This window comes from Pseudomonas sp. SDT291_1_S447, from assembly GCF_054070155.1.
In genome coordinates, this window is sequence record NZ_JBSVXS010000012.1 from 1 (window position 1) to 56002 (window position 56002).

A 56002-nucleotide genomic window follows, 5' to 3' on the forward strand; every position below is an offset into this window, starting at 1 on the left:
CCAAAGCAATTTGCCCAGGCTCCAGATCGTCGCCCTCTTCCACCAGTCGCACGGCGAACACAGTGCCGTGGGAGCCAGGCCAGCGCTCGTGGTCACACCAGATCACAGCAGTGTATTTGGCCGGGGTGTAGGTCTCGGCGATGTCGCGCAGTTCCTGGGGAAGGATGTCGCGACCATCAATTGTCGGGCCGCTGGTAGCAACACGTTTCCAGTAGGAGACAAGGGAACGGGGCATGAGTGGTAACTGCGCTCAATCGCTGAATGAGCCGCCACGATAGGGAGCCGTTTACCGCCAAACAAACGGTTGAAATTCGGGGTTCTCCTATTTTCGGGAGATAGGCGGATCGCAGCATTTAACCCCGCGTTTCCGGGGTTTTCGCCGCATAGACTGCGGCGCATGAACTACCCGACCGAAGTTAAAGAAGCCGCAAAACGCCTCTACCTGCGCCGCTGTTCGGTGAAGGAAATACAGGCGCACTTGAAGCTGCCCAACATCCGAATCGTCTATTACTGGATCCGCCAAGGCGGCTGGGACGAGATGCTGACGGATGAAGAACCGTTGAGCGCGGTCAACCGGCGAATCACCCTGATCCTCGAAAAGATCGATCCGCTGACGAAAGCCGAACTGGACGAACTGGAGCGGCTGACGAGCCTGCTTGAGCGGCTTAAAAAACTTGCGGCCAAGCCTGCGCAGGTAGCGCCGTCGGACGCACCGGACGAGCCTCGCGAACGCCAGCCTGGTAAACGTCGTGAACGAGGCGAAGGCGGCGGCAACAAGCGCGAAAAGAAGGCAAAAAACGACGTCAGCGGCCTGACCGAAGTGGACTTCCTCGATAAATTCATCTCGAAGATGTACGGCTACCAGAAAGATCTGTTCGAGGCGAAACAGAACCCGCTGACTCGCCGTGTCCGGAACATCCTCAAAAGCCGACAGGTCGGCCTGACCTACTACTTCGCCGGCGAAGCGTTCATGGACGCCGTGCTGAGCGGTGACAATCAGGTGTTTCTGTCTGCCAGCCGATCGCAGTCCGAGATCTTCCGCAGCTACATCATCCAGTTCGCCAAGCAGTGGTTTGATATTGAGCTGACCGGCAACCCGATCACGCTCAGCAACGGCGCCGAACTGCGCTTTCTCAGCACCAACAGCAGCACTGCCCAGGGCTATCACGGCCACGTCTACGTGGATGAATATTTCTGGATCCGCGACTTCGAAAAACTCAGCACTGTGGCCAGCGCAATGGGCACCCACAAGAAGTGGCGAAAAACCTACTTCTCGACGCCCAGCGCGGTGTCGCACCAGGCGTACCCGTTCTGGTCGGGCGAGGAATTTCGCAACAGCAAACGCGGCAAGAAGGCCGGTGGTGTGTGGCCGAGCGAAGCGGCCTACACGCAGGGAGCGCTGTGTCCGGACGGCCAGTGGCGCAAGACGATCACCCTGGACGATGCGATCGCCGGCGGCTGCGATCTGTTCGACCTGGAGCAGTTGCAGCTGGAGTACGACGAAGACAAATTTCAGCAGCTGTTCTACTGCAAATTCATCGACAGCACCCAAAGCGCATTCAGCCTCAAGGATCTTGAACGCTGCTACTCGGATCTATCGTTGTGGGAGGACTACAACCCAGATCTGGATCGACCGTTTGGCAACAGCCCCGTCTGGCTTGGCTACGACCCAAGCCGCACCCGCGACGACGCCACCTGTGTGGTCATCGCGCCGCCACTCGAACCCGGGGCGAAGTTCCGGATTCTGGAGAAGCACAGCTGGCGCGGTCACTCGTTCACCTACCAGGCTGCACAGGTCAAGAAGCTGACCGAGCGCTTCAACGTTCAGCACATCGGCATTGACGTCACCGGCGTGGGTTACGGCGTTTTCGATCTGGTGCGCGACTTCTACGCCAAGGCAACACCGATTCACTACAGCCTTGAGGCGAAAAACGCTCTGGTGCTCAAAGCCCAGGACACGATCCAAGGCAGTCGCATCGAGTGGGACGCCGGCTGGACCGATATCGCCCAGGCATTCCTGACGATCAAGCGCGGCGCCACCAACAGTGGGCAGATCACCTACAGCGCATCGCGTACCGAAGCCACCGGTCACGCCGACATTGCCTGGGCGGTGATGCACGCCCTGTCCAACGAACCTTTGAACACCAACAAGCGGCGTCGCAGCCGCTACGTCACGAGTAACCAGAGTAGCCATGGCCAACCGCAAGCGCAGAAAGCAACACGTAGCCCAACCAACGCAGCAACCGATGCGCTCATTTACGTTCGGGGAACCGGAACAAGTGCTGTCTGGCAACATCGGCGAGTACGTGGGCGTGTTCCCCAGCGACGACGGCAAGATCTACAAACCTCCGGTGTCACGGGCTGGCCTGGCCAAGCTGCTGCGCGCCAACGCGCACCACGGCGCCATTCCAAAATTCAAACGCAACCTGCTGTTGCGTGAGTTCATCCCGTCGGCAGGCTGCAGCACCGAGACAATGGGGCGCGCCGGGCTGGACTACATGGTGTTTGGCGAATCGTATTTCTACAACGACACCAATGCATTCGGCCAAGTGCTGGAGCTGCAGCACCTTCCAGCTATCAATATGCGGGTAAAGGTCGACGGCGGTTTCGTCATGCTTCTGCCCGACAACAAGGAAATGGAATTCGAACAGCACGAGATCTCCCACGTTATGGATTACGACGTGGAACAGAACATCTACGGGATCCCGGACTACTTGGGCGGCCTGCAGGCGCTGCTGCTCAATGAGGCGGCCACCCTCTTCCGCCGTCGGTACTACAGCAACGGCGCGCACGCCGGCTACATCTTCTACACCAACGATCCTGACCTGACCGAAGAGGACGAAGACGAGCTGCGCGCACAGATCAGTGCCAGCAAGGGCGTGGGCAACTTCCGCTCGATGTTCGTCAACATTCCAAACGGCAAGGAAAACGCGATTCAGATCATCCCCGTGGGTGACTTCCAGGCCAAAGACGAGCTGGAGAAGGTGAAGAACATCACCCGAAACGACGTTATCGCCGCCTGGCGCATGAACCCGGCACTGGCCGGCATCATCCCGGAAAACACCGGTGGTTTCGGGGACATCGAAAAGATTGATCGCGTGTACACCAGCAACGAAATCCGGCCGATCTGCCAGTTGTTCAACCAGCTAAATGACAAGCTGCGAGAAGACAGGCGATTTAGCTGGAAGCCTGCTTATGAAGCAGTGGATACCACTACATGATCAACCAATCGTAGAGAAAGCCACTGTTTATTGTGGCAATATGGTGGCGATCAGCAGCCCCTGGGGAGGGACACAATGAGAGTTGTATGCAATTGCGGACACAAGGGCCGGATTGCCTCGCGGGAAGAGGTAACCAGAGCCTTTGTAAAACTGTACTGCCAGTGCCTAGACGCAAAGTGCGGGCACACATGGGTGGCAAATCTGACGTTCTCGCACACGCTCAGTCCGTCCTCGCAGACATTCGAGCGGATGTTGATCGATCGGTTGCGGGAAATGCCCCGAGCGAAGCAGCGGGAGCTTTTCGAGCAGTTGGGATCGCAGGCGGTGGCGTAGTTACAAACCGCCAACGCTATAGCGCCGGCGATCGGGATCATTCAAGGAATGACGGTCAGCCCTCTACTTTCTCCTTTGGGTTGATTGCCAGTATCTCGGCCACGCGACGAACCTGTTGCTGTTCAATGCGGCTCAGCCGGCGATACAGATCGATCAGTCGACGCTCAATGTCCGTGAGTACGGTAGTTTCCGACCCGGCGTGTTCGAGGTTGATGTGATCGTTCTTCTTGCGATCCAACATGCTAACTACTCCATAAAGTGCATTGCTGAATGGACTTTATGGGGGGGGCGCAACTGCATTGGAATAAGAGATACCCCAATGACTGTGCGGGATTGTTGCGAGTTAAGACCGTTGCCGGGCGGCGTCGTCGGCCATCGCTTCAAGGAAACGACGAATCGCCTTCTGATCATCATCAGGGATCGACCTGAATTGCATGATCATCTGTTCTTCCGAGGGGCTAAAAAGTTGGCCCAATGGTGTCGCATGACGTCCCGTGAGCACGTACGCCGCATCTACCCCCTTCTCTTCCAGGGCAGTGACGTAACGAAGGTCTAGGGAGCTGGCCCCCAGTTCGTAGTTCTTTTGCGTTCCCCTACTGACTCCAAGTAGGACTCCAAACTCTGTTTGATTTAACCCCAAGCGCTCGCGCTCTTCCCTGAGGCGTTCACCTACTCGATCCGCTATGAGCATTTTTTTAGTCACCACCATTGACTTGATCATTTTTTTGACCAAGAATCACCACAGACAAACGCAAACAAACACAAATGAACAGAGAGGACACTATGCCCGCCACCATTACGCACGAGCAAGCCCGGGCGGCTCTCGATCGAAAGGGACTAAGTATCGCGGAGTTCAGTCGCAAGCATGGGCTGAACAAAAATTTGGTCAGCGACCTTTTGAACGGTCGGATCAAAGGTCGCCGAGGGGAGGCACATCGCGCCGCCGTGTTGCTAGGCATCAAAGACGGTGTGATCGAACAGTAATCGCGGCTCTCCACAGGGAAAAGTAGAAGTTGAAAAGTCCAATCCTAGATACCCGTAAAGAAGTCATGAGCGAGATCATCCGCAGTTACACCGGCGGACGCGAAGCCGCTGCTGCGCGCTTAGGTCTGAAGCTCAAGAAGTTCGACAACCATGCCTACGAAAACGCCGGTTGCAGTCCTCTCAGCGACTCACAAATTTTCATGCTCGAGCAGAACTGTGGAACTCAGCACTTCCCCAATTACGTCGCGTCGATGTATGGGGGACTGTTCGTACCAGTGGCTGATCCTGGAACGCTCGACAATGTCGAACTCTACAAACGCTCCGTGCAGGTTTCTGCAAAGCGAGGATGCGTTGATCAAGCTATTGCCGCCGCTCTTGAAGACGGTTCGATCAGTGATGAAGAAGCCGAATTCATCATGGACGCGCATAACCTCCACGTAGCAGCAAGGCACGCAGAAGTGCTCGCTGCCATCGCTCTCTACCGCGCAGGAAAGGCTCAATGAACAATTTGTCTGCAGTACCGGAATACCAGGATGTTCTGCAGAGCGCCGCGCTGGCGTTTCTTGAGCGTCACCACTGCGAACACCTGAGCGACGATCAGCAACTGTTCAGCCGGGCTGTTCAACACCTGGTTGCAGACTATGACGTTCAAACGCAGGTCGCTGAAAAAATCGTTCACCTGGCAGGCACCACCATGGTCGCCGTTCGCGATCGGCAACGCCTGAACATCCAGAGCAGCACGTCGACGCACACCGTGATCGTCGATCCCGTCACCGGCCGACAATGGGCCGTACCAGTCAGCCTCATCTATGAGCGAATCATCAACGCGCCGGACCTTGGCTGCTTTCGCTTAGCCAACTCGTAACACCACCCCCCACATAAACGCCTGCCCCACACCCCGTGGGTTTGGGTGAGCTGCGCCCGAAATCGAGGTTTCAAGATGGGAAACGCCGTAATTCTGACCACCCAGCTGCCACCTGCAGAGGCCGAAGCACTTCTGGCTGCAATGCGTGAGCAGTACCGCTTGAGCCTCAACGACTACTGGTACGCGGATGAATACCGGTATGTCCCGCAAGAAAAACGGCACAGCTCAATCCTCGAAAGAACTCCGGTGATGGCCGCCCAGAAACGCCTGATGGCCGCCCTCTCCCTCAGCCTCAAAGCAGTGAAGTAATCATGAAAGAAGATCTCCGCCACGACGTGTTGCAACGCCTCCAGTTCGATTTCGGACTGAAGCACCGCGTAGGCACCGATTACATGCGCGGGGGCACCTGCCCCAAATGCAAGAAAAAGGAGCTGTACTCGCGTTTCGATACCCCATGGATGGTGATCTGCGGCCGCCCTGAAAAATGCGGCCACACCTTGCACGTCAAAGAGCTGTACGACGATCTGTTTGAGGATTGGAGTAAGCGTGCACCGGCGACGGACCAACACCCCAACGCCACCGCGCGGGCTTATCTGGAATTCGCCAGGGGCTTTCGGTTTGAACTGATCCAGGGTTGGTTCACCCAGGAAAGTTTCTACTCGCCTGAACACAACGCCGGCAGCGCCACGGTGCGCTTTGCCCTGGAAAAAGGCGGCTGGTGGGAACGTCTGATCGATCAACCGCACCGTTTCGGCAAGATGAAAGCACGCTTCAAATCCAAGGACAGCTATCGCGGCGTCTGGTGGTGCCCCCCTTGCGTCGACCTGCTCGAGGTTAAGGAAATCTGGATTGTCGAGGGGATCTTTGACGCCATCGCTCTGGTGCACAACGACATCGCGGCCGTATCGGCCATGTCTTCCAACGCGTTCCCTGGGGACTCGCTCAAGGCCCTGATCAAAACCCGTGAGGGCGGCAAGCTGCCCAAGTTGGTCTGGGCGCTGGACAACGAACCGAGCGCCAACGCCTACACCCGGCGCTGGGTCCGCGAAGCCCGCGCCCTGGGTTTCGTCTGCGAGTCAGCACAGATCCCGCAACGTGACGGCCGCAAGTCTGATTGGAACGACCTGCACCAGCGCTGGAATTTTATTCAGGACGACACCAAGCGCGCCGAACAGGTCGCAACGGACCTCAAACAGGCCCGGCACCATGGCGCCCTGCTGCTGGCAGAAAGCGCAGCGGAAAAAGCCCTGCTCATGTACGACTGGAACAAGCGCGGGGAATTTCACCTGGGTTTTGGCAACCGTCTGTACTGGTTCAAGCTGGACATGGAGAAATTCAACCGGGCCATGTCCGACATCGAGGACAGCGAGAACCACGACGACCAGCTGCTCAACCAAGCGCAACAGCGCGAGAAGGCGCTGCAGCAGTCCGGTAGCGTCGTGGAGATTGCCAACTGCTACCCGCAAGCCTTGTACTTTCAGCGCAACGAAGTCACCGACGAGTCCTGGTATTACCTACGCGTGGACTTCCCCCACGACTCCGAAAGCGTGAAAAACACTTTCACCAGCGGCCAGCTGTCCGCCGCCAGTGAATTCAAAAAGCGCCTGCTCGGCATGGCCGCCGGCGCCATGTTCACGGGCAGCGGTCAGCAGCTCGACAAGCTGATGAAGGACCAACTGTTCGGCATCAAAACCGTGTCGACCATCGACTACGTGGGCTACAGCAAGGAATACGCCTGCTACGTCTACGGCGATATCGCAATCAAGGACGGCACCACCTACAAGGTCAACAGCGAAGACTATTTCGAGTTCGGCAAGCTGCGCCTGAAAACCCTGCAGAAAGGCGTCCCCATCAAGCTGCAGCGGGACGGCAAAGACTTCAACGAGCAGTGGGTGCAGTTGCTGTGGACCTGCTTCGGCGCCCAGGGCTTTGTCGCGCTGGTGTTCTTTTTCGGCTCGTTGTTCTGCGAACAGATCCGCGCGCGTTACCAGTCCTTCCCGTTTCTGGAAGCCACCGGTGAAGCCGGTGCCGGCAAAACCACTCTTCTCAACCTGTTGTGGAAACTGCTCGGACGCGAAGGCTATGAAGGCTTCGACCCGATGAAATCGACCAAGGCCGGACGCTCGCGCCTGATGGGCCAAGTCTCAGGTATGCCGGTGGTATTTCTGGAAGCCGATCGCCACAGCGACGATCGGGCACACGCGAAAACCTTCGAATGGGATGAGCTGAAAGACTTCTACGGCGGCGGCACTTTGGCCACCAAAGGCGTCAAGACGGCGGGCAACGAGACGTACGAACCGCCATTTCGGGGAACGATCGCCATCAGCCAGAACGCCGCCGTGGTGGCTCACGAAGCGATCATGACGCGCATCGTAAAGCTGCACTTTGTACGCCCGACTGTCACCCCGGAAAGCCGTGCGGCCGCTGACCAGTTGAACGCACTGGACGGCGGCACCCTCAGCCACTTCCTCTTGAAAGCGGTGGGCAAAGAATCTGCCGTACTCGATCTGTTCGCCCAGCGCATGCCCGAACACGAAGCCAAGCTGCGCCGCCTGCACACGCATTGTTTTGCCTGCAGTACGGCCTATGTCAGCGACCAGGGCAACTGCACCAGTTGTGGCTATGACCTGCGCGGCTACATCCGCGTGGAGCGTATCAGCAAGAACCACGCTCAGTTGCTTTCGCTGCTCGATGCGCTGCGGCTAGTCCTAAAACTGGATGAGCCTCAAATAGCCGCGACCCAGCGCCAAATCGTCCGCATGGCGATCGAGCGCCAGGCGTCAATCAGCTCCGACCACCCGGCCGTTGCTGAATTCTGGGAAGTCTACGACTACCTCGAATCACTCAACGATGACCCCTTGGTTGATCACAGCAGTGACCCAAGCGTCATCGCGATAAACCTCAACGAATTCAGCGAACGAGCTGCTGAACACAAACAGAAACTGGCGGACGTGGCCACCCTGCGTGACCTACTGAAAGAGTCCCGCTCGCACAAGTTTCTGGAAGCAAACAAGGCCGTACATAGTGCAGTCCGCGCAGCCATGAACAGCAGGACACCCTTGGCGACGGGTCGCCCTACCACAGTCAAGTGCTGGATCTTCAAAGCGTGAAAAGGAGGCTACACCAATGCAAATCCAAGTCTTTATGGGCAATGCCGGCGACGGCAAAACAAGCAAGCTGCAGGAGATCCAGAACCGGTTGGAAGGGATCGGCGAATGCCAGCCGGTCATTCAGGCCGGTGCTTATGGGGAGGACGGACTGCTGCAGATTCTTGAGGTTCGTGCCGCAGGTGGCCAACGCGAAATCCTGGTGGACGAGTGCAGCCCACAGCAGATTTTGAGAGTACTCGAATGGCAGTCCTGCACTGAGGAAGATCCGAAGTACGCGGGCCTAATCATTCACCTGGCCCGCCAGGACTGACGGAAAAAAGAAGCGATGTCGAGGAGTTGCACCTCCCCGACATCGACCACCACCGAGGGCAACACCATGGAAGTAAAGCACCAAAGCGGCAGTGATTCGAAGGCTAACACACTCAACAACAGTGACCCCCACACGCGGCATCTGGTGGCTATCAGAATCGTAGGTACAGCACTGTTTGATTATCGGGTACGGAAAACCGAAGTAGCGCGTATCCGTCTTGAATGCCTTACCACTTTCGCCAAGGAGTTGGGCGACATCGACGCGGCAGAGTTCGCTGTTGTCGCTCAACTACTGGCTGGCAACTCAACAGCCAACCTAACCCCAATTGATCGACCTCACTCACTCGAAGGAATCGCACTATGAAAACGTTGTTTGTACTGATGGCTCAATACAATGGCCAAGTGGTAATTCCACTGGATCGAGTGTGTCAGGATTATTTCACGCATCTGACAACAGACATGTTCCAACGCAAAGTGGGGGCCGGCCAGATAAAGCTCCCTATCACTCGCATGGAGCCGAGTCAGAAAAGCGCGAAAGGTATTCATATTGCAGACCTGTCGGCTTACCTAGACGAGCAGCGCGCTGCAGCAGTCAAAGAAAGTAACCAACTGAACAGCGCGCCGCGCAGCAGCTAACTCACTTCAACGTTTTGGCGCCCAGCTTTACGGGCGCCTGCAGGATGCGCTCGAACCACTCCCAAGTTGCATAAACATCCCCCCGCCCGCGCAGGTGGGTATAACGGCGCATCGAGTTCCAATCTCGATGTCCCGACACACTCGCCACTCGCGGAATATCCCAGTCCATTTCGAAAAGCCGGCTGACGCCTTCGTGGCGCAGATCGTGAAAGTGCAAATCTGCGATGCCCAGGATTTTGCAGGCCCTTGTCCAGGACGTGGACACGGATTCAGCGCTGTAAGGAAAAATCTCAGGCAACACTTTAGGCATGGTCTGAAGTATCGCCCATGCTTCTGGCGGCAAATGACACCAGACGTCGTTACCGATCTTCTGGCCTGGATTCTTCATGTCACGAACCAGCACCCGCTGGCCAGCTTCGTCCAAGTCATCCCATAGGATCCGAGTGATCTCTTCTTGCCTACGCGTGGAAAACAACGCGAAGCCAGTCAGCTTAAGCATGTTGATAGACGTTGGACGACGGGTTTGGATACTCCGGAAGTGCGAAAGCAGTTTGTCGAGTTCGTCCAGGGTTGGCCGGCGATCGCGCTCGCGGCTTTTCATGTTGTAACCGAGCTTTTTTAATACTCGGCGGGCGTCCACCATTGCATGCGGATCCACTTCATAACCCCAAGCGGGGCGAGCGATCGAGAGAACCGCGCCCAGGTGTGCGAGATCGTTGCCAGCGGTCTGGGGCTGAACACCCCCACCCTCCTTGCCCATGCGCCATAACGCATACTCAACCAGGTGCTGGCTGCTTATATCTCTGTCGTTCAACCTTCCCAAGTAGGACTCGCTGATCGCCTTCAACGTGCCGAGCTTAGTTTTCCCGAGAGGGCGCACCTTGGTCATTTCGGCCAAGTAGCGATCGATCATTTCCTTGATCGTCGCACCAGGTCGGTTCGCCCGCTCGATCGCACCTGGTTCGTCCAGCTCGGTTTCTCTTTTACGCACCCAAGCCTGTGCGGCCTGTTTTCGGGCGAAGGTCTGACTCTCTTGGTAAACTTGCACCCCATCGCGAAACAGGCGTATCTGTGCCGTGTAACTGGTGCTGCCGTCGGTGCGTTTCCGTGCTCTGATCGTGGCCATAGTCAACTGGTACAATTGAAAAAGTGATTGGTACATTGTACCAACCGACCTTAGAAAACGCCTATTTACCCCCTGAAATCGGCCTAGAACACGTAGAGCAAAATGGTACATAAATCAGCTACATACCCAACAAACACCGACTCTACGCTGTCTAGAAGGTTCTCCGTTGCGCCCATGATGGATTGGACTGACCGCCATTGCCGTTTCTTCCTACGCCTCCTGTCGAAGAACGCCCTGCTCTACACCGAAATGGTCACCACCGGCGCGCTGCTCAACGGCGATCACGAGCGTTTCCTCCGTCACAACGAAGCCGAGCACCCTCTCGCGCTGCAGTTGGGCGGTAGCGTTCCATTAGATCTGGCCGCCTGCGCTCGCATGGCCCAGGAGCACGGTTACGACGAGGTGAACCTGAACGTCGGCTGCCCAAGCGATCGTGTGCAAAACAACATGATAGGCGCGTGCCTGATGGGTCATCCGCAGTTGGTGGCGGATTGTGTGAAGGCGATGCGTGATGCGGTGTCGATTCCGGTAACGGTGAAGCATCGCATCGGCATCAACGGTCGGGACAGTTACGCTGAGCTGTGTGATTTCGTCGGCACCGTGCGCGATGCCGGGTGCACCAGTTTTACCGTGCATGCGCGGATTGCGATTCTGGAGGGGTTGTCGCCGAAGGAGAATCGTGACATTCCGCCGTTGCGCTATGACGTGGCGGCGCAGCTGAAGGCGGATTTTCCGGAGTTGGAGATTGTGCTGAATGGCGGGATCAAGACGATGGAGGCTTGCCATGAGCACTTGCAGACCTTTGACGGTGTGATGTTGGGGCGTGAGGCTTATCACAATCCGTATTTGCTGGCAGAGGTGGATCAGCAGTTGTTCGGCAGTTTGGCGCCGGTGATCAGTCGGGCTGAGGCGTTGGCGCAGTTGCGTCCTTATATAGCTGAGCATTTGCTGGCGGGTGGGGCGATGCATCACATCACCCGGCATGTGCTGGGTTTGGGCACTGGGTTCCCGGGGGCGCGGAAATTCCGTCAGTTGTTGTCGGTGGATATTCACAAGGCCAAGGATCCGTTGGCGTTGCTGGATCAGGCGGCTGAGTTGCTTGAAGGTCGTTGATTGATGGTTTGAATGTGCGGGCGATGCATGAGCGTTGCCCGGCGTTTTGATGTACTGACAGGATGTCTTTTGTTTATGCCCGCGTTTAGTTTTTCCGGTTTCAAGCGTTACGCCTTTCTTGCCTTGTTCAGCTTCACTTCCGACGTTTATGCGCACTGCGACGGCTTTTGCATGGGCCGTACCGATACGCCGTGGCAGGTGACGCAGTTTTCCGGGTTGTCGATCATGGTGCTGTTGCTGACGCCCTTCTCTGCCACCAACAACACTACGGAAAGCTTTAAACGCGTTTACTCCGCCGAGGAGCAGGAAGACGCGCGACTCTATCTGGCCAGCGACGGCATGCTGCAGGCCGCGTACTTCACCTCGGCCTTGCAGCGCTATCGCCAGGAGTCGCCGGATTCGGCGTTAAACGATCTCGCCGTTGCGGCGTTGATCAGCGCGCAGTGATCAGGCGGCCGCTGCTGCGGTCCAGTTGACCCAGCCAAACAGCCACGTTGCCAGAATCAACAAGCCAAACGCGATCCGATACCAGGCGAAAGCGGCGTAGCTGTGGTTGGCAATAAACTTGAGCAAGCCACGTACGGCGATCATCGCGAATATGAAGGCAGTGACGAAGCCGAGGGCGAAGACTGGCAGGTCGTTGGGCTGGAACAGATCGCGGTATTTGTAGCCGGAGTACACGGCGGCGCCGACCATGGTCGGCATGGCGAGGAAGAACGAGAATTCGGTGGCGGCTTTGCGCGACAGGCCGAAGAGCAAACCGCCGATGATGGTCGAGCCGGAGCGTGAGGTGCCGGGAATCATCGCCAGGCATTGTACGAATCCGACTTTCAGTGCGTGGGACCAGCGCATGTCGTCGACGTGCTCGACGCTGATCACATGGCTGCGCTGTTCGGCCCACAGCATGATGATGCCGCCGACGACCAGTGCCACGGCGACGGTGATCGGGTTAAACAGGTATTCGTGAATCGCGTCGGCGAACAACACGCCCAAGACCACGGCGGGCAGAAAAGCGATCAGCAAGTTGAGGGTGAAACGTTGCGCATTACGTTCGGTGGGCAGGCCTTTGATGATTTCAAAGATCTTCGGTCGAAACTCCCAGACGACGGCAAGAATGGCACCCAGTTGAATAATGATGTTGAAGGCCATGGCGCGTTCACCGCCGAATTCCAGCAGGTCGGCGACGATGATCTGGTGGCCGGTACTCGAGATCGGCAAGAACTCGGTCAGGCCTTCTACCGCACCTAATATCAACACCTGGAAAAGGGTCCAGAAATCCATTAATCCTCCGTCAGAGCGCTCTTGGCGAGCGACCGGGTAATAACACTCAGGGGTTGAGTATCTGCAGTGAGACCATTGACATACATAAACGCAAAAGTTCATCAGCCATAAAGATTACGTCTTATTAAAAGACACACTCAAGCCATGTTAGTAATCGTCGGCCGACGAACTACGCAGAAAATATTTAGGCCTTTTTGCAGAAAAAAGTTGCTCGGACAATAAAGTGTGATCAATATCACATTATGCAGAGATGGCCAGACAGTGGCAGATGGACATAGACAAAGCCATCGCAATAAGCTCAAAATAGTGGCACCATTGCATATCGCCACCATCTAAGCAGTAGTTCACCCCTCCGAGAAAATCAACTAAAAGCTTGAAAAGCTTAATTATTGTTAGAAAACTCGGGAGACACGTCTAAAATCCGCGCAAATGTTACCAATTGTCAGTCACAGATGAGAACCGGTGCTTTAACATCCCGATGTCAGCACTTAATTCGAGTCAATGCATGATGCTCTCAGGGAACTTAGCGACTAGAAGTCCGCGCCCGACAAACGACGAACCTGGTGTTCTTACTCTGGGTCGTACCCGTGGCGTGGCTGAACATTTCAAAGCGCTAGTCGCCCAGCATTTACGCACTGATGTGGCGCTCGAAGCCGATGCGTACACTAGTTCATATCAGTTGAATGAACAGTCTGGTTCGTATCGAGCGATATTCCTGGTTATCGACAGCCCACAGGCCCTCGAAGACAATCTTGCGCTGGTCGAGAACCTGCGCAGCGACAACTTGAAGCCGATCATTTGCGCGGTCATCACCGGTCGCGGCGCCTTCAACAAGATCAAATATTATCTGGCTGGCGCGGATGTTTGTATCAAGCTCAATACCCTTTCCGACGATGGCGCCGAGTTGCTGGGCGAGTTCTTCAACAGCGAAGAATGGCAACGCGATATCGATCTGACGCTTGATCCAACCCGTATCTGCCTGATGGGCACCAGCAAGAAACTCGATATCTCGTTTGCCGAAATGAAGATCCTCGAAGCCTTCGCGCAAACCAGCAATCACATTCTGAGCCATGATGAAATCGCCAGCATCATGGGCCTCAACACCAATTTCTACGACCCTCGCGCACTGGAAAAATCAATCAGTCGCTTGCGTGGAAAAATCAAGGACATGTATGGTACAAACGCGATTCAGAGCATTCGCGGCTATGGCTATCGCCTGCTGCGGGGTCTGATATCGACTGCCTGACTCTCGGGCAGCCTTCCCTTTTGCATACGTACGAAGGATCGTCTGATGCAACCATATAGCTCCCGTTCTGCTTCACGCCTGTTTGAAATCAAGCAATTGAATGAGCGCGACAACACGACCCATAACAATAAAACTCCATAACATAGCAGCAGATCGAGTGGAATTTATCGAGGGCCAATCTTGGGCCCAGACCCTGCCTATCGATTACTTCCGAGGAAGTCATTGCTCGCCTGCCGATTTTTCTTTTAGCCAATTTTGGTGTGTATTTAGGAGAGAGACATGGAAACTAGTACAACCCTCCCAAGGAAATATTTTGTTGTCGTGACTCACAGTACAACGTCGCAACGTGAACTGGAGAGCATGCTGTCCAGTGAACGTTTCAATTCGTTTGAAGGGGTGGATTCGCCCTCTTCCGCTCCAATGGTGATGGAGTTCACATATCCAAACATCAGTCGAAAAAATGTTGCGCGCAGTATTGAACACGATACACAGCGGATATTGGCCACACTTGAGTCCGAATGGCGCGCAGCGCAATCGGCCAATCCTTTCCAGAATGTCCCGGCGATAACCGCGGAAACCCGCAACATGCCGCCTGCCGTTGAAGGTGATATGCCCGGCAATGAAACCTGGCATCTCCACCCTGATCAGGGTGCACTGGTCAAAGAAGGTGTTGAAATCAGCCTGACTGGCCTGGAAACAGCATTGGTCAGGAAAATGCTCAGCCATGAAGAGCGTGTTGTCAGTCGTGACGAGCTGATTCTCAGCATCGGTCGAGAACCGGAACAATATCGCGGCCTGGAAATGTGCCTGAGTCGTCTGCAAGACAAATTCAAAAGCGCCAGTAATGGTGAGCGACTGTTTCGTGCCGTCAGAAATCGCGGTTATTGCCTGATTCAGGAAGTCGTGGCGTAACCACGAAAATCTCCACGAACAGAACAAGCAGAAAAAGTGCGATTACAAAAACAACAAGAGCACTCTGTTTGGCTAGATCTTCCTCCCTGAATTAAACACTCCCTGCCTCCACCCTCCAACAGTAACAAATACAACATACTTTATTCACCCCTCGCTCTACGACCTTTTCTAACACCCTTCTATTTAATTATTAAAAAGTTGGCACTTTGCCATCTTGTTAGAACTCGTCAGACACCATTCCAGCCAATAACTTAGTCTATTGACTGACGACAGTTCGGCATATCGATGTTGTTACCTCAGGACACTCGTTAAAACAAAAACAATAAGTCTGCATAACAACTCGGATTTCAACTGTTGAAACCTGAATGGACGTCTTTTGGGGATACCGTATGGATCTTTCTTTAAGTATCAATCGAAGCACAGGCCTCAAGGGACTGACCTTTTGGGGCCAATGGGCGCTGGCACAAGGCTTTGTGGTGACGCTGTTGTTCATACTCGCTGAGCAGCACACCGGGACGGTCGCGTTCTACTACCGAATGTGTGCAACCCTGGCGGTACTGGCGTCGGTGCCGGCTTATACGTTTAGCGGTGTTTATCGCAAACGTGACAACTACCTGACCGGTCTCGGTCGACTGTTCATGGGTTGGTCGATGACCATGGCGGCGCTGGCGTGCATCGCCTTTGTCTGCCAGGCCGATGAGCTGTTTTCACGGCAGGTGATTCTGAGCTGGGCAGTGTATGGCTTCCTCGGTCAGGCGTTTCTCTACGCTCCGCTGCATGCGTTTTCCAAGTACTACCAGCGCTCGCGGAAAAGTGAGCACAAGACGCTGATCGTCGGCACCGGCGAACTGGCGTTGGGTCTGGCGAAGAAGCTCAGCCAACTGGAAAATCTGCCATTGGTAGGTTTGGTCAGCAATGGCGATGTTTCCGCGCTGGGTTCGGATGCACCACGGGTTGTTGGCGATCAGGAACAGTTGCTGGAGCTGATTGAGGCGCATGACATCCGTCGTTTGTACATCACCCTGCCGCTGTGTGAAGCCGCGAAAATCGAAGCGATTTATGGTGACTTGCTAGGGGCCAACGTTGATGTGGTGTGGGTGCCGGACTTGAACAGTCTGACCCTGCTGAATCACTCGGTGAAGGTCGTGGACGGTCTGCCGGCGATTTACTTGAACGAGAGCCCGCTGACCAGCCGCCCTACCGCTGCTTTGAGCAAGAGTCTGGTCGAGAAAACCGTGGCGTTTCTGGCGATCATCGCGCTGAGTCCGATCCTGCTGATCATTGCGCTGGCGGTAAAGATCAACTCGCCCGGCCCGGTGTTCTTCAAGCAGGATCGCCATGGCTGGAATGGCAAGGTGATCAAGGTCTGGAAGTTCCGCTCGATGCGTGTTCACGATGACCGTGATGTGAAGCAAGCCAGCCGTAATGACTCGCGCATTACCGCAGTCGGCCGCTTTATCCGCCGCACTTCGCTGGATGAACTGCCGCAACTGTTCAACGTGCTGCAAGGGCACATGGCCCTGGTCGGCCCACGCCCGCACGCCGTCGCGCACAACAACTACTACTCGGGGAAAATCCTCGCGTACATGGCGCGTCACCGGATTAAACCGGGGATCACCGGCTTGGCCCAGATCAGCGGCTGCCGCGGTGAGACGGACACCATCGACAAGATGCAGAAGCGTGTGGAGATTGACCTGCAGTACATCAACAGCTGGTCGTTGTGGCTGGATCTGAAGATCCTGGTGAAGACGCCGTTTACGTTGCTGTCGAAGGATATTTACTGAGGTTTGAAGCTGGATACCGCAAGGGGACGAAAGTCCCCTTTTTTGTGCCTGGGATTTGGGAGTGGAGCTGGATTGCGGGTGAATGCAAAAATTGTGGGAGCGAGCCTGCTCGCGAAAGCGGTGGGTCAGGCAATGATGATGCTGACTGTGCTGACGCCTTCGCGAGCAGGCTCGCTCCCACAGGGATTTGTGGTTGGCTCAAGCCTTGTGGCTAGACACGTAACCTGTGGGAGCTGGCTTGCCAGCGATGGCGCTGTGTCAGGCGACATCAATGTTGCAGGTGCTTGCCAGCGATGGCGGTGGGTCAGCCAATAACAATATTGAATGTGCCGACCTCATCGCTGGCAAGCCAGCTCCCACAGAGATTCGGGATTGGCTCGGGATTTGTGGCGTGACAAATAACCAATGTAGGAGTGAGCCTGCTCGCGATGACGGTGTGTCAGGCAAAAGGGATTGTCGACTGGTTCGACGCTATCGCGAGCAGGCTCACTCCTACAGGGGATTTGTGGTTGGCTCGGGATCTGTGGTGTGACAGATAGCCAATGTAGGAGTAAGCCAGCTCGCGATGGCGGTGGGTCAGGCAACAGGGATGTCGACTGTACGGGCGCTATCGCGAGCAGGCGAAGGCCTAAAGGGGATTTGTGGTTGGCTCAGGCCTTGTGGCTAGACACATAACCTGTGGGAGCTGGCTTGCCAGCGATGGCGGTGGGTCAGCCAATATCAATCTTGAATGTGCCGACTCATCGCTGGCAAGCCAGCTCCCACAGGTTTCAGAGGTGTTTCGGAGATCCGCGCTTACTCCGTGATCTTCTCGAAATTACGATAAAACATATCCCCTTCCCGGCTATCGGTCATCGAGTGCAGTTGGTAGCTGCGGCTCAGTCGCGCACCACCGTCACGGGTCAGTGGGGCCCAGACCAGGTTGGCGCGGCGCATGGTCGACATGCTCATCATTTCGTCGAACGGTATCGATAGGTAGATGCCTTTGTCGAAACTACCTTCGCCGTATTCAGCGCTGCCCGCCGTGGTGATCGTCGCCCACGCACCGAAACGCACGCCATTGAAGAACTCCCGCGAGATGTCCAGCGTACCGCCCCAGTCACCGGCCAGATAACGCCCGACGCTCACCGCCGCCAACGTATCGAACGGCAGATCGGTATACGCCGTGACATGCCCGGTCACCACCGAGTAATCACGCAGGGCAAAACCCTGATCGAAATCGCGCTGACGCACCCAGTTCAGATCCGCCCCCACCGACCAGCGCTCACCGGTCGGGCGGAACAACACTTCACCGCCGACACCGGCAAACATCGATTCCAGATAACCGCCATACACCATGCCATACCAGTCTTTATCCAACTGCTCGGCATGGCTGACCTGGAACAACGGCATGGTGGTGTTAGACGTGGTCAGGTACTGACGCAAATCCGTGCGCACACGCGGCAAACCGCTCGGCGCGTCGTAGGTGAATTTGTCGAAGTTGTTGGCCAGGTTGGCGCTGAGCAAACCGCTCCACCAGGTGTTGCGGTTGAAGCGGTATTCGGCGTCGGCATCGGCGCTCAATTGATAGAGCAAGCCATCCGGGCCGCCAACGTTCTGCTTGAAACCCAGCCCCACGCCATAGCTGAAATGCTGCGGCGCTTCGGTGTAGAGGGTTTTCTCGTTGTGCGGCATCGCCGGGTTGATCTCAGTGGTGCGGTGCAACGATTCAAGTGGCTCTTCGTTGTTGATCACTTCGCGGAAGGTCTGGCGCGGCAAGCTGGTTTCTTCCAGCGGCAAGTCGTAGCGCTTGTTGACCACGGTGAACCAGTCGATGTCGTCGTTGACGCTGTTGTCGAGAATCCGGCTCGCCCTGCCCACAGCCTTGGACGAATGGAAGTAGCGCTGCTGCTCGCCATACACGATCAGCTCGGAATCACGCTGGGTGATGCGCTCGACCTTGTAGCCGGCATTCTGCTGCAAACGCTGCGAGACGTTGGCCCAGTTGACCTGATCCATCGCCGCAGTCGGCGCCTTTGCCGGCAGCGGTTCCGGGGTCGGGTCGTAAGTCTTCGCCGGTGCCTTGCGGCTGACGAAATTGGTGTGAAAGGTCACGCCAAACATCGCCGTATTACCGCGCTCCCACGCCGCGCTGACATCGACCGAATCGGTGACTTTGAACACCGCGCCAAGGTTGATCGGCGAGTCCTGTTTGATCTCGTTGTCCTTCGGCTCGTGCTTGTAGTCGTTGCCTTCGAATTCGAGTTTCAGGCTGAGGCGATCCCACGGCGTCTGATAGCTCACGCCGCCGAAAAACGACGGTCGCCCACGGAAGTACGAACCCGAGTTGACGTCACCGGTGCCTTCCAGGGCCGGCCGGGTATCGAAGCGATCGCTGACGTAGCCCAACGGGTTGTCGATATCGCCGCGATTACCGAGGTAACCCCAGGCAATCCCGGCGCTGAAATCGAAATTGTCGTAGCGCTTGTTGGCGACGAAAAATTCACTGGAGAACAAACCGGTACCACCGATATCTCGGAAGCCTAGCGCCACGTCGGGCAACCAGTGACTCTCCTGCCACAGCCGGACTTTGACGTCGACCGCCTTGTCCTTATAGCTTTGACTACCGCTGAGGGCCTCCGAGCCGTACGGCCGGTTGGTGATCGCGGTGTAGCGAAACGAGCCTTCGAGCCAGTCCAGCGGCTGCAACGACACGCTGTAGCGGCTGTACGGATCGGTGCGGTTGGCGTTGACGCTCAACTCGCCGGCCGGCGCCATACGCGCGGTTGGCGTCTGCAACAGACCGGTGCCACCGAAGTCATTCTGGGTAATGCGCGGCTCGGCATAAGCCAGACCGCAGGGCAATAACAACACAGCTGCAAAACGTAACTTCAACGAACCACCTCGGCCAGCTGCGTGGCAATAAATTCGGCCAACTGCTGATTCAGTTCAGGAAGAGGCGGATCAAGATCATCATTTTTCACCGGCACCAGAATCTTGCTGCCAGCCACCGGAAACTGCCCGGACTCACGATTCCAGTGGGCGATGCCGACGCGCCGCGACGCGCCGTTGGGCTGGATCAGCCACAGGTAATCGGCTTCGGCATCGGCCAGAATCGAACAGCCTTGCAGGTATTCACGGGCCTCCTGCAACGGCTGATACGGCAAGTGGCACGGCTCGGCGACGGCACCGAGCACTTGCACTTCATCGACGCGCTTCGGATAGACCAAACGATCGCCGTCATCGAGACGAATGTTGCGCGCGAAGCCAACCTCCAACGCGACCGGATCGAGATCGGCGATCTGCCGCCCCGTCACCGGCATCTGCCGCACTTCTTCGGCAATGCGCTGCGCAAGCGCCGCCCGACTCGGCAGATCGAACAGCATCGACATGCGTTGCAGCACATCCAGATCGAACAGCACGCCAACCTTCAGCCGCGTCTGCTCCTCAATCAGCGACTGCCGCAGCAACCCGCCCGCCAGCCAATAGCCTTCGGCATTCGGCACGGCTTCGCTGATCACATCGAGCAAGCGTCCGCCCGGTGGCAACGGGACCGGCCCGGGATTGGCGACATCGCCCGACACCGTGACGGCCGCCTGACTCACACTCGCGACCAGCAACAAACTCGCCGACAACATTTTCAGGCGCATCACGGCAGGTGCCTGCGATCAGGGGTGAGCTGCACAAACTTGACGCGCAACTGCGACGTCAGTTGCTGCTCGCTCTGCAAGATGAAACCGTCACGCGGGTCGACCCAGTAACGATTGGTCGCGCTCAGGCCGATGGCCGGGGCGTCAATGTGTTCATCGACACGCAGCACGGTGTATTCCTTGTCGAGAATCTTCAGGGTCTGTTCGGAGCGGCGGGAGAAGCGACTGTTGACGATCACCCCGACTTCCTGGCCCTTGTAGAGGTCGATCCAGCGCCGTGTGGTGAAACCGTCGGCGACGTGATGCAGGCCTTGCTTGAACGGCGCGTCATCGGCCAGCCGCGTGCCATCGAGATCGCCTTCCAGGCCCAGGCCAATGGTGCGCACGGCGAGGCCATTGCGCAGCAGCAGAACCTGTTTGCCGGAAGCGACCCAGAACTGCAGATCTTCGCGCTCGCGCACCAGCGCCAGCACCCCGGAGCCGGACGGCGTGGTCAGTTTCATTTGCGGATAGTTGACCCCGGCCACTTCAGCCGCCGACACGTCGACTTCATCCGGGCCGACGACCGCCGCTTTAAGGTTGTTCAACGAAGCGCTCATCAGCGGGTTACAGCCGCACAGCAACGAGGCCGCCGTCAGGCACAGGCCAACTTTCAAAATGTTCAAAGTCGGCGACCTTATTTGCTGTTGTTACTGTATTCGCTCCAGTTCTTCGCAGCGGAAGCGCCAGTGCCGACAATCGATGCCGATGGCACCAATTGGCTGATCAAGCGGTTCCAGCGAGTCACGTTGGCAGGTCCGACATACACCACGTCCTGAGGACGCACTTCGAAGTGCGAAGCGAGCGCCATGGCGGTCGGCGACTCGGCTTCCAGCTGATAGATCTTGGCCGGTTCGACATCGAGGTTTTCCACGCCACGAATGACATAGACCGCGTTGCCATTGGAGGTGGTCTGGGCCAGGCCACCAACCGATCCGAGCACGTCGGTGAGGTTCATCGTCGCGGTCTTGAAACTCAGCGCACGCGGTTGGTTGACCTCGCCCATCACGTAGATGCGCTTGTTGTCGTTGTACGGCAGATACAGCTGATCGCCGCCCTTGAGGTAGACGTTCTGCAACTCGGAATCCTGCTGATTGAGCGAGTCGAGATTGAGCGGATAGGTGCGACCCTTGCGCGTCAGCAGCAGCCCGGACAAATCGGCGTTGTTGGTATCGATGCCGGCCGAACCGAGGGCTTCGACCACGCTCAGCGGATTGGTGGAAATCGCTTGCGGACCGGCCTTGGCCACCGCGCCAGTGACCACGACTTTCTGGCTGGCGAAACGCAACACCGCGACATCGACCTGCGGCTCGGCAATGAATGCCGACAGCCGCTGTTCGATGTCCGAGCGCAGTTGCTGGATGGTCCGGCCGGTGGCCTGGACTTCCTTGATGAACGGGTAGTAGAGCGTGCCGTCGGAACGCACCAGTCGGCCGTTGGCATCGATCTGTTGCTGCGCGCCGGACGGGGCCGTCAGCTCAGGGTGATCCCATACGGTGATGTACAGAACATCGTTGTTGCCGATGCGGTATTCGGCCGGGGTCGCCAACAGTTCCGGCGGCAGCGACTCACGCTTTTGCGTGGCGCGGTTCATGGCAATCAGCTTGGGCGTGATCGGAATCAGCTCGACCCGGCTGCTTTCACTGGCACCCTGGCGGGTGATGTCACTGGTGCTGAGGTATTGACCGGGGGAAAACATGCAACCTTGCAAAGCGAGACTTGCCAACATTAAAAGATAAACACTACGAGTCATAATGGCACTACGCTATTCAAGGGCGAATCCAAAAACAAAGTCACCCGACTTGCGTCGGGCGACCTTGTACTGCACTAACAGAACTTCCTGTTAGTTATGCGTGCCGGTTGTACCGGTGGTACCCGTCGTACCGGTGGTACCGCCGTTGGCACTGCCACCGCTGTTAGACGCCGCTACAGCACTGGCAACCATTGCAGTACTGGCTGCGGGCGCTTGAGAAGCCGCCACGTTGCCACCTACATTGGTTACCGCTGTCAGCGGTGCTTCAGCGGCGGCAGCCCAGTTGCTCAACATCGTCAACAGGGCAACTGCCATCACTTTTTTCATATCAACTCCTTTCTAACATTCGACCTGTTATAAAACTGGCCTGAGTTAGCGGTGGTGAGTTCAAGTCCGCAAAAAGCGCGAACAAGATCCGTTGTTCTTTCACAGTCTTACCCAACTGATAAAAGTCGAACGGCAGGTTTATATCTACGGACTTGCAAAAGGCATTGCCAGTGTAATTTCCCGACGTTATCTAACAACCTGACTGAAAATAACATTGGACTAAATGGCCATCATCGCGAGTAGCCTTGGGGATGATTCGATTGCCAGCGCCAAGTGTCAGTGACCATGTCCTGCAAGTTGCGCGTGGCTTTCCAGCCAAGTTCCTTCGCAGCCTTGGAGGCGTCGGCCCAACTCTCGGCGATATCCCCGGAGCGACGCGGCATCATGCGGTACGGCACCGGTTGCCCACAGGCCTGCTCGAAGGCGTGGAGCACCTGCAGCACGCTATAGCCGTCGCCGGTGCCGAGGTTCCAGGTATGAATGCCTGTGCGCTCGGAGATCGACTGCAAGGCCTTCAAATGCCCGTCGGCCAGATCGACGACGTGGATGTAATCGCGCACGCCGGTACCATCGACAGTCGGGTAATCGTTGCCGAAGATCGACAACTCTTGCAGGCTGCCGACCGCAACCTGGCTGATGTAAGGCACCAGATTATTCGGAATGCCGTTGGGGTCTTCGCCCATATGGCCGCTATGGTGGGCGCCGATCGGGTTGAAGTAGCGCAGCAAGGCGATGCTCCAGCGCGGCTCGGCCTGGCTGAGGTCGCGCAGGACATTCTCGACGATGAGCTTGGACTGGCCGTAGGGATTGGTCGGGTTGCCAGTGGGGAAATCCTCGCGGATCGGCATCTGCTCAGGCTCGCCATACACCGTGGCCGACGAGCTGAACACGAGGCGAAACACCCCTGCCGCCGCCATCGCCTGGCACAGGTTGATGCTGCCGCTGACATTGGTTTCGTAGTACTCGAGCGGCTTGCGCACGCTCTCGCCGACCGCCTTCAGGCCGGCAAAATGCAGTACCGCTTCGATGTTGTGCTCGCGGAAAATCCGGTCGAGCAGTGCCCGGTCACAGACATCGCCGCGGATCATCCAGGCACTCTTGCCGCAAATGCCCTCAACGGCGTGCAACGCGGCTTCACTGCTGTTGCAAAGATTATCCAGTACAACAACTTCATAACCTGCTTCAAGCAATGCAAGTGTGGTATGCGAGCCGATATAGCCGGCACCACCCGTTACCAGAATCTTCATAGTGCTATCCGTCTTTGGATGAGTGACAAGTAGCGTGTCAAGCCTGTTTTATTGAAGATGTGTCACAATCCACACAAACAGGCGACAACAACCGAAAACAAAACTAGTTCAATGACTGGCAATAAATATTTTTGCAGGTCACACTGTATTGCTTGGTACTTATTAGCACTCCCTGTGCACTCATCACTATCAACAGATACCGACTAAAAATAACTAATAACGCACTTACCGACATCTCATAACATTGTCGTGTTTTACCGCCACTGGCATTTGCCATTAATAACCTGACTCAGGTATTAAAGTAAGCCTTCAATCCAACATTGAACTTGCACGCCCTTTATTAGTGCGCGCATCTGTCGCCTGTGTTCCATGACTGTCCAGGATACTTTTATGATTCGTAAATGTTTGTTCCCCGCTGCCGGCTATGGCACGCGTTTCTTGCCGGCTACCAAAGCCATGCCGAAAGAGATGCTGCCAATCGTCAACAAGCCGTTGATCGAGTACGCCGTTGAAGAAGCGCGGGACGCCGGTCTGCAACACATGGCCATCGTCACCGGTCGCGGCAAGCGTGCGCTGGAAGACCATTTCGACATCAGCTACGAACTCGAACACCAGATCCGTGGCACCGAGAAAGAGAAATTCCTCGCCGGCACCCGCGAGCTGATCGACACCTGCACCTTCTCCTACACCCGTCAGGTGGAAATGAAAGGTCTGGGCCACGCAATTCTCAGCGGTCGCCCGTTGATCGGCGATGAGCCGTTTGCCGTGGTGCTGGCTGATGACCTGTGCCTGAACCTCGAAGGTGACGGCGTGCTCACCCAGATGATTGAGCTGTACAAGAAATTCCGCTGCTCGATCGTCGCCATCCAGGAAGTCCCGGCCGACCAGACCCACAAGTACGGGGTGATCGCCGGCGAGCTGATGTCCGACGGCATCTATCGGGTCAACAACATGGTGGAAAAACCGGCCCCGCAAGACGCGCCGTCGAACCTGGCGATCATTGGCCGCTACATCCTCACCCCGGACATCTTCGACCTGATCGCCGACACCCAACCGGGCAAGGGCGGCGAGATCCAGATCACCGACGCGCTGATGAAACAGGCACAGAACGGTTGCGTGCTGGCCTACAAATTCAAAGGTCTGCGCTTTGACTGCGGTGACGCCGAGGGTTACTTGCAGGCGACCAATTTCTGCTACGAAAACGTTTATCTCAAGGGCCGCTGAGACGGCTCCCTTCACCCAACGAGGCCACCATGAACATTGCACAACATTCCGTAGAGTTTGAACGCGAGGTGGGTAACCTCGGGGTGATGAGCTGGCTGTCGCGCCATCAACCGTTGCCCAGCGCCAACGAAACCTGGCTGGGCACGATTCTGCTGGTTGAGCGGATTGGCGTGTTTCCGGCGTCCGGTGATATCCGCCGGCCGTTGCGCGATCCGTATCCGCTGCTCACGCATTTGAAAAAGCTGTATGGCGAGCAGGCGTTGGAGATGGATGACCGTGATGGTCTGAAAGTGATCTTCAGCGACTGGCGTTTTCGCGTGCGGATTTGCTGCAACGATCCGGCGATCATCATCAACGTTGAGACGCGCTGCGATACGCGGCTGATGCCGCAGAAGATTGCGGAGTTGCTCGAGCAAGTCGACGCCTTCGAATAACTCCCCTCACCTGATCGTTCCCACGCTCTGCGTGGGAATGCATCCAGCGACGCTCTGCGTCACCCAGCGAAGGGACGCGGAGCGTCCCGGGCGGCATTCCCACGCAGAGCGTGGGAACGATCACCGCTCTGGGGTTTGCGCGTTATTTAGGGGCGGTGTCGCAACGATCCTTGGCGCCCATGATCCAGCCATAAAAGTAATCGGCAATGACCTTCCCGCCCGTGGCCGGCACCGGGTGAATCTTGTCCGGGCCAATCATCGCCGCCGCGTAGCGTTTGACGTCCGGCCCGAACGCACATTGCAGGTTGGCATACCCCAGATGCTGCTCGCGCGCCCACGGCTCAAGCACCTGCGCATACGCCGACATCGGATACGCACTGGAGCGCGTGGTGTCCTGGCGCATGATCAGGTTGATACTCGCCTGCGGCTGAATCTCACGCAGCATGCCCACCAGCCCCTGAACGTTCTGCAGATACTCCGCGGGCTTAACGCCGAAACCCTGATCATTGCCACCGAGCATGATCAGGTAAACATCAGCGGGGATCTTCGACACGGCAGCTTTCCACTGCACCTGCCATTGCGGGTCCTGGTGATAGAAATCCGCAGAAGCCGCACCGGATGCCGCCAGTTTCGAGACCCGCACGCCGTTCTGCTCGTTGCTCATCCACAGGCCGAACAACGTCGGCGCGCCCTTCACCACTTCCAGTTTGAAGGACCAGTCTTTCGCTGCCGAGAGGCCTGTCAGTGGCGCTTCCTGAACGCCCGAACCCTCAAGCTTCAACGGTTGCCAATCTTGCGCGGGCGCCCAGCGGTAGCGGATCTCGCTGGATTCACCGTTGCCCAGATAAAGCAGTTTCGCCTGAGTGACCGCCGTATCGATGCGCGGCGAAGGACTCGCATCCACTTGCAACCATGCACCGGGACGGCCTGTCACCGTGCGACTGTCCGGACTCGCCTGGCCCAGGTCTGAAACCTTCCAGTCGCCGCCAAAGTATTTGTCACTGCTGCGGGTGTATTTGAAATGCGTGCCGCCCAGCGCCGCGCCGTGGTTGAAACCAACGTAGCCGGGCCCGGCAAAACCGACCTCGCCGGCCACGCGCTGCACCAGTTTGTTCAGGTAGAAATCCTGCCCGGCGCTGTAGCTGTCGCCGATCACCGAGACCGACAATACCTTGCCAGCCTTACCTTCACGCCACTGCGCGAATCGCTCGCGGGCGTCGCCCACCTCAACCACCGACGCTGCGACGGGTTGCGCGTCATCTACTGCCAACATGCAAAATTTTCCTTCAGTCTGAAATGGCCCACTGGATGCTTGGGTGTACAGAGATCAACTGTAGGAGTGAGCCTGCTCGCGATAGCGGTCTATCCAATACAAATGCATTGACTGACACAACGCTATCGCGAGCAGGCTCACTCCTACATTTATCGCGGTCATCCGCTAAATCTGTGTACACCAAGAAAATTTGTGGGAGCGAGCTTGCTCGCGAAGCTTTTAGCTGTTTTGCGTCTGCACCACAGGGACGATGGGCGCCACCGGTTTCTTCTTCGCCACCCGCTCACCAAGGAACAACACAGAGGTGAAATTGAACCGGCTGAAAATCATCGACAACACCACCGGCCCAAGCAAGCCACAACTCAATCCACCGAGCACCAGCAAACTCTCATCCTTCACCCCCAACCGCCCCAGCACAAACCGCGACGTCGCCGCGAACAGCACATGAAACAGGAAGATCGCATAGGAATAACCACCGAGCCACGTCAGCGCCTTCGAGCGCACATCACTCGACAACAACGCGATGCAGGACACACAACCCACGGTCAACCCGATCAAACTACGACGATCAACAATCAGCTCGCGATCAATCGCCGCGACATACAACAGCGTCAGCGAGATCACCACAAACACCAACGGCCCGATCACCTTGAAGCGCTGCTTCAACGCGTCGACGTTCTCTTGCCCAATCATCCCCGCCACGAAAAACGGCAACAGGTAAATCGCGCCGTTAATCCCGAACGCATCGAACTTGAATGGCGGCAACAGAAACAAAACAGCCGCAAACGCAAACAGCCCATACAACCGCGTCGCCGAACGCAGCATCCCGCGCCACTCCAGCAGCCCGACGAACATGAAAATGATGAACACCGCCTGCAGGAACCAGAAGTGGTTGATCGGCACCCAGAACGACAACAACGCGTCGAGCACGCCGACATCCTTGTTCACCCCCGGCCCCACCGCTTGCAACACCGAGAACGGTACACCGACGCAAAACAGCGGCACGATCAAGCGCCGCACCTTGCCGCTGAAGAACGCGGAAAAGTCATTGCCGCGAATTTTGTAGATCGAATAGATGTACCCGGAGATGAACGTGAACAGCGGCATACGCACGTACACCATCGAATCGGCGATCACCCGGAACGGCGAGCCGATATCGATCTTCAACCCGCCACCCAACGGCCCGATGACGTGATAGAGCACCAACAACAGGCACGCCAGACCACGCAGGGTTTCAATCTCCAGGGACTTTTTCTTGCTCGACATAAAGCACCTGCCTCAATTCAGAATTCTTGATTCAACCTGCACCGGTTTGTTCGCCCGCAGCATCAAGCCCAGGCCAACGAACAACACCGGCACCACCATCGAGAAGTGCCGGGCGAAGGAGCCGAAGTCCGGCTCGAACAGCCCTTGCACCAGCAGAAACGCCAGCGGAATCGCGATCAGTTCCTTGGGTTTGGTCTGGATCGGCGCGCCTTTGTAATCGGTCGAAGTGATGACTTTGAACAACAGCAACGCGGTCATGATCATCAACGCGACGAAGATCACCTGGCCTGGCCCGGAGAGCAGAATCAGCTCCACCGGAAACGACAAGCGAAAGAAGATGATCATCGAGTCCAGCGCTTGCGAAACGAAGTCGCTGCCGCTGAGCCACGACACGATCAGCGATTTCGAGCCCTCCTCGCCCGCCGTGCGCAGTTCGTTGTTACTGGCGCGAATCGATGACACCGGGAAGCCCAGAGCGAGCTGGATCGACATCGCCACTGCCAGATAAAACAGGAACAGCATCAGGAAGAACGTCGTGCGCGACACGTATTTTTTCATCACGCAGACGCCGACCCACGACAACGAAAACAGAATCCAGTAAGGCCGGATCAGCACGCCGTAAATCACCGCCGAGAGAAAAAAACCGCCGCGATATTTACGCGTCAGCGAGCTGAGCAAAATGCTCAACACCGCCACCGACACAATGATTTCCTTGGTCAGGTTCTCCAGGAAGAACGAGCGCACAATGCCCCACAGACACAGCGTGCCGAAGATCGCCAACGGCATGCGCCGAAACACCACCACCGGTATCGCCGTGAGGAAAAAATTGCAGAACATGCCGTAAGCCCAGGCATTGGTCAGGTTGATCCCGGTGGGCCGCAGCAGGAATGCCGAACACTCGTAGGACGAGCGATCCGGCGAGAACGGGTTCCAGAAGTTGCAGTTGTCAGCACGCGCGTAAGACGACCACAAGGTCATCGCATCCGGCCCCGGATCACGCGGGATCAACAGCGGCATGGCCACCGACAGAAACAACCCTGTGAAGAGGATCAGGAACGAGACATACGAATCGAGTCTCTTGCCACGAAACTCGATGCACGGCAGCTTCAGGCCCATGACACGGCAGCCTTCTTCGCACCGGTCACGCGGGTCAGTACGGCGATTACACCGAGCTGCACGATGATCGCGAAGACGTTGCCCCACGCTGCGCCGTAGATCGAATAGTGCTTGATCAGCACCCAGCTCACCGGCACTGAAACCAACAGGCAGATCGCCGCGCTGGCGAGCGATACGCGACTGTTTTTCGAGGCAATCAAACCGCCCCAGACGATGTCGCCAATCGCGCGCAAGGCGAAGGAGAAAATCAGTACGCCGAGGATCGCGTTGTCCGGGCGCGGAACGCTGGTGGCGACGTAATCGAGCACCACGTTGAAAAACACATAGATCGCCACCGCCACCGCCGCCGACACGATAAGCGAGCGCATGACCCACTTGTTGATGAACAGTTGCTTGACCGTGAACGCCTGCTGATCAGCCTGAAAACGCTTGGCCAGCACCGGAATCCCCACCACCGCCACCACCGCATAGGACAACGCTTGCAAAGTGTTCGCCGCCGACCACGCGTACACATATTTACCGAGGCTGGCGTAGGGTTCCAGGTCGATGATCAGAAAGCGCTCGGCGTACTGACTCAGCGCGATCAGTCCAGTGCCGAGGTAGAACGGCAACCCGGCCTTCCAAACGGTGGCCGTGGCCAACGTGCCGGCGACTCGTCCCTTGTGCACGTTCACCACGATCAGGTAACCGGCGATGATCACCAGCACGTTGGCGGCGACCCACAGCCACAACACACTGGCGATTCCCGACACCCACCCGAGCATCATCCCGCCCACTGCCAACACTGCCCACAGGCCGGTCTTGATGAAGAACAGCAATGCGCCCGCCGTGGCTTTCTGCGCGGAAAACACGAACGAGTTGATCTCGAACGACAGGTGTTCGGTGAGCAACACCAGCGTCACGCAAAGGATCAGCGCGGCCGGCGCTTCAACTGTCTGAAACAGTGAATAAATCAGCACTGTCACCACCGACAGCACCAGCCCCACCGCCAGATACAGCAGCAAAACCTTGTCGACCACGCGCCGCGAACTGCCGCCGACGCTGATCAACCGATTGATCTCGGAACTGAAACCGACGCTGTAGAACTTCGACGCAATCAGCGATGCTGCGACCACCACGCCGTAAAAGCCCAGTGCCTCATAGCCGAGGTAATGGGTGATCGCCAACACCAGCAAAAACTTCGCGCCCAAGGCACCGCCGCGAAGCAGTAGCCGAAATATCATCGAACGACACCTTTGATGATCTCGTCCATGGCCACGGTTTTCGCTTCGATTTCACGGCAGGTATCGGTCAGGCGCTTGCCGAAATCCGACAATGCATTCGGCGCGTAAACCGTGTTGATGATGGTGTCGACATTGATGTCGCCGCCGTTGATCACCCAGTCCTCGACGCCCATGTCCTGATAGGCGCCAAAGCCTTTGCGTTCATAGCTGATGTGGTACGCCGGAACGCCGGAAAGCAACGACTCGATAGCGCCGTGCAAGCGTACGGAAATCACCAGGTCCGGTTGGTATTTGGCAATCGTCGCCTTCAGCGACAACAGGTCTTCAGTGATACCCAGCTCGCGATAGAACGCACCGTCATCGTTGCCACGCACCGCGCTCTGTACGGCGCAAACCACTTTGCTTTTGTTCTTCAGGCGCTGCAGCAGCACTTTCAGATTGGCCACGTAAGCGACTTTCTTCTCCTTGCTCCACTCCGGCGGCTTGCGCAGCACTACGCAGACCGTGGCTGGCGACGACGCGCAGCGGGTGAATTTTGCTTGCTGAAGGATTTTGCTCGCCAGCGATTGCACCGCCAGATCCGGCGCGCGGTAGACGTTGGCGCAGGCATCGAAAATCGCCGAGGAGCGGTTGTCACGGACGAATACCGCATCGGCGCTGGCGTAGTGCTCGACGATCTTGCTGCTCTCGCCGTGGAACGGGCCGATGCTTTGCGGTAGGTACACCGACGGCACTTTGCTGAGGATCGCGGTTTCCAGTTGCTTGGCGTGGCCGAGTTTCAGCTTGATGTGCTCGAAGGCACTTTTCGAGCGCATGTAACCGCCGCCGACACCGACGATCAAGTCGGTTTTCTTCAGCAGTTCCGCCAGCCCGGCGTAGGACTGATTGAGGAACACCGCTTGCTTGACCCGGCCCAAACCCTTGGCCGCCATCACCGGCGCGTCGAATCGCGGGTGCGGCAAGTAGCTGAAAGAGTCCGGATCGGAAGCGACCACGCTGATCGCCGTGTCTTCGCCAAAGTTGCGCTGCACCAGCGCAATGGCGAGGTCGACGAGCAAACCGTCACCGGAGTTGGACGCACTGTAGCCATGCAAAATCGTTACGTTCATATGCTTGAGTTCTACTTAAAAAGTGGGAGCGCGGTACAAGTCGTAGGTCTGGCGAATCATCAACGCGGCGCTGAAGCGCTCGCGGACAATGCTCCGACCTTCGTTACCGAGGTCGAGCAGGCGCGGTTTCTGGATGATCGTCAGCACGTCGGTCAATGCCTGGTGATCACCGGACGGGAACACATAACCGGAGACCTCATTGGTGACCAGTTCCGGCAGCGAGGTGCAATTACTGGCGATCACCGGCAAGCCCATGGCCATGCCTTCCAGCGGCACCATGGCGAAACCTTCCCAGCGACTTGGCACGATCAGCGCATCGGCTTTCTGGTACAGCGCCTGCACTTCGCTCGGCGTGCCCCATGGCAGGTATTCAACAGAGTCCATCGGTGGGCACTCCACCGCGTCCTCGTTCACCGCGCTGCCAACCACGGTCAGCTTCAAGTCTTTGCGCTGCACGTTGGCGAAGGCCTTGAGCAGCACGTCGAAGCCTTTCTGATAATCGAGACGACCGACGAAGAGCAGATGAATCGGCTCGGGACTCGCCGCTTTCGGCGCGTCATCCTTGCGGTGAATGCCGTTGTAGATCAGCTTCATGCGCTTGCGCTCGATGCCGAAGCGCGCGGCTTTGTCGAGTTCGTACTGGCTGACGCAAATGATCACGTCGGTGACTTTCTGCAGTACTCGCTCGATCCACGCATAGACTTTCTGCTTGGTCGGCGAGCTTTCCATCAAGAACGAAAACGCGTGTGGGCAGTAGACGATTTTCGGCTTGCGCCACGGTCGCAGCAGCACACACACGCACCGGCCGATGACTCCGGAAAAGGTGCTGTGCAAATGCACCACATCGGGTTTTTCCTTGAGCATGACCTGGGTCAGGCGCCAGGCGAAACGCAGCAACGACGGCACATTGCGCCCGGTGCGCGGGAAGGTGCGGATCTGTTGCGCACCGATGCCGTGCAACTCTTTGGCCTGATCATCCGGAACCAGATACACCAGTTCGTAGTTCGCCGCATCGCCTTCAGGCGAAGCCGAAATCGTCCGGATCACCGTCGCGACGCCACCTTTGATCGTCTCTGCCACGTGCAGTATTTTCTTCACAAATCACCCACTTCAAACAGGAAAAAACAGTCGCTGACAGTCAGGATTTGTCGGACGCGTATTCGTAGTTGTAATAACCGTTGCCGCCGTTGCCGTAGTAACTGGCCGCACGCTTCTCGACGCCGTTGAACACCGCGCCTTTCAACTCGATGCCGTTCTGCGCGAAGCGGCGGATGGTCAGTTCGATCTCTTTCGCCGGGTTCACCCCGAAGCGCGTGACGATCAGGCTGATCCCGGCTTCACGGCCAACGATGGCCGCATCAGTCACCGCCAGCAGCGGCGGCGTATCGATGATCACCAGGTCGTAGCGTTCGCTCAGTTCGGCGAGCAGCTCGCGGAAGTTGGCGTGCATCAACAGCTCGGACGGATTCGGTGGCACCTGACCGCGACTGATGAAGTGCAGGTTGTCGATTTCGACTTTGTTGATTGCCTGGTCGATGCTGCAGCGCTTGACCAGCAGGTCGGACAAGCCGTTGGTGATCGGCGTGTTGAGGGTTTTGTGCAGGTGACCTTTGCGCATGTCGGCATCGATCAGCACCACGCGCTGACCGCTCAAAGCCATGACCGCCGCGAGGTTGGACGAGACGAAGGTCTTGCCCACTTGCGGGCTCGGCCCGGAAATCATGATGCGGTTGTTGGTCGAATCGAGCCCGGCGAAGTGCAGGCAGGTGCGCAGGCTGCGGATCGATTCGATCGACAGGTCGGTCGGGTTACGCAGGGCCAGCAGGTATGCCGGTTTGTCGACACCGTCGCGGGCGCGGCCTTTTTTGTTGTCTTCTTCATCCTGCAAGGCGCTGTACGGGATCGACGCGTACACCGGCAAACCGAGTTGTTCGATGGCTTCCGGGCCTTCGAGACCCCGGCTCAGGGATTTGCGCAGCAGCACCAGAGCGACGCCGACGAAGGCGCCGAGGAAGGTAGCAATCAGCACAATCAGGGCTTTTTTCGGTTTGACCGGGCTGGTCAGGTCGACATCCGCCGCATCGACCAGACGCACGTTACCCACGGCACCGGCGCGGACGATGTCCAGCTCCTGGGATTTGTTCAGCAACTGCGTGTAGATCTGCGAAGCGACTTCGACATCGCGGGTCAGGTTGAGCAATTCCTGCTGTGTCGCGGGCAGATCGCCGACTTTGCCTTCCAGCGACTTCTGTTGCTGGGTCAGTTCGCCAATCTGGCTCATCAAGGCGCGATAGGCCGGGTGCTGTTTGGTGAACTTGCGGTCCATCTCCGCCTGCTGCATTTTCAGCTCGGAGATCCGCGTTTCCAGCGCTACCGACTGACCGAGCACCGACTGGGTTTCCAGCGAGATGTTCACGGTCTTGCCGTGGGTCTGATAGGCGTTCAGCGCATCGCTGGCCTTGGCCAGATCACGTTTGACCTGCGGCAACTGGCTCTGCAGGAAGGCCAGACTCTGCGCCGCTTCCGCCGAGGTGCGGCGCACGTTCTGATCCACGTACAGCGCGGCGATCTTGTTGAGAATCTTCACCGCTTCAGCGGCGTCGCTGCTGGCCAGCGCCAGTTTGATAATCCCCGATTCCTTGCCCTGCTCGGAGATATCCAGTGCATCCTGATAACCCTGAATGGTCACGATTCGCGGGTTGCGCACCACCTCGAAACGCGTGCCGGGGTTGGCCAGCAACTGGGTGATCTGCCCTTCTACACCGTCCTGCGCAAACGCTTCACCGGCGACGCCTTCGACCAGCAGGTTGTCGTTGTCATCGAGCAACTGGAAGTGCTTCTGTTCGCCGGCGATCAGGGTGAGTTTCTTGCCCAACAGTTCTTTCGGCAGATTGAGCCGGGCGAACTCCAGACGCTCACCGCCCCAGGCGTAACTGTTCAGGCCGAAACGCGGTGCGGCGACGCTGGTCTCGGTCTCGCCGCGATAACGCCGGGCGAGAAAGCCGCCGATCATCGGGAAGGTATTGGGGGTGACATCGATGTCCAGGCGCAAGTCGTCGACAGTTTTGCCGATCACCGCGCGGGATTTGATGATGCCGATTTCGGTCACCGACGGCGATTGCCCACCGAGCATGCTGTTGAGGTCGGAGAACCCGAGCATGTCGTTCTTTTTTGGCTCGACCTGCACCAGCGCATTCGCCAGGTACACGGGCGTGGCCAACACTGCGTAGGCCACACCGGTAACCATGAAGGCGCCGGTGAGCGCGCCGATCAACCATTTCTGGTCGATCAAACTGCCGAATATGCCGAGAAGATCAATACTGTCTTGATCATTGTCGCGAGTGCCGATGACGGACGGTAACTGCATAAGTCTGTTCTTACCATTCATTGATCTGAAGAATATTCATCAACGCGCGAGGCGTTGTGCCCATGAGCTAACAGCATCTTCAATCAATGCATGGGCATGAATAAAAGCGGCCTTGCCTTGACGATACGGATCTTGTATTTCGCGCTCGCTCTGCCACTTGCCGAGCAGAAATACTTTGCCCCTCGCATGAGAGGCAATCTTCAATACTTGATTAACATGCTGTTTTTCCATCACCAGAATCAGGTCTGATTCATTGACGATGTCTGCGGTCAGTTGCCGTGCGATGAAGCCTTCGGCGTTATGGCCATGGTCTTCCAGCACTTGCCGGGCGGACGCTTCGACGCCCTCGCCAACCCGTGCCGACAGGCCTGCGGAGGAGACGGTGATCGCTGAGGGGGCCAGCGCGTTACGCAGCATCAGTTCTGCCGTCGGACTACGGCATATATTGCCCACGCAAACGACAAGGATCTTTCTGAACAAGGTTTTACTTTCCTGTGTAATGTCAAACGGCCAACATCCCGAGAGCAATTTAATGAACCCTCAGATCTTTCTTCACTCGGAAATAGATTCGCCCTGTTAGTACCGAAGCATTAAGTACCACAGCGTTTAAAAGCCCCCCAACCACAATTAGCGGACTAAAAATAACTGTGATTTTCGCGTGATTGTTTTCCGACAAAAAATAACATTCGCGCACTTAGTGCCATCACCTCACTCGAAAATTGAGCAACGAGATCATTTATTCGCAGTTGTCACTTCTCTTCGGGAGAGCAGACATGAAAACAACACATCTCAAAAAACTCGGCGCGTTGGCACTGATGGTGGCCGGGGCTACAACTCAGGCTCACGCCAGCGAACTGTTTCCCAACCTTCCGGCGAAGAACATCGGCGTGCAGGTGAAGATCCAGAACTTCACAGCCGCCGACGCCGCGCAGATCAAATCGGCAGGCTTCGGTTTTGTCCGCTTCGGTGTGTGGAGCGACAGCCTGACCGCCAAGGCTTATCAGAAACAGGTCAGCGACGCCTTTGCGGCGGCGCAATCTGCGGGCCTGCCGGTGTTGCTGACGGTCCGCGCGATCAAGGCGTTGCCCGCCACATCGAGCGCCGAGCTGACCACCGCCGGTGAAGGTTTCGCCAAAGCTGTGACCGGGCTGCAACAGTCGTACAGCGCGCAACTGGTGGCGATCGAGTTATGGAATGAACCGGACCTGGAAACCTATTGGCCGACGCGCAATTTCGACACCACGTTTGTGCCGTTCATGAGCGGTGTGTGCAAGTCGCTGCAGGAGCAACCGCCATCGACGCCGGTGATCGGTTACGGCTTCGCCCGTCCACCCAGCGCAGGCTCGGCTGCGACCGTGGCGCTTAACCGCATCGTCAGCGAATACCCCAAATGCCTGAGCGCCGTGTCCTATCACCCCTATGGCATGACGGCTACGCAGATCAGCAACGCGCAGAACTTCATTCAGCAGAACTTTCATGTGCCCGGAATCATCAGTGAGTGGGGTATCTCGGCACTGGCCTCCAACGGCGGTGCAGAGGGCCAAGCGAGCAAGATCAACGCGTTTATTGGCGATGTTAAAAAACTCAAAATCCCGCTGACCTCCATCTACGAATGGAAGAACAGTGATTCGGGCAGCAACGATCGCGAGAAGAACTTCGGCCTGCTGACCTCTGACGGTCAGCCGAAACCGGCACGTATGTCCGTCGAAGCCCTGTTGAACGCCCAGTAGCGCATGCACAACCGGCCTGTACGCAGGTCGGTTTCTTTGAACCTGTTGGCCGTTTTGGCATCGTATTCATCGATACCGCGCCCCGCCTTTCAAACAATCGTTTTCAGGTTGTTGCCGCAGGGGCCATCGATACACGCACCTACCCTTGAGTGGCCGTCGGCGCTCGGGTAATGTCATCAGACCCATAGGACAGAGCACGCCCATGACTTCCAAGCTGGAACAACTCAAACAATTCACCACCGTTGTTGCCGACACCGGCGACTTCGAAGCGATCTCCCGGGTCAAACCGGTCGACGCCACCACCAACCCTTCCCTGCTGCTCAAAGCGGCAGCCATTCCGGCCTACGCCGAACTGCTGAACGCCTGCGTCAGCGACTGCAAGGGCGATGTCGGCCTGGCCAGCGACCGTTTCGGCGTCGCAGTGGGTCAGGAAATTCTCAAAGTCATCCCGGGCCGCATCTCCACCGAAGTGGATGCACGCCTGTCGTTCGACAAGGACGCCGTGCTGAAACGCGCGCATCGCTTGATCGAGCTGTACGACAAGGCCGGCATTGGCCGTGATCGCGTACTGATCAAGATCGCCTCGACCTGGGAAGGCATCCGCGCCGCCGAAGTGCTGGAGAAGGAAGGCATCCAGACCAACCTGACCCTGCTGTTCTCCTTCGCTCAGGCCGCCGCTTGCGCTGACGCTGGCGTGTTCCTGATTTCGCCATTCGTGGGCCGCATCTACGACTGGTACAAGAAGGCCAACGGCAACGACTACACCGGCGCTGATGATCCGGGCGTACAGTCGGTCACCCGTATCTACAACTACTACAAGGCCAATGACTACAAAACCGTGGTCATGGGCGCGAGCTTCCGCAACCTCAACCAGATCGAGCAACTGGCCGGCTGCGACCGCCTGACCATCAGCCCGGACCTGATCGACAAGCTGGCGGCCGACACCGGTAAGCTGGAGCGCAAACTGGCCCCGGGCAACGCCGGTGAAGCCCGTCTGAGCCTCAACGAAGCGCAATTCCGCTGGTTGTCCAACGAAGACGCGATGGCCACCGAGAAACTGGCTGAGGGCATTCGTCAGTTTGCTCGCGACCAGGAGAAGCTTGAGGCGCTGCTGCAGGCCAAGCTGTGATTTGAGTGGGTGAAATGCAAAAAGGGCGAACCTTCACAGGTTCGCCCTTTTTTCTGTTTGCTGGAAATGTTCAGTGTGCTTGCGGGCGCTATCGCGAGCAGGCTCACTCCTACAAGGGATCTGTGGTCTGATCGCGATTATGTGTCGAATGAATAACCCTGTAGGAGTGAGCCTGCTCGCGATGAGGCCAGCAGGGCCTACCTTCAATTCAGCGGATCAATGCCGCTCGAGAGCATTCACCAGATCATGAAACGCTTCACGATTGGAATCGTTCAGGCCCATGAGGATCTTGTGCGCTTCGAGCACCTTGATCCGCACCACTTCTTCCGACTGGTCCTGATCCGGCAGATCGTCCAGGCACTCCGGGCATGGCACCGGGTGGTTGACGATGTTGAACACCTGCTCGAAACCCATCGATTGCAACAGACGGGTGATGTCTTCGTGGGTGGTGACGACAGTCGGCAGCAGGCCGACCTTCTGCCGCGACAGGATCGACAGTTTGGCCAACAGGCCCAACGTCGTGCTGTCGATGCTGCGGGTTTCGGTCAAATCGATCACGATCGCGTTGAAATTCAGCGCGGTGAAGATTTTCTCAATAGTCGCATCCAACGCCGAACACAGGGTCAGGCGAACTTCACCGACGAATTTCAGGACGAAGGTGCCGTCCTGCTCGGCGAACTGGATTCTACCGGTACTCATTAAAGATTCCTGCTCAACACCAACAGGGCGATATCATCCGGCATCTCCCCTAGCGTGGCCAATCCAAACACTTGCCGCAGACCATCCAGGCTGCCGCCCGCCGACTTCACCCGTTGAGGCAAAGCGGCTTCTTTTTCCTTGAGCGTAGGTTCTGGCAAAAGATCCAGAATGCCATCGGACATCAGCGTCAGGCTGAACGTCGGCGGCAGCTCAAGCACGTGGTCTTCGTAGGTGGCTTCATTGAAGAGGCCCACCGGCAGACCACGCCCTTCGAGATAACGAACACTGTCAGGCGTGTACAACACAGGCAACGGCAGATGGCCGCCGATGCTATAGGTCAACAAACCGGTCTCCTCGTCGATGACTCCACCGACCATTGTGACGTGTTTACCCAGCTTACAACTGATCAGCCCCCGGTTGATATGACCAAGGACTTCCGAAGGCTTGAATTCCGGCAAAGTGCCGTTGCGCTTGGATTCGAACAACAGGCGCGTGGTCATGAACTTCAGCAGCACGGTGACGAAGGCTGAAGAGGCGCCATGACCGGATACATCCGCCAGATAGAAAGCCACCCGGCGCTCGTCGACACGGAAATAGTCGACAAAATCCCCCGACAGGTACAACGACGGGATGATCTGGTGCGCGAACTTGAACTCGTCGATGCTCCACGGGCTTTCCGGCAGCATGTTCATCTGCACCTGGCGACCGGCGTTCTGGTCTTCCTGGAGCAGGTTCAGGCTGGCCTCAAGCTCGCGGTTGGCCTTTTCCAGCTTCTCGCGGTAGCGCTGGTTTTCCACCAGCAGGCGCGCACGATCCAGGGCCCGGCGCACAGAGTGCTCGAGCACAGCCAGATCTTCGAGAGGCTTGATCAGGTAGTCCGCCGCGCCCAGGCGCAGGGCCTCGACCGCGTCGTTCATCACGCCGGCACCCGACACCACGATCACCGGTGTCTGCGGCGACCGCTCGGTGACCTGACGGATCAGTTCGAGACCGCCCATCTGCGGCATGCGCAGATCGCAGATGACCAGGTCGGGCGTGTCTTGCTCGAATACCTGAAGACCCTGTTGGCCGTTGCTGGCCTGCAGGACGCTGAAACCACTGTCTTCCAAATAGGCCGCGAGGCTCGCGCGCACTACTTCGTCATCATCGATTATCAGCAGCGTGGCACTGGTTTTTGGCATGTGGGCAAACGGCGCCAGAATTAGGTTGGCGTAGTTGGCGGGGCATCGGGCCCTGCGCAGACTACTGGATTCGCTTTCTAGCCTCTCTACTGCACCGCTTTCGAGCAATGGCTGCAAACGCGGTTACACCAGAGGTGCCCTTCTAAGGCGCAGACGGTACTCCCATCCGCAGAGCGTTTCAAGCATGCGCCGATGGTCGCTTGACGACTTTACTTGTCAAATCACCGAGAGTTATAAGAACAGCTCAAACCGTAACCCAATGGAAGGACGAACCTATGAGTCAAACCAGTCGGGACTACAGCGAAAAGCGCGATTTCATCCGCATGCGGGTCGATGCCGATGTCGTGTTGATTCATGAAGGCGATGAGGTTTCAGGCGTTTGCATCGACCTCTCCAGCAGTGGCATGCAGGTCGAAGCACCGCGCCAGTTCGCGGTCGGTGATCGTTTGAGCGTGCGCATCGACTCCGATCACGCCGCACTCAGCGGCCTTGAGGCCGAGACCGAAGTGGTGTGGATCCGGCCACAGGATGGCGGCGGCCAGAAGCTCGGCCTGACCATTCTGAAAATGAAATAGCTACACACAAAAAAGGCGACCCTGAGGTCGCCTTTGTCTTTACCGGTCGAGATTAAAAATCGTCTTCGACCTGGCCATCCTTCACTTTGAACTCGCGGTTCTGCAAGTAAGCGTTGCGGATGAAGGTGTACTTGTCGCCGCTGATCAACTTCTCGCTCGACAGCAGGCTGGCGCGGGTGTCGACGATGTTCAGACCGAAGATCGAGTTACGCGTAGGCACGTGGTCGATGTAGCGGTACATCCCGGTGTAGCTGTCGACGTACTTGGAAGGCGCATCGCGCAATGTGCTCGGCCCCATCAGCGGCAGCATCACGTACGGACCGCTACCTACGCCCCAGTAACCGAGGGTCTGACCGAAGTCTTCGTCGCTACGGTTCAGGCCCATCTGGGTACCGACATCGAAGAAGCCGAGCAGACCGAAAGTGGTATTGAAGATCAGGCGAGCGGTGTCGACGCCCGCAGCAGCCGGTTTGGCTTGCAGGATGTTGTTGGCAAGGTTGGTGACGTCACCGACGTTGCGGAACATGTTGTGGATGCCGTCTTCGAGGAACTGCGGCGTGACAAACTCATAGCCCTGGGCCAGTGGTTTCAGCGCGTAAGTGTCAACAAAGTCGTTGAACTGGAAAATCGGGCGGTTGACGCTTTCCCAAGGGTCTTCTTCCGTTGCCGCCTGAGTGGCGAACGGCGCCAGCAACAGGCCGGCACATACACTTAGCTGAGCGAGCGGATAGCTCCAGCGCATAGAAAAACTCCTTGGATATGTACTGTCGCGGGCATCGGGGCCCGGGCATTAAGGCCGCTAGTATAAGCGCAAAAGCCCGTTTGGACAGTCGGCCAATTGTGCAAAGTTGTAGGACGCTTCCCACGCCGCGTTTCACATAGCCGTCACGCAACTGTCACCTGGAGTGACTAGCCTTAGCGCTATTTCAGGGACGTTGCCATGTCACATGCCGAAACCTTGCCCGTCGCCGCGTCCAGCCTGACCGCCGTATTGTTTGGACTCAGCGGTTGTCTGGTGGATTTCGGTGCTCGCGCTCGTCTGAATACCGTTGCCCGGCCCGAATATGCCGAGGCCACGCCAGGCGCGCTCGACAGTCTGCACAGTTTGCAGCGCCAGCAGATTCCCTGTGCCTGGCTGGATGAACTGCCCCCTGCCCTCGCCCAATCGTTATCAAACTCGCTACCTGCCTGGATCAAACCCGCGCAATATTCGGCAACAATCAATCCATGGCCTGCGCCGAACGCTTGCTGGCAGGCCCTGATGGATCTGAACGTCAGCAGTCTGGACGGTTGCGTATTGGTCAGCGGTGAGCCGCGCCTGTTGCAGGCCGGCCTTAACGCCGGGCTATGGACCATCGGCCTCGCCTCCTGCGGCTCGCTGTGTGGCCTGGCGCCGGGCGAATGGCAAGCCTTGAGCCAGAAAGAACGCGAACAGTTGCGTGGCAAGGCAACCGTGCAGTTATTCGGGCTGGGCGTGCATTCGGTCATCGATCACTTGGGCGAACTCGACACCTGCCTGGCGGACATCAGCCTGCGCCGGCTCAAAGGCGAAAAGCCCTGATCGGGATCATGCAGGTTTGCCGGGAGTGGATTAATCTAAAGGTCAGCCATAGACCTTTGGCGCGCGGCTGCGGTCAATGCCAGTGCCTATTGATAAAAGGAAAACACCATGCCCGCCCAAGAACTGCAAAAACAGCTCGATACCCTGCGCGAGCAGCTGGAGCAGAATCCGCCGCTGTCGGAAGCCGAGCGTGAGGATTTGCATGCGCTGATGGCGCAGATTGAACTGGAACTTGAACTCGAAACCAAGACCAACGATTCGAATATTGCCGACGGCGTGAACCTCGCCGTTGAACGCTTTGAAGTTGACCATCCAACCATAGCTGGCACTTTGCGCAACATCGTCAACGCGCTGGGCAGCATGGGGATCTGACTCCCCCCGAAACGCAAAAAGCCCTGCCATCACTGGCCGGGCTTTTTCATTTCAACTTTGGCAATGCATTCCCCTGTAGGAGTGAGCCTGCTCGCGATAGCTGACTGACATTCAACGTTGATGTCGACTGCTACACCGCTATCGCGAGCAGGCTCACTCCTACATTGGGTATCTATTGACGCACCAATCGATGGTTCGGCAGTTGCACGTTTTCAGTGCTGCGATACGGGTTGATATCCAGACCACCGCGACGCACGTAACGTGCAAACACCGTGAGCTTCTCAGGTTTCAGCAACCGCTGCAGATCAAGAAAAATCCGCTCCACACACTGCTCATGGAAGTCCGAATGCTGACGGAAGCTGACGATATATTCCAGCAAACTGGCATGATCCAGCGCCGAGCCACGATACTCCACCACCACTGTGCCCCAGTCCGGCTGACTGGTCACCGGGCAATTGGATTTGAGCAGATGGCTATACACCGTCTCTTCGACAACCCGCGATTCATCGCAACGCAACAGTTCCGGGCGCGGATGCTCATAGTTGCTGACGCTGATATCCAGATCGTCGATGCACACGCCCGGCAGCGCCACGACGCCCTCCGCTTCAACATCCTTCAGGCTGCGAACCCGTACACCCACCGGTTTGCCGGCAGCGGCAGAAAGGTCCTTGACCAGCGTTGCTTCCAAAGAAGTGACGTCGGCAAACGCCGTCTGGTTCAGCGAGTTCAAATACAACTTGAACGACTTCGATTCGATGATGTTCGGCGAATCCGCCGGGATGCTGAACTCGCCGATCGCCACCACCGGTTTACCCGACGACAGCAGCCACGACAGCTCGAAGCAGTTCCAGAAATCCACACCTTTATACGGCAGGGTTTCGGCGGTCAGACCCAGCTCGGCCCATTTCGCGGTGCGCGGAATCGGGAACAGCAGGGACGGCGTGTACGTGGCGATGTATTCGCTGGATTTGCCCAGCGGCGAGTGTTCGGCTGCGGGATGCATGGCGGAAACCTGACTGAATAATCAGCGGATTCTACCAGCCTTTGCCCGCGCCTTTGAGTGCTTACTGACTGACAGTCAGTTTGCCGACCATGCCCGCCTGATAATGCCCGGGAATATTGCAGGCGAATTCCAGGCTGGTGGCCTTGCTGAAGGTCCAGGTCAGTTCGGCTGTCTTGCCCGGTTCGACCAACACACTGTTGGGATCGTCGTGCTTCATGCCGTGGCCCATCGCTGCGTGATCCATGCCGGCCATGCCGTGGGACATTTCCTTCATGCCAGTAGGCGTGAGCATGCCGCTTTGCTGCATCTGCAACATTTCCTGCTGGTGTCTGGCATGCATCGCCGCGTCGCCGAGGTTGAATTCGTGCAGCAATTGGCCTTTATTCACCAGCACAAAGCGAACGGTCTCACCGGCCTTGACCTGAATCGCCTTCGGGTCGAACGACATGTCGTTCAACACCACTTCAATGCTGCGCGAGGCTTTGGCGGCCGGTGCTGGCTGGCCGAAATCATAGGTGTGCGCGGGAGCTGCAAACGCCGTCGAACTCATTGCCAACAAACAGATGGCCAGGGATTGGCGTAAAAACATGGTCGTTCTCCAACAAGATAAGGTTCAGCTTATGGGAAACTTTAGCCGGCCTGCGCTGGCATCTACCTGACAGGCAGATTACAACTTTGTCAGGTTGGCGTTTGACGCCAGCGCTCACGGTATAAAGCTTTCGTGACTACAACACCCCCGAACCCACCCGAGTCGCCCATGAAACTGTTGATCGTCGAAGACCAAGCGAAAACCGGCCAATACCTGCGCCAGGGCCTGACCGAGGCCGGGTTCAACACGGAGCTGGTGGCTGACGGCAACAGCGGCCAGCAACTGGCACTGAGCGGTGACTACGCGTTGCTGATCCTCGACGTGATGCTCCCGGGACGCAACGGCTGGCAGATTCTCCAAGCGGTGCGCAGCGCCGGGCTGGATACGCCGGTACTTTTTCTCACGGCCAAAGACGCCGTGGAAGACAGGGTTCATGGCCTCGAACTCGGTGCCGACGACTATCTGGTCAAACCCTTCGCCTTCTCGGAACTGCTGGCGCGGGTGCGCAGCCTGTTGCGTCGCGGCAGCGCTACACAACAGGAAACCAGTCTGCAACTGGCCGACCTGCGTCTGGATCTGATCCGCCGCCGGGTTGAACGCAGCGGTCAGCGCATCGACCTGACCGCCAAGGAATTCGCACTATTGGAAATGCTTCTGCGCCGCCAGGGTGAAGTGCTGCCGAAATCGCTGATCGCCTCACAGGTCTGGGACATGAATTTCGACAGCGATACCAATGTCATCGAAGTCGCGATCCGGCGTTTACGCCTGAAGATCGACGACGAATTCCCCAATAAACTGATCCACACCGTGCGCGGCATGGGTTACGTGCTCGAAGAGCGTGGCGCCTGATGCGTCGTTTGTCCCTGAGTTCGCGCCTGGCCCTATTGTTTGCCGCCTGCACCGCCGTGGTTTCACTGTTTGCCGGCGTGCTGTTCAACCGCGCCAGCGAGGCGCACTTCATCGAACTCGACCAGCAGCAACTGGACGGTAAGCTGATTGGCCTGCGCCGCGCCTTGCAGGATGTTCAACCCGCGCAACGCGAGGCACGGCTGGCCGATGAGCTGAGTCGTCAGGCCGATCTGTCGCTGCGTATCACCGGCAGTGACGGCCAACGCTGGTACGACAGCTCGACGCAGATTCCCCAGGATTTGCCGCCAGAATCCGGCCTGTCGACCGTGAGTCACGACGGCACCGACTATCGCGTGCTCAACGCCCCGCTCTACCCGGAAAAAGCCGATTCGCCGCAATTGACCTTGCTGCTGGACATCACCCATCACCAGCATTTTCTGCAACGCATGCAGCATCTGATCTGGCTGACGGTCGGGCTGTCAGCGCTGGCCACCGCTTTGCTCGGTGCCTGGGCCGCACGCAGCGGCTTGCGTCCGTTACGGCGCATGAGCGCGGTCGCCCGTGGGATTTCCGCACAATCGCTGAATGCCCGACTGCCCGAAGCGCAAATGCCACCCGAGCTTGCGGAAATGGCCCACAGCTTCAACGCCATGCTCGCACGCCTTGACGACTCGTTTCAGCGCCTCTCGGCGTTCTCGGCCGACATCGCCCACGAACTGCGCACCCCGCTGTCGAACCTGCTGACCCACACTCAAGTCACCCTCACCCGCCCTCGGCCGATCGAGGATTACCGCGAAGCGCTGCACAGCAACCTCGAAGAGCTGCAATGGATGGCGCAATTGGTCAACGACATGTTGTATCTGGCCAAGGCTGACCACGGTTTGCTGATGCCCAAGCGTGAACCGCTGGAGCTGGCGGATGAGACCGATCTGCTGCTGGAGTTTTTTGCGCCGCTGGCGGAGGACGCCGGGGTCAAGCTGAGCCGTGAGGGCAATGCGCAGATCAAGGGTGATCGCAGTATGTTGCGCCGGGCCTTGTCGAATCTGCTGGATAACGCGCTGCGGTTTACCCCGGCTGAGGGCTATGTGAGCTTGCGGATCGTTGATCAAGCGAGCGCTGTGCGTATTTCAGTCAAAAATAGTGGCGAGGGAGTTTCTGCGCAGTTGTTGCCACGCTTGTTCGACCGCTTTTACCGAGCGGATCCGGCGCGGCAGGAAGGCAGCAGTGAGCATGCGGGGTTGGGGTTGGCGATTACTCAATCCATCGTCCGTGCCCATGGAGGGCAGATTCATTGCGAATCCGAAGCGGGATGGACGCGGTTTGTGATTGAGTTGCCCAAGGGAGATTGAGGCCAGCCATACAGACCCCTTCGCGAGCAAGCTCGCGAAGACGGACTTGAAACTCAGGAATATCTCAGCGCGTGAGCCGGCTCGATCTTCGCCGCCCGCCAAGCCGGATATACCGTCGCCAGGAAGCTGAGAATAAAGCCCGCCGAGCAAATCAACAGCACATCCCCACCCTGCAATTCCGACGGCAAATTGCTGACGAAATACACATCCGAACTGAAGATATGCTGCCCGCTGACTCGCTCGATCCAGCCCACGATCTGACTGACATTCAGCGCGGCGATCACGCCCAACACGCCGCCAATGATCGTGCCGACAATACCGATCACCGTGCCTTGCACCATGAAGATCGCCATGATCTGCCGTGGCGTGGCGCCGATGGTACGCAAAATCGCGATGTCCGCGCCCTTGTCGTTCACCACCATGATCAGGGTCGCGATGATGTTGAACGCCGCCACCGCGACGATCATCAGCAACAGCAGGCCGATCATGGTTTTTTCCATTTTCATCGCACTGAACAGACTGCCCTGGGTGTGGGTCCAGTCGTCAGCCTTGAAGTCCGCACCCAAACCGGCGGCGATGTCCGAGGAGACTTTCGGTGCGGCGTACAGGTCTTTCACCGCCAGACGCACGCTCTGCACCTGATTCGGCTCCCAGTGCTGCATGGTCGCGGCGTCTGCGACGTGGATTAGGCCCATTGAGCCGTCCAGTTCGGCGCCAACCTTGAACACGCCGACCACGTTCAGTCGCTGCATACGCGGGGTGATGCCACCCGGCGCGGTGCTGACTTCCGGGACGATCAGGGTGATTTTGTCGCCGACATTGAGGCGGAAACGTCGTGCGGTGATTTCACCAATCACCACGCCGAACTCGCCCGGTTTCAAGGCATCGAGACGGCCCTGCACAATGTGCTGGGCAACGATCGACACCTTGCCTTCCTGCGCCGGATCGACGCCACTGATCTGGATCGGCTGCATCAGGCCCTTATAGGAGAGCATGCCTTCCATCTCGGTGAACGGCACGGCGGCAGTCACTTCAGGATTCTTCATCGCGGCGGCGGCCACTGGCTGCCAGTCATCGATCGGCTTGACGCCAACGATGGTCGCGTGCGGCACCATGCCGAGGATGCGCGAGCTCATTTCGCGCTGGAAGCCGTTCATCACCGACAACACCACGATCATCGCCAGCACGCCGAGGGCGAGGCCGATCATCGAGGTCATCGAAATGAACGAAACAAAGCGATTGCGGCGCTTGGCGCGGGTATAGCGCGTGCCGATAAAGATCGATAACGGTCTGAACATTCGCTGGGGCACCGTATAAAAATAAAAGACCCGACGCCTTTGCAGGCGCCGGGTTTCAGCCAATCAGATGGGCGTCAGGCAACCTTCTTGCAGGTGCAGTACGCGATCCATCTGGCGAGCCAGGTTCATGTCGTGGGTCACCACCAGAAACGCCGTGCGCATCGAGGTGCTGAGTTCCAGCATCAAATCCTGAATGCCTTGCGCGGTGTGGGAGTCGAGGTTGCCGGTCGGCTCGTCGAGCATCACCAGGCCTGGCTTATTCACCAGAGCGCGAGCGATGGCGACACGCTGACGCTCACCACCGGACAGTTCCGAGGGTTTGTGCTCAAGGCGATGGCCGAGGCCAACGCGCTCCAGCAAAGCGGTCGCGCGCTGACGCGCTTCCGGGATCGGCGTCTTGCCGATCAGCAGCGGCATGCAGACGTTTTCCAGCGCGGTGAATTCCGGCAGCAAATGGTGGAACTGGTAAACGAAACCGAGCGCACGGTTACGCAGCAGGCCACGCTTCTTCTCGCTCAGTGCCGACAGCTCTTCGCCGTCGAGCCAGACGCTGCCCTTGGTTGGCGTATCGAGGCCGCCCAACAGGTTGAGCAAAGTACTTTTGCCCGAACCCGAGGTGCCGACGATCGCCACACGCTCGCCCGGGTGCAACTCCAGTTGCAGGCCGGCGAGGACTTCTACCGATTCCGGGCCTTCCTCGTAGGATTTGCCCAGGTTGCGGCAGCTCAAGATTGCTTGTTCACTCATGCCCGACTCACTCATAACGTAGCGCCTCCGCCGGCTGGGTGCGCGCGGCACGCCAGGCGGGATACAGGGTGGCGAGGAAACTCAGAACCAACGCCGCGGCGCAGACCATGACCACATCCTGGCTCTGTACCTGCGACGGAAGATAATCAATGAAATACACGTCAGCATTAAGGAATTTGTGGCCGATCAGGCCTTCCAGTGCCGAGATCGCCGCGCTGACATTAAGCGCCGCGAAAATGCCGACCACCGCGCCAATCGCCGTGCCGACCACACCGATCACCGTGCCCTGCACCATGAACGTACGCATGATCGTGCCCGGCGTCGCACCCAAGGTGCGCAGAATGGCGATGTCGCCCTTCTTGTCGTTGACCACCATCACCAGCGTGGAAATGATGTTGAACGCAGCGACGGCGACGATCAGCAGCAACAGCAGGCCGATCATGGCTTTTTCCATGCGGATCGCCTGATACAGATTGCCGTGGGTGCGCGTCCAGTCGCGGGCGTAGTAATGGTCTTCGCCGAGTTGCTGGGCGATGTTCCATGCTACGCGCGGTGCCTGGAACAGGTCGTCGAACTTCAGGCGAATGCCCTGCACCTGATCAGGCTTCCAGCGGTGCATCTTCGCCAGATCCTGCAGGTTGGTCACACCCAGGTAGCCGTCAAGCTCACCGGCACCGACATGGAAAATGCCGACCACGGTGAAGCGCTTCATGCGCGGGAACATCCCGGCCGGGGTCACGCTGACCTCCGGCGCGACGAAGGTGACTTTGTCACCGATGCCGACGCCCAGCTTGGTCGCGGCCTTGTCGCCGATGACGATGCCGAAGCTGCCCGGCGTCAAATCGTCGAGTTTGCCCTGCTTCATGAAGTTGTCGATGATCGACACGTTGCGCTCGAGCGCAGGGTCGATGGCGTTGAGCAACACCTTGGACACCTGACCGTTATTGGTCAGCAGGCCCTGCATCTGGGTGAACGGCGCAACCGCCGTCACCTGCGGGTTCTGCTTGACCTGGGTCGCGAGGCTTTGCCAATCGTTGAGCGGCTCAGTGGATTCAATGGTCGCGTGGGGCACCATGCCCAGCACGCGGGTGCGCATCTCATGATCGAAGCCATTCATCACCGACAGCACGACGATCATCACGACCACGCCAAGGGCGAGCCCGATCATCGAAGTCAGGGAAATGAATGACACAAAATGATTGCGACGCTTTGCACGGGTATAACGCGTGCCGATAAATACGAAGAGAGGTCTGAACATGTCGGGGCTTGTTCGGAGGGAAAAGGAACGTCCTTGTGGCGGGGGTCGATAACCAGCTTTACACTCAGACCACCGCCGCTACCATGGGTTCGCCATGTCGACATTAGATGAAGAAGATCGCCGCGAATACTACCGTATCGAGGACACGATCGCACTGGAAATTCGGCCCCTGTCCGCTCCCGAAGCCGCAGGCCAGGAAGTGTTGCAGGATGCTTCCCCACTCTTCAACCTGCTCAGCGAACTGCACCTGAGCGAATTCGAGTCGCAGCACCTGTTGCGCCAGATCAGCGAGCGCGACCGGGCCATCGCCGCGTTCCTGAAATCGCAGAACAAACGCATCGACCTGCTCAGCCAGGTGGTCGCCCTGACCGTGCTCGGCCATATCGGCGAGCCGCAACCGGTGATCATCTCCGAGGGCGGGATCGACTTTCAGTACCCGACGCCGATCGCCGCCGGTGCACACCTGTCGGTGAAACTGGTGCTGATGCCGCAAGCGCTGGGCCTGCTGCTGCGCGCCCGCGTGACCCATTGCGACCGCAAGGGCGAAGGCTACGACATCGGCACCGAGTTCGAACACTTGACCGATGCCCAGCGCCAATTGCTCGCCCGCTATATCTTGCAGAAGCAGGCACAGGAACGACGTCTGGCCCGCGAACAGAACGAATCAGGCATTTAATTTAAGGAAGAACCGTGACCCTCATCTACGGCCACCGCGGCGCCAAGGGCGAAGCACCGGAAAACACCCTGAGCAGTTTTCAGGAATGTCTCAAGCACGGCGTGCGCCGCTGCGAACTGGATCTGCACCTGTCCAAGGACGGCGAGTTGATGGTCATTCACGATCCGACCCTCAAACGCACCACGGAACGGCGCGGCAAGGTTGTCGAGCACACCGCCGCCGAACTGGTGACCTACGACGCGCGCAAGGGCGGCCCCGGCTGGATCAAGCCGTGCCCGATTCCGACGTTGGAAGAGTTGTTCGAGAAATGTGATTTCGATCACTGGCAGCTGGAAGTCAAAAGCGCTTCGCGTACTCGCGCGGCAACCACCGTGCTGGCGATTCGTGAAATGGCTCAGCGCCATGGCCTGCTGGACAAGGTGACGATCACCTCGAGTTCGCGGGAAGTGCTGAAAGCGGCGTTGGATCTGGTGCCGGATGTGTCACGGGGACTGGTCGCCGAATACGCCTGGCTCGACCCGTTGAAGGTCGCGGCCAGCTATGGCTGTGAGATTCTCGCGTTGAACTGGACGCTGTGTACGCCGGAACGCCTGCAGAAGGCGCAGCGTCAGGGGCTGCATGTGTCGGTGTGGACCGTCAACGAGCCTGCGCTGATGCGCAGACTCGCCGACTTCGGCGTTGACAGCCTGATTACAGACTTTCCCGGTTTGGCCACTGCCACCCTCGAGAATTGCTGAAATCGGTCTCCCCGGCCGGCTCAGGCCACCGGCCGGAGCCCGTCAAAAAAGCCGGTTGAGGCCGTCGTACGCCGCTACCCGATAGGCTTCGGCCATGGTCGGGTAATTGAACGTGGTGTTGACGAAGTACTTCAGGGTGTTCAGTTCGCCCGGCTGGTTCATGATCGCCTGACCGATGTGGACGATCTCCGATGCCTGATAACCGAAGCAGTGCACGCCCAGCACTTCCAGGGTTTCACGGTGGAACAGGATCTTCAGCATGCCTTGCGGCTCGCCGGCAATCTGCGCACGCGCCATGCTCTTGAAGAACGCCTTGCCCACTTCATACGGCACTTTGGCCTGGGTCAGCTCCTGCTCGTTCTTGCCGATCGAGCTGATCTCCGGAATGGTGTAGATGCCGGTCGGCACGTCATTCACAAAGCGCCAGCTACCGTTATCAACGATGCTGCCAGCGGCCGAACGACCCTGGTCGTGGGCGGCACTGGCCAGGCTCGGCCAGCCGATCACGTCACCGGCGCCGTAGATGTTCGGCACGCAGGTACGGTAAGCCTCGTCGACTTCGATCTGGCCACGGCTGTTGACCTTGACGCCGATGTTTTCCAGACCGAGCTGGTCGGTGTTACCGGTACGACCGTTGCACCAGAGCAAGGCGTCGGCCTTGATCTTCTTGCCGGACTTCAGGTGCAGGATCACGCCGTTGTCAACGCCTTCAACGCGATCGTAATCTTCGTTGTGGCGCACGGTGATGTTGTTGTTGCTGAAGTGGTAGCTCAACGCCTGGGAGATTTCCGAGTCGAGGAAGCTCAGCAACTGACCACGGTTGTCGACCAACTCGACCAGCACACCCAGACCGCTGAAGATCGACGCGTATTCGCAACCGATCACGCCGGCACCGTAAACGATCAGTTTGCGCGGGGTGTGGTTGAGGCTGAGGATGGTGTCGCTATCGTAGATACGCGGGTGGTGGAAATCGATGTCCGCCGGGCGATAAGGACGCGAACCGGTGGCGATGATGATGTGCTTGGCCACCAGTTTTTCGACCACACCGTTGGCGCAGACCACTTCGATGGTTTGTTCGTCGGCGAAGCTGCCGGTGCCGAAGAACACGTCGACGCGGTTACGGGCGTAGTAGCCGGTACGCGAAGCGACTTGTTTGGAAATAACCTTTTCAGCGCTTTTCAACACGTCCGGGAAGGAGAACCAGCGTGGCTCGCCGATCGCCCGGAACATCGGGTTGGTGTTGAACTGCATGATCTGCCGCACCGAGTGACGCAGTGCCTTGGACGGGATGGTACCGAGGTGGGTGCAGTTGCCGCCGACCTGACGACGGCTGTCGACCATCGCGACCTTGCGCCCTGCTTTGGCGGCGTTCATTGCCGCGCCTTCTCCCGCCGGGCCGGAACCCAGCACCACCACGTCGTAGTTGTAGACAGCCATGCGTACTCCTCAGAACAGGCCGCGGTGCCAGCAGCACCGGCGGCTAAATCACGCCGAACGGCGGCGCGAAGGAACAATTGGGGGTCAATCAAGAACCCGGACACAGTCTATAGAAGCGTCAACGCCGCGCACATTAACCCTTGGTCGCGTCGTAGGCTACTTTTGCCTGCACTACAACGCCAGCTTTCGTATTGTTCTCAGTCAGTTTTCTTGCCACTGAGGCGTTCGAAAGCCGCGTTGGTGCGGACGACAAAACCTGTATCGGCACGAATCACAAAGAATGCACCAATCTCATGTTTTTCGGCATAGTCCCACGCCCTTTCGGGGCCGAGAATCAGCAACAGCGTCGATAGTCCATCGGCCATCAACGCTGAAGGATGAATCACCGTGACTGACGCCAGGTCGTGTAGGACCGGTGCACCGGTGCGTGCATCGAAGGTGTGGGAATAACGCCGGCCGTCCTGCAGGAAATAGTTGCGGTAGTCGCCGGAGGTGGAAACGCCGTAGCCGTCGACATTGATGATGCGTTCGGCGACTTGCTGATCGTCGCGGGGCTCTTCCAGAGCGATGCGCCACGATGAGCCGTCAAGCTTGCGACCCTTTCCCTTTAGCTCACCCGTGGCTTCAGCGAGGTAGTCGTGGATGCCCATGGCATCGAGCCTTGCCGCGATGGTGTCGACGGCATAACCGGCGGCGATGCTGTTGAAGTCGACTTCGACGGCGGCGTCCTTGCACAACTGATCGCCATTGATATGCAGATGCTGGTGACCAACCCGCTGCATCACCTCGGCCAGCGCAGCGACATCAGGGACTTTCTCTTCACGACCTTGCGGGCCGAAGCCCCAGAGATTCATCAGTGGCTCGACGGTCAGGTCGTAGGAGCCTTCGCTTTGCGCTGAGAGTTGTTCGCCAGTTCGGACCAATTCGAGTACCGACGCAGGCATTTTCTGACAGCTGTTGGCGGGCAAAGCGTTGAAGCGCTCGATGTCCGAATCATTGCGATAGGTGGATAACTGCCGGTCGATTTCGCCAAGGATGCCCTCCACCTCACTGCGAACCTGCGTCGCTTCAGGCATGCCTGCGTGACGCAGGTACTTGATCGAATACGTGCTGCCCATGGTAGGCCCGCCGAAGCTTTCCATGGACTCGCCATTACCGCAGCCAGCCAATACGCCAGCCAGCATCACAAGCCAAAACAAGCGTCCAGTGAACAATTATTCATCTCTCCGTAAAACCGCGGCGGCCATTATGAATTAAAGGATCTGCAACATCTTTATACAAAATCCAATAGCGAGTACCTGAACATGTCCTCCACCACGGGCAAAGGCAAAGCGATCTTTCGCGTTGTCAGCGGCAACTTTCTCGAAATGTTCGACTTCATGGTCTATGGCTTTTACGCCACGGCCATCGCCAAAACCTTCTTCCCCACCGACAGTGCCTTCGCTTCGCTGATGCTTTCGCTGGCTACTTTTGGTGCCGGTTTCCTGATGCGTCCGCTGGGGGCGATCTTCCTCGGCGCCTACATTGACCGCCATGGTCGTCGCCAAGGACTGATCATCACCCTCGCGCTGATGGCTGCCGGTACGGTGCTGATTGCCTGTGTGCCGGGCTACGCGACCCTCGGCGTCGCCGCACCGCTGCTCGTACTGTTCGGTCGCTTGTTGCAAGGCTTCTCGGCCGGCGTGGAGCTGGGCGGTGTGTCGGTGTATCTGGCAGAGATCGCGACACCGGGCCGCAAGGGCTTCTTTGTCAGTTGGCAGTCTGCCAGTCAGCAAGCGGCAGTGGTCTTCGCCGGGTTGCTCGGCGTCGGCCTCAACCATTGGCTGAGCCCGGAACAAATGGGTGATTGGGGCTGGCGCGTGCCGTTCCTGATCGGCTGCATGATTGTGCCGGTGATCTTCGTCATTCGCCGCTCGCTGGAGGAAACCCCAGAATTCCAGGCGCGGAAACACCGCCCTACCCTGCGGGAAATCGTCCGCTCGATCGGTCAGAACTTTGGCATCGTCATCGCTGGTATGGCGCTGGTGGTGATGACCACGGTGTCGTTCTACCTGATCACCGCGTACACCCCGACCTTCGGCAAGGCTGAGCTGCACTTGTCGGATTTCGATGCGTTGCTGGTGACGGTGTGCATCGGCCTGTCGAACTTCTTCTGGTTGCCGGTGATGGGCTCAGTGTCTGACAGGATCGGACGTAAACCCCTACTGCTGGCGGCGACGATTCTGGCAATTTTGACCGCCTACCCTGCCCTGTCGTGGCTGGTGGCGAACCCGAGCTTCAGCCATTTGCTGATCGTCGAGCTGTGGTTGTCGTTCCTGTACGGCTCATACAACGGCGCGATGGTGGTGGCGCTGACCGAGATCATGCCGGTGGAAGTGCGTACGACCGGGTTCTCGCTGGCTTACAGCCTGGCGACGGCGACGTTTGGCGGGTTTACCCCGGCGGCGTGCACTTATTTGATTCATGTGCTGGATAACAAGGCTGCGCCGGGGATCTGGCTCAGTGGCGCGGCAGTGTTAGGGCTGATTGCGACGCTGGTGTTGTTCCGTGGCAACAAGCATGAGTTACGCACCGCGCAAGCGGCCGTGCCCGGCGGCGCTCGATAGAACGCTTTCGCGAGCAGGCTCGCTCCCACAGGGGATTTTCTGAGCGACACAGATCCAGTGGGGGAGCGAGCCTGCTCGCGAAGGGGCCGGTACTGACAACAAACCTTTAAAAGGCACACAAACAAAAACGCCCCGACCTAGGTCGGGGCGTTTTCATGTGCAGCTATCGCTTAGCGCGGGAATGCTGGCGGGTTTACACCGGCCATGTCTTCCATCACGCGGATAACCTGGCAGCTGTAACCGAACTCGTTGTCGTACCAGACGTACAGCACAACGCGGTTGTCCTGAACGATGGTCGCTTCAGCATCGACCACACCGGCGTGGCGCGAGCCGACGAAGTCAGTCGAAACCACTTCCTGCGAGTTGACGAAGTCGATTTGCTTGTGCAGATCGGAGTGCAGCGCCATGTAGCGCAGGTACTCGTTCATCTCTTCACGGGTGGCGGCTTTCTCAAGGTTGAGGTTGAGAATGGCCATCGACACGTTTGGCGTCGGAACACGGATCGCGTTACCGGTCAGCTTGCCGGCCAGCTCAGGCAGGGCCTTGGCAGCAGCGGTGGCAGCACCGGTCTCAGTGATCACCATGTTCAGCGCGGCGCTACGACCACGGCGATCGCCCTTGTGGAAGTTGTCGATCAGGTTCTGGTCGTTGGTGTACGAGTGAACGGTTTCGACGTGACCATTGATGATGCCGAACTTGTCATTCACAGCTTTCAGCACCGGCACGATGGCGTTGGTGGTGCAGGAAGCGGCGGACACGATCTTGTCGTCAGCGGTGATTTCACCGTGGTTGATGCCGTGCACGATGTTCTTCAGCTTGCCTTTGCCCGGTGCGGTCAGAACTACGCGGTCGATACCCGGGCACTGCAAGTGCTGACCCAGGCCATCGGCGTCACGCCATACACCGGTGTTGTCCACCAGCAGCGCGTCTTTGATGCCGTACTGGGTGTAATCCACTTCAGTCGGGTTCTTCGCGTAGATCACCTGGATCAGGTTACCGTTGGCGGTGATGGTGTTGTTTTCTTCGTCGATGGTAATGGTGCCGTTGAACGAACCGTGTACCGAATCGCGACGCAGCAGGCTGGCGCGTTTGGTCAGGTCGTTTTCGGCGCCTTTGCGCACGACGATGGCACGCAGACGCAGGCCGTCGCCACCACCGGTTTTTTCGATCAGGATGCGCGCCAGCAGACGGCCGATACGACCGAAGCCGTAGAGCACAACGTCGGTGCCTTTACGTGCGGAAGCGTTTTGCTGGCCAACCACGTCAGCCATCTCTTCAC

Annotated in this window: 58 protein-coding genes (1 of these 58 cut by a window edge); 28 read left to right on the forward strand and 30 right to left on the reverse strand. The window is 57.8% G+C overall.

The window, feature by feature from the left end:
- The coding region (locus ACW9IR_RS06455; protein WP_457462252.1) for a GPO family capsid scaffolding protein at positions 1–235 on the reverse strand (235 nt) is incomplete at its 3' end.
- Between the two features lie 162 nt (positions 236–397).
- Between ACW9IR_RS06455 and ACW9IR_RS06460 the strand changes: the two genes are divergently transcribed.
- The 3 genes from ACW9IR_RS06460 to ACW9IR_RS06470 all read left to right on the forward strand — a co-directional run bounded on the left by ACW9IR_RS06460 (position 398) and on the right by ACW9IR_RS06470 (position 3554).
- Entirely contained in the window at positions 398–2440 is a 2043-nt protein-coding gene (locus tag ACW9IR_RS06460) for a terminase large subunit domain-containing protein (protein ID WP_457462254.1), read from the forward strand.
- Entirely contained in the window at positions 2352–3221 is an 870-nt protein-coding gene (locus ACW9IR_RS06465; protein WP_457462329.1) for a phage portal protein, read from the forward strand. Before ACW9IR_RS06460 ends, ACW9IR_RS06465 begins: the two co-directional genes overlap by 89 nt.
- Positions 3222–3296: 75 nt before the next feature.
- A complete protein-coding gene (locus ACW9IR_RS06470) occupies positions 3297–3554 on the forward strand; it encodes an ogr/Delta-like zinc finger family protein (RefSeq protein WP_064392752.1) in 258 nt (85 codons plus the stop codon).
- Between the two features lie 55 nt (positions 3555–3609).
- Here the strand turns inward: ACW9IR_RS06470 and ACW9IR_RS06475 are convergent, their stop codons facing one another.
- Both ACW9IR_RS06475 and ACW9IR_RS06480 read right to left on the reverse strand, forming a co-directional pair.
- Positions 3610–3795, reverse strand: coding sequence for a hypothetical protein (locus ACW9IR_RS06475; RefSeq protein WP_220556597.1), 186 nt, complete (start codon positions 3793–3795; stop codon positions 3610–3612).
- A gap of 102 nt (positions 3796–3897) precedes the next feature.
- The gene (locus ACW9IR_RS06480) at positions 3898–4245 is read right to left on the reverse strand and encodes a helix-turn-helix domain-containing protein (RefSeq protein ID WP_273878035.1); all 348 of its coding nucleotides are present in this window, start codon (positions 4243–4245) and stop codon (positions 3898–3900) included.
- A gap of 92 nt (positions 4246–4337) precedes the next feature.
- Between ACW9IR_RS06480 and ACW9IR_RS06485 the strand changes: the two genes are divergently transcribed.
- The 8 genes from ACW9IR_RS06485 to ACW9IR_RS06520 all read left to right on the forward strand — a co-directional run bounded on the left by ACW9IR_RS06485 (position 4338) and on the right by ACW9IR_RS06520 (position 9458).
- On the forward strand, positions 4338–4538 hold the full coding sequence (locus tag ACW9IR_RS06485; protein ID WP_095050509.1) for a DNA-binding protein: 201 nt from the start codon (positions 4338–4340) through the stop codon (positions 4536–4538).
- Between the two features lie 29 nt (positions 4539–4567).
- Complete coding sequence (locus ACW9IR_RS06490) at positions 4568–5041, forward strand: YmfL family putative regulatory protein (RefSeq protein WP_457462258.1); 474 nt, start codon at positions 4568–4570, stop codon at positions 5039–5041.
- Complete coding sequence (locus ACW9IR_RS06495; RefSeq protein WP_457462260.1) at positions 5038–5403, forward strand: hypothetical protein; 366 nt, start codon at positions 5038–5040, stop codon at positions 5401–5403. The genes ACW9IR_RS06490 and ACW9IR_RS06495 overlap by 4 nt, the downstream gene beginning before the upstream one ends.
- Before the next feature lie 75 nt (positions 5404–5478).
- Positions 5479–5712 (forward strand): hypothetical protein, encoded by a 234-nt coding sequence (locus tag ACW9IR_RS06500; RefSeq protein WP_064392761.1) that lies wholly within the window; start codon positions 5479–5481, stop codon positions 5710–5712.
- Positions 5713–5714: 2 nt separating this feature from the next.
- Positions 5715–8513, forward strand: coding sequence for a toprim domain-containing protein (locus ACW9IR_RS06505; protein WP_457462262.1), 2799 nt, complete (start codon positions 5715–5717; stop codon positions 8511–8513).
- Between the two features lie 16 nt (positions 8514–8529).
- Entirely contained in the window at positions 8530–8823 is a 294-nt protein-coding gene (locus tag ACW9IR_RS06510) for a hypothetical protein (RefSeq protein WP_457462264.1), read from the forward strand.
- A 66-nt stretch (positions 8824–8889) separates the two neighbouring features.
- Positions 8890–9186: a hypothetical protein gene (locus tag ACW9IR_RS06515; protein ID WP_457462266.1), complete on the forward strand. Its 297-nt coding sequence runs from the start codon at positions 8890–8892 to the stop codon at positions 9184–9186.
- Positions 9183–9458: a pyocin activator PrtN family protein gene (locus ACW9IR_RS06520; RefSeq protein WP_064392767.1), complete on the forward strand. Its 276-nt coding sequence runs from the start codon at positions 9183–9185 to the stop codon at positions 9456–9458. The genes ACW9IR_RS06515 and ACW9IR_RS06520 overlap by 4 nt, the downstream gene beginning before the upstream one ends.
- 1 nt (position 9459) lies before the next feature.
- Here the strand turns inward: ACW9IR_RS06520 and ACW9IR_RS06525 are convergent, their stop codons facing one another.
- On the reverse strand, positions 9460–10584 hold the full coding sequence (locus ACW9IR_RS06525; protein WP_457462332.1) for a site-specific integrase: 1125 nt from the start codon (positions 10582–10584) through the stop codon (positions 9460–9462).
- Positions 10585–10686: 102 nt separating this feature from the next.
- On the opposite strand from ACW9IR_RS06525, the gene dusA reads away from it, so the two are divergent.
- Together dusA and ACW9IR_RS06535 are read left to right on the forward strand one after the other, a co-directional pair.
- A complete protein-coding gene (gene dusA, locus ACW9IR_RS06530) occupies positions 10687–11697 on the forward strand; it encodes a tRNA dihydrouridine(20/20a) synthase DusA (protein WP_457462269.1) in 1011 nt (336 codons plus the stop codon).
- 75 nt (positions 11698–11772) lie between these two features.
- Positions 11773–12144, forward strand: coding sequence for a DUF2388 domain-containing protein (locus ACW9IR_RS06535; RefSeq protein WP_457462271.1), 372 nt, complete (start codon positions 11773–11775; stop codon positions 12142–12144).
- Here the strand turns inward: ACW9IR_RS06535 and ACW9IR_RS06540 are convergent, their stop codons facing one another.
- On the reverse strand, positions 12145–12978 hold the full coding sequence (locus ACW9IR_RS06540) for an undecaprenyl-diphosphate phosphatase (RefSeq protein WP_102902269.1): 834 nt from the start codon (positions 12976–12978) through the stop codon (positions 12145–12147).
- A gap of 505 nt (positions 12979–13483) precedes the next feature.
- On the opposite strand from ACW9IR_RS06540, the gene ACW9IR_RS06545 reads away from it, so the two are divergent.
- The 3 genes from ACW9IR_RS06545 to ACW9IR_RS06555 all read left to right on the forward strand — a co-directional run bounded on the left by ACW9IR_RS06545 (position 13484) and on the right by ACW9IR_RS06555 (position 16920).
- Complete coding sequence (locus ACW9IR_RS06545) at positions 13484–14224, forward strand: winged helix-turn-helix domain-containing protein (RefSeq protein ID WP_116030854.1); 741 nt, start codon at positions 13484–13486, stop codon at positions 14222–14224.
- A 279-nt stretch (positions 14225–14503) separates the two neighbouring features.
- Positions 14504–15136 (forward strand): winged helix-turn-helix domain-containing protein, encoded by a 633-nt coding sequence (locus ACW9IR_RS06550; protein ID WP_457462274.1) that lies wholly within the window; start codon positions 14504–14506, stop codon positions 15134–15136.
- Positions 15137–15525: 389 nt separating this feature from the next.
- Complete coding sequence (locus ACW9IR_RS06555; RefSeq protein ID WP_007950006.1) at positions 15526–16920, forward strand: undecaprenyl-phosphate glucose phosphotransferase; 1395 nt, start codon at positions 15526–15528, stop codon at positions 16918–16920.
- A 795-nt stretch (positions 16921–17715) separates the two neighbouring features.
- Here the strand turns inward: ACW9IR_RS06555 and ACW9IR_RS06560 are convergent.
- The 6 genes from ACW9IR_RS06560 to galE all read right to left on the reverse strand — a co-directional run bounded on the left by ACW9IR_RS06560 (position 17716) and on the right by galE (position 23915).
- A complete protein-coding gene (locus ACW9IR_RS06560; protein ID WP_457462276.1) occupies positions 17716–19794 on the reverse strand; it encodes a YjbH domain-containing protein in 2079 nt (692 codons plus the stop codon).
- Positions 19791–20549, reverse strand: a complete 759-nt coding sequence (locus ACW9IR_RS06565) for a capsule biosynthesis GfcC family protein (RefSeq protein ID WP_457462334.1) — start codon at positions 20547–20549, stop codon at positions 19791–19793. Before ACW9IR_RS06565 ends, ACW9IR_RS06560 begins: the two co-directional genes overlap by 4 nt.
- Positions 20549–21214 carry a YjbF family lipoprotein gene (locus ACW9IR_RS06570; RefSeq protein WP_457462278.1) on the reverse strand — a complete coding sequence of 222 codons (666 nt, stop codon included), beginning with the start codon at positions 21212–21214 and terminating at the stop codon, positions 20549–20551. Before ACW9IR_RS06570 ends, ACW9IR_RS06565 begins: the two co-directional genes overlap by 1 nt.
- Before the next feature lie 11 nt (positions 21215–21225).
- Positions 21226–22341: a polysaccharide biosynthesis/export family protein gene (locus ACW9IR_RS06575; RefSeq protein WP_016985642.1), complete on the reverse strand. Its 1116-nt coding sequence runs from the start codon at positions 22339–22341 to the stop codon at positions 21226–21228.
- A 90-nt stretch (positions 22342–22431) separates the two neighbouring features.
- A complete protein-coding gene (locus ACW9IR_RS06580; protein WP_007910552.1) occupies positions 22432–22668 on the reverse strand; it encodes a hypothetical protein in 237 nt (78 codons plus the stop codon).
- Between the two features lie 230 nt (positions 22669–22898).
- The gene (gene galE / locus ACW9IR_RS06585; RefSeq protein WP_150694576.1) at positions 22899–23915 is read right to left on the reverse strand and encodes a UDP-glucose 4-epimerase GalE; all 1017 of its coding nucleotides are present in this window, start codon (positions 23913–23915) and stop codon (positions 22899–22901) included.
- Positions 23916–24305: 390 nt separating this feature from the next.
- Here galE and galU point away from each other — a divergent pair, with 390 nt between their 5' ends.
- Both galU and ACW9IR_RS06595 read left to right on the forward strand, forming a co-directional pair.
- The gene (gene galU, locus ACW9IR_RS06590) at positions 24306–25139 is read left to right on the forward strand and encodes a UTP--glucose-1-phosphate uridylyltransferase GalU (protein WP_007910549.1); all 834 of its coding nucleotides are present in this window, start codon (positions 24306–24308) and stop codon (positions 25137–25139) included.
- Positions 25140–25168: 29 nt separating this feature from the next.
- Entirely contained in the window at positions 25169–25573 is a 405-nt protein-coding gene (locus ACW9IR_RS06595; RefSeq protein ID WP_457462281.1) for a mannose-1-phosphate guanylyltransferase, read from the forward strand.
- Between the two features lie 142 nt (positions 25574–25715).
- Here the strand turns inward: ACW9IR_RS06595 and ACW9IR_RS06600 are convergent, their stop codons facing one another.
- The 8 genes from ACW9IR_RS06600 to ACW9IR_RS06635 form a co-directional block, all read right to left on the reverse strand.
- Positions 25716–26846, reverse strand: a complete 1131-nt coding sequence (locus ACW9IR_RS06600; RefSeq protein WP_457462283.1) for a GDSL-type esterase/lipase family protein — start codon at positions 26844–26846, stop codon at positions 25716–25718.
- 219 nt (positions 26847–27065) lie between these two features.
- Positions 27066–28112 carry an acyltransferase family protein gene (locus ACW9IR_RS06605; protein WP_457462285.1) on the reverse strand — a complete coding sequence of 349 codons (1047 nt, stop codon included), beginning with the start codon at positions 28110–28112 and terminating at the stop codon, positions 27066–27068.
- Positions 28113–28124: 12 nt separating this feature from the next.
- Entirely contained in the window at positions 28125–29228 is a 1104-nt protein-coding gene (locus ACW9IR_RS06610) for a hypothetical protein (RefSeq protein ID WP_016986717.1), read from the reverse strand.
- Positions 29219–30451 (reverse strand): phosphoribosylaminoimidazole carboxylase, encoded by a 1233-nt coding sequence (locus ACW9IR_RS06615; RefSeq protein ID WP_457462287.1) that lies wholly within the window; start codon positions 30449–30451, stop codon positions 29219–29221. The genes ACW9IR_RS06610 and ACW9IR_RS06615 overlap by 10 nt, the downstream gene beginning before the upstream one ends.
- The gene (locus ACW9IR_RS06620) at positions 30448–31560 is read right to left on the reverse strand and encodes a polysaccharide pyruvyl transferase family protein (RefSeq protein WP_134177040.1); all 1113 of its coding nucleotides are present in this window, start codon (positions 31558–31560) and stop codon (positions 30448–30450) included. The genes ACW9IR_RS06615 and ACW9IR_RS06620 overlap by 4 nt, the downstream gene beginning before the upstream one ends.
- Positions 31561–31575: 15 nt before the next feature.
- Positions 31576–32658: a glycosyltransferase gene (locus tag ACW9IR_RS06625; protein WP_457462290.1), complete on the reverse strand. Its 1083-nt coding sequence runs from the start codon at positions 32656–32658 to the stop codon at positions 31576–31578.
- Positions 32659–32698: 40 nt separating this feature from the next.
- A complete protein-coding gene (locus tag ACW9IR_RS06630) occupies positions 32699–34927 on the reverse strand; it encodes a polysaccharide biosynthesis tyrosine autokinase (protein WP_110720568.1) in 2229 nt (742 codons plus the stop codon).
- Between the two features lie 39 nt (positions 34928–34966).
- Complete coding sequence (locus tag ACW9IR_RS06635; protein ID WP_077573818.1) at positions 34967–35407, reverse strand: low molecular weight protein-tyrosine-phosphatase; 441 nt, start codon at positions 35405–35407, stop codon at positions 34967–34969.
- A 293-nt stretch (positions 35408–35700) separates the two neighbouring features.
- On the opposite strand from ACW9IR_RS06635, the gene ACW9IR_RS06640 reads away from it, so the two are divergent.
- Positions 35701–36657 (forward strand): cellulase family glycosylhydrolase, encoded by a 957-nt coding sequence (locus tag ACW9IR_RS06640; protein WP_457462293.1) that lies wholly within the window; start codon positions 35701–35703, stop codon positions 36655–36657.
- A gap of 202 nt (positions 36658–36859) precedes the next feature.
- The gene (tal, locus tag ACW9IR_RS06645; protein ID WP_038362268.1) at positions 36860–37786 is read left to right on the forward strand and encodes a transaldolase; all 927 of its coding nucleotides are present in this window, start codon (positions 36860–36862) and stop codon (positions 37784–37786) included.
- 216 nt (positions 37787–38002) lie between these two features.
- Here the strand turns inward: tal and rssC are convergent, their stop codons facing one another.
- Both rssC and rssB read right to left on the reverse strand, forming a co-directional pair.
- Positions 38003–38485, reverse strand: coding sequence for an anti-sigma factor antagonist RssC (rssC, locus tag ACW9IR_RS06650; RefSeq protein WP_003226553.1), 483 nt, complete (start codon positions 38483–38485; stop codon positions 38003–38005).
- A complete protein-coding gene (gene rssB / locus ACW9IR_RS06655; protein WP_095050481.1) occupies positions 38485–39666 on the reverse strand; it encodes a two-component system response regulator RssB in 1182 nt (393 codons plus the stop codon). Before rssB ends, rssC begins: the two co-directional genes overlap by 1 nt.
- Positions 39667–39941: 275 nt before the next feature.
- Between rssB and ACW9IR_RS06660 the strand changes: the two genes are divergently transcribed.
- A complete protein-coding gene (locus ACW9IR_RS06660; RefSeq protein WP_095121067.1) occupies positions 39942–40241 on the forward strand; it encodes a PilZ domain-containing protein in 300 nt (99 codons plus the stop codon).
- 52 nt (positions 40242–40293) lie between these two features.
- Here the strand turns inward: ACW9IR_RS06660 and ACW9IR_RS06665 are convergent, their stop codons facing one another.
- A complete protein-coding gene (locus tag ACW9IR_RS06665) occupies positions 40294–40983 on the reverse strand; it encodes an MlaA family lipoprotein (protein ID WP_095121066.1) in 690 nt (229 codons plus the stop codon).
- A gap of 198 nt (positions 40984–41181) precedes the next feature.
- On the opposite strand from ACW9IR_RS06665, the gene ACW9IR_RS06670 reads away from it, so the two are divergent.
- Both ACW9IR_RS06670 and ACW9IR_RS06675 read left to right on the forward strand, forming a co-directional pair.
- Positions 41182–41802 (forward strand): HAD family phosphatase, encoded by a 621-nt coding sequence (locus ACW9IR_RS06670; RefSeq protein WP_150708077.1) that lies wholly within the window; start codon positions 41182–41184, stop codon positions 41800–41802.
- Positions 41803–41910: 108 nt separating this feature from the next.
- Positions 41911–42174: a DUF4404 family protein gene (locus tag ACW9IR_RS06675; RefSeq protein ID WP_095121064.1), complete on the forward strand. Its 264-nt coding sequence runs from the start codon at positions 41911–41913 to the stop codon at positions 42172–42174.
- 172 nt (positions 42175–42346) lie between these two features.
- Here ACW9IR_RS06675 and queF read toward each other — a convergent pair whose 3' ends face one another.
- Together queF and copI are read right to left on the reverse strand one after the other, a co-directional pair.
- The gene (gene queF, locus ACW9IR_RS06680) at positions 42347–43177 is read right to left on the reverse strand and encodes an NADPH-dependent 7-cyano-7-deazaguanine reductase QueF (protein ID WP_110720566.1); all 831 of its coding nucleotides are present in this window, start codon (positions 43175–43177) and stop codon (positions 42347–42349) included.
- A gap of 61 nt (positions 43178–43238) precedes the next feature.
- Positions 43239–43766 (reverse strand): copper-resistant cuproprotein CopI, encoded by a 528-nt coding sequence (copI, locus tag ACW9IR_RS06685; RefSeq protein WP_110720565.1) that lies wholly within the window; start codon positions 43764–43766, stop codon positions 43239–43241.
- A gap of 168 nt (positions 43767–43934) precedes the next feature.
- Here copI and ACW9IR_RS06690 point away from each other — a divergent pair, with 168 nt between their 5' ends.
- Together ACW9IR_RS06690 and ACW9IR_RS06695 are read left to right on the forward strand one after the other, a co-directional pair.
- Positions 43935–44615 (forward strand): heavy metal response regulator transcription factor, encoded by a 681-nt coding sequence (locus tag ACW9IR_RS06690; protein ID WP_110720564.1) that lies wholly within the window; start codon positions 43935–43937, stop codon positions 44613–44615.
- Positions 44615–45964, forward strand: coding sequence for a heavy metal sensor histidine kinase (locus ACW9IR_RS06695; protein WP_457462299.1), 1350 nt, complete (start codon positions 44615–44617; stop codon positions 45962–45964). Before ACW9IR_RS06690 ends, ACW9IR_RS06695 begins: the two co-directional genes overlap by 1 nt.
- A gap of 53 nt (positions 45965–46017) precedes the next feature.
- Here ACW9IR_RS06695 and ACW9IR_RS06700 read toward each other — a convergent pair whose 3' ends face one another.
- The 3 genes from ACW9IR_RS06700 to ACW9IR_RS06710 all read right to left on the reverse strand — a co-directional run bounded on the left by ACW9IR_RS06700 (position 46018) and on the right by ACW9IR_RS06710 (position 49267).
- On the reverse strand, positions 46018–47262 hold the full coding sequence (locus ACW9IR_RS06700; RefSeq protein ID WP_034156425.1) for a lipoprotein-releasing ABC transporter permease subunit: 1245 nt from the start codon (positions 47260–47262) through the stop codon (positions 46018–46020).
- Positions 47263–47325: 63 nt separating this feature from the next.
- A complete protein-coding gene (gene lolD, locus ACW9IR_RS06705) occupies positions 47326–48024 on the reverse strand; it encodes a lipoprotein-releasing ABC transporter ATP-binding protein LolD (protein ID WP_095121059.1) in 699 nt (232 codons plus the stop codon).
- Positions 48017–49267 carry a lipoprotein-releasing ABC transporter permease subunit gene (locus ACW9IR_RS06710; RefSeq protein WP_038362244.1) on the reverse strand — a complete coding sequence of 417 codons (1251 nt, stop codon included), beginning with the start codon at positions 49265–49267 and terminating at the stop codon, positions 48017–48019. Before ACW9IR_RS06710 ends, lolD begins: the two co-directional genes overlap by 8 nt.
- Before the next feature lie 94 nt (positions 49268–49361).
- Here ACW9IR_RS06710 and ACW9IR_RS06715 point away from each other — a divergent pair, with 94 nt between their 5' ends.
- Positions 49362–49943: a PilZ domain-containing protein gene (locus tag ACW9IR_RS06715; protein ID WP_102902247.1), complete on the forward strand. Its 582-nt coding sequence runs from the start codon at positions 49362–49364 to the stop codon at positions 49941–49943.
- 14 nt (positions 49944–49957) lie between these two features.
- Positions 49958–50680 (forward strand): glycerophosphodiester phosphodiesterase, encoded by a 723-nt coding sequence (locus ACW9IR_RS06720; RefSeq protein WP_095121056.1) that lies wholly within the window; start codon positions 49958–49960, stop codon positions 50678–50680.
- A gap of 42 nt (positions 50681–50722) precedes the next feature.
- Here the strand turns inward: ACW9IR_RS06720 and sthA are convergent, their stop codons facing one another.
- Positions 50723–52117, reverse strand: coding sequence for a Si-specific NAD(P)(+) transhydrogenase (sthA, locus tag ACW9IR_RS06725; protein ID WP_127929145.1), 1395 nt, complete (start codon positions 52115–52117; stop codon positions 50723–50725).
- Positions 52118–52314: 197 nt separating this feature from the next.
- Entirely contained in the window at positions 52315–53301 is a 987-nt protein-coding gene (locus ACW9IR_RS06730) for an FAD:protein FMN transferase (RefSeq protein ID WP_180988179.1), read from the reverse strand.
- 120 nt (positions 53302–53421) lie between these two features.
- Between ACW9IR_RS06730 and tcuC the strand changes: the two genes are divergently transcribed.
- Entirely contained in the window at positions 53422–54723 is a 1302-nt protein-coding gene (gene tcuC / locus ACW9IR_RS06735) for a tricarballylate/proton symporter TcuC (RefSeq protein ID WP_457462304.1), read from the forward strand.
- Between the two features lie 170 nt (positions 54724–54893).
- Here the strand turns inward: tcuC and ACW9IR_RS06740 are convergent, their stop codons facing one another.
- Positions 54894–56002 carry the 3' portion of a glyceraldehyde-3-phosphate dehydrogenase gene (locus ACW9IR_RS06740; protein ID WP_034156430.1) on the reverse strand. The gene runs 355 nt beyond the window's last position, so 1109 of the gene's 1464 nt are visible here — the last part of the coding sequence; the start codon falls outside the window, past its right edge; its stop codon occupies positions 54894–54896.

Excerpts from the sequence above, each read along its gene's own strand:
- ACW9IR_RS06460 (WP_457462254.1), top strand. The coding sequence starts at position 398 with ATGAACTACCCGACCGAAGTTAAAGAAGCCGCAAAACGCCTCTACCTG.
- ACW9IR_RS06470 (WP_064392752.1), top strand. The coding sequence starts at position 3,297 with ATGAGAGTTGTATGCAATTGCGGACACAAGGGCCGGATTGCCTCGCGG.
- ACW9IR_RS06475 (WP_220556597.1), bottom strand. The coding sequence starts at position 3,795 with ATGTTGGATCGCAAGAAGAACGATCACATCAACCTCGAACACGCCGGG.
- ACW9IR_RS06480 (WP_273878035.1), bottom strand. The coding sequence starts at position 4,245 with ATGCTCATAGCGGATCGAGTAGGTGAACGCCTCAGGGAAGAGCGCGAG.
- ACW9IR_RS06485 (WP_095050509.1), top strand. The coding sequence starts at position 4,338 with ATGCCCGCCACCATTACGCACGAGCAAGCCCGGGCGGCTCTCGATCGA.
- ACW9IR_RS06495 (WP_457462260.1), top strand. The coding sequence starts at position 5,038 with ATGAACAATTTGTCTGCAGTACCGGAATACCAGGATGTTCTGCAGAGC.
- ACW9IR_RS06500 (WP_064392761.1), top strand. The coding sequence starts at position 5,479 with ATGGGAAACGCCGTAATTCTGACCACCCAGCTGCCACCTGCAGAGGCC.
- ACW9IR_RS06505 (WP_457462262.1), top strand. The coding sequence starts at position 5,715 with ATGAAAGAAGATCTCCGCCACGACGTGTTGCAACGCCTCCAGTTCGAT.
- ACW9IR_RS06510 (WP_457462264.1), top strand. The coding sequence starts at position 8,530 with ATGCAAATCCAAGTCTTTATGGGCAATGCCGGCGACGGCAAAACAAGC.
- ACW9IR_RS06515 (WP_457462266.1), top strand. The coding sequence starts at position 8,890 with ATGGAAGTAAAGCACCAAAGCGGCAGTGATTCGAAGGCTAACACACTC.
- ACW9IR_RS06520 (WP_064392767.1), top strand. The coding sequence starts at position 9,183 with ATGAAAACGTTGTTTGTACTGATGGCTCAATACAATGGCCAAGTGGTA.
- ACW9IR_RS06525 (WP_457462332.1), bottom strand. The coding sequence starts at position 10,584 with ATGGCCACGATCAGAGCACGGAAACGCACCGACGGCAGCACCAGTTAC.
- dusA (WP_457462269.1), top strand. The coding sequence starts at position 10,687 with ATGGTACATAAATCAGCTACATACCCAACAAACACCGACTCTACGCTG.
- ACW9IR_RS06535 (WP_457462271.1), top strand. The coding sequence starts at position 11,773 with ATGCCCGCGTTTAGTTTTTCCGGTTTCAAGCGTTACGCCTTTCTTGCC.
- ACW9IR_RS06540 (WP_102902269.1), bottom strand. The coding sequence starts at position 12,978 with ATGGATTTCTGGACCCTTTTCCAGGTGTTGATATTAGGTGCGGTAGAA.
- ACW9IR_RS06545 (WP_116030854.1), top strand. The coding sequence starts at position 13,484 with ATGATGCTCTCAGGGAACTTAGCGACTAGAAGTCCGCGCCCGACAAAC.
- ACW9IR_RS06550 (WP_457462274.1), top strand. The coding sequence starts at position 14,504 with ATGGAAACTAGTACAACCCTCCCAAGGAAATATTTTGTTGTCGTGACT.
- ACW9IR_RS06555 (WP_007950006.1), top strand. The coding sequence starts at position 15,526 with ATGGATCTTTCTTTAAGTATCAATCGAAGCACAGGCCTCAAGGGACTG.
- ACW9IR_RS06565 (WP_457462334.1), bottom strand. The coding sequence starts at position 20,549 with ATGCGCCTGAAAATGTTGTCGGCGAGTTTGTTGCTGGTCGCGAGTGTG.
- ACW9IR_RS06575 (WP_016985642.1), bottom strand. The coding sequence starts at position 22,341 with ATGACTCGTAGTGTTTATCTTTTAATGTTGGCAAGTCTCGCTTTGCAA.
- ACW9IR_RS06580 (WP_007910552.1), bottom strand. The coding sequence starts at position 22,668 with ATGAAAAAAGTGATGGCAGTTGCCCTGTTGACGATGTTGAGCAACTGG.
- galE (WP_150694576.1), bottom strand. The coding sequence starts at position 23,915 with ATGAAGATTCTGGTAACGGGTGGTGCCGGCTATATCGGCTCGCATACC.
- galU (WP_007910549.1), top strand. The coding sequence starts at position 24,306 with ATGATTCGTAAATGTTTGTTCCCCGCTGCCGGCTATGGCACGCGTTTC.
- ACW9IR_RS06595 (WP_457462281.1), top strand. The coding sequence starts at position 25,169 with ATGAACATTGCACAACATTCCGTAGAGTTTGAACGCGAGGTGGGTAAC.
- ACW9IR_RS06600 (WP_457462283.1), bottom strand. The coding sequence starts at position 26,846 with ATGTTGGCAGTAGATGACGCGCAACCCGTCGCAGCGTCGGTGGTTGAG.
- ACW9IR_RS06605 (WP_457462285.1), bottom strand. The coding sequence starts at position 28,112 with ATGTCGAGCAAGAAAAAGTCCCTGGAGATTGAAACCCTGCGTGGTCTG.
- ACW9IR_RS06610 (WP_016986717.1), bottom strand. The coding sequence starts at position 29,228 with ATGGGCCTGAAGCTGCCGTGCATCGAGTTTCGTGGCAAGAGACTCGAT.
- ACW9IR_RS06615 (WP_457462287.1), bottom strand. The coding sequence starts at position 30,451 with ATGATATTTCGGCTACTGCTTCGCGGCGGTGCCTTGGGCGCGAAGTTT.
- ACW9IR_RS06620 (WP_134177040.1), bottom strand. The coding sequence starts at position 31,560 with ATGAACGTAACGATTTTGCATGGCTACAGTGCGTCCAACTCCGGTGAC.
- ACW9IR_RS06630 (WP_110720568.1), bottom strand. The coding sequence starts at position 34,927 with ATGCAGTTACCGTCCGTCATCGGCACTCGCGACAATGATCAAGACAGT.
- ACW9IR_RS06640 (WP_457462293.1), top strand. The coding sequence starts at position 35,701 with ATGAAAACAACACATCTCAAAAAACTCGGCGCGTTGGCACTGATGGTG.
- tal (WP_038362268.1), top strand. The coding sequence starts at position 36,860 with ATGACTTCCAAGCTGGAACAACTCAAACAATTCACCACCGTTGTTGCC.
- rssC (WP_003226553.1), bottom strand. The coding sequence starts at position 38,485 with ATGAGTACCGGTAGAATCCAGTTCGCCGAGCAGGACGGCACCTTCGTC.
- rssB (WP_095050481.1), bottom strand. The coding sequence starts at position 39,666 with ATGCCAAAAACCAGTGCCACGCTGCTGATAATCGATGATGACGAAGTA.
- ACW9IR_RS06660 (WP_095121067.1), top strand. The coding sequence starts at position 39,942 with ATGAGTCAAACCAGTCGGGACTACAGCGAAAAGCGCGATTTCATCCGC.
- ACW9IR_RS06665 (WP_095121066.1), bottom strand. The coding sequence starts at position 40,983 with ATGCGCTGGAGCTATCCGCTCGCTCAGCTAAGTGTATGTGCCGGCCTG.
- ACW9IR_RS06670 (WP_150708077.1), top strand. The coding sequence starts at position 41,182 with ATGTCACATGCCGAAACCTTGCCCGTCGCCGCGTCCAGCCTGACCGCC.
- ACW9IR_RS06675 (WP_095121064.1), top strand. The coding sequence starts at position 41,911 with ATGCCCGCCCAAGAACTGCAAAAACAGCTCGATACCCTGCGCGAGCAG.
- queF (WP_110720566.1), bottom strand. The coding sequence starts at position 43,177 with ATGCATCCCGCAGCCGAACACTCGCCGCTGGGCAAATCCAGCGAATAC.
- copI (WP_110720565.1), bottom strand. The coding sequence starts at position 43,766 with ATGTTTTTACGCCAATCCCTGGCCATCTGTTTGTTGGCAATGAGTTCG.
- ACW9IR_RS06690 (WP_110720564.1), top strand. The coding sequence starts at position 43,935 with ATGAAACTGTTGATCGTCGAAGACCAAGCGAAAACCGGCCAATACCTG.
- ACW9IR_RS06695 (WP_457462299.1), top strand. The coding sequence starts at position 44,615 with ATGCGTCGTTTGTCCCTGAGTTCGCGCCTGGCCCTATTGTTTGCCGCC.
- ACW9IR_RS06700 (WP_034156425.1), bottom strand. The coding sequence starts at position 47,262 with ATGTTCAGACCGTTATCGATCTTTATCGGCACGCGCTATACCCGCGCC.
- lolD (WP_095121059.1), bottom strand. The coding sequence starts at position 48,024 with ATGAGTGAGTCGGGCATGAGTGAACAAGCAATCTTGAGCTGCCGCAAC.
- ACW9IR_RS06710 (WP_038362244.1), bottom strand. The coding sequence starts at position 49,267 with ATGTTCAGACCTCTCTTCGTATTTATCGGCACGCGTTATACCCGTGCA.
- ACW9IR_RS06715 (WP_102902247.1), top strand. The coding sequence starts at position 49,362 with ATGTCGACATTAGATGAAGAAGATCGCCGCGAATACTACCGTATCGAG.
- sthA (WP_127929145.1), bottom strand. The coding sequence starts at position 52,117 with ATGGCTGTCTACAACTACGACGTGGTGGTGCTGGGTTCCGGCCCGGCG.
- ACW9IR_RS06730 (WP_180988179.1), bottom strand. The coding sequence starts at position 53,301 with ATGCTGGCTGGCGTATTGGCTGGCTGCGGTAATGGCGAGTCCATGGAA.
- tcuC (WP_457462304.1), top strand. The coding sequence starts at position 53,422 with ATGTCCTCCACCACGGGCAAAGGCAAAGCGATCTTTCGCGTTGTCAGC.